Source organism: Mesorhizobium sp. M0306 (genome assembly GCF_040321655.1).
GTDB lineage: Bacteria > Pseudomonadota > Alphaproteobacteria > Rhizobiales > Rhizobiaceae > Mesorhizobium.
In genome coordinates, this window is record NZ_JAMYRY010000032.1 from 1 (window position 1) to 54580 (window position 54580).

Here is a 54580-nt window from a genome sequence, read left to right on the forward strand (position 1 = left end):
TGATCAGACCAGATACCGTTCCCGATTCGAAGGCCATCCGTCGAAAGCGCTCGCGTCAACGTGCAGCGAAAATAGCGCTTACGTCAGGAACGCACAAACAATGGGGAAGCGGCATCGGCGCGACAGAGTTGCACGCCTATCCGAGGTCGAGAGGTCGTGTCCTGCGTCATATCGGTCGCGATGTTGAACTGGCTTGTGAACTTCTAATCCAGCACTCCAGCCTGCCAGTTGCTCTCTCTTTGCGGCCCCTCCCCGCGTGACCCCTTCAATGTTTGGTCAGGGTTTGGTCGACCTGGGCGGAAGCCCGCTCTTGATTGAGCGCGAACAGGCGGGCCAGGACCTCGTCATCTGACAAGTTGGCTGGCCACCCATAGGCCGCCGCCACGGCGTCATCCAGCGCCTTGTGAGCGTGCTGAAGCCATGCCGGTCGTTCATTGTAGAGATTGGTCAAGGTGCGTTGTGTGAGCTTTGTGGCCGCCTCCCCGCTCACAGGAAGAATGCGGTCGGGGTATCCGGGGATCACCTCGGGTTCACGCCTAATAAGGTCGGATGGTTTGAGCCAGTTCTCCCGAAGCTCGTTGAGCCGTTTCGCTGCTGCGGCTATGGCGATAGCACGGGGGTCTTCGGCATATTCGCCGGCGGGAATATTGGGGGTCAGACCTCTCGGGAAGGGAAACGTTTGAAAGGTGCGTGTGGCGTTGTACCTGCTCTGGTTCCCCTTTCCCATCCGATTGCCCTGAGCGCGCGACCAAAGCTGATGCGCTCGGGACGACAGGAGGCCGAAAGTGGTGTCGTCTTCCCGTGCTATGACGAATAGGCTGCCGCTGAATACCGCTCGCACATCTCCAAATATGAAGAGTAGGTGTTCGGAAGTCTCCGGAACGATAATGCACCTGCGTAGGCCCACTATCTTGGCCCGAAGGTCAGTCCTCGGGCGCTGCATTAGCCAATATCGGGCAAGTCGTTCCGTCTCCGTCGCGGCACTTACATCCTGCCCTTCGCGGTGTTCCTTGACCCGGAGCCTGACCCATTCAAAGGGAGCCTGATACAGACCTGCGTCAGTTTCTTCAGGATGCTCAGTGAAGTCGATGACCCATTCGTCCTCGGGTCTCGCGGTAACATCGTCATTCTGAAGAAACGGGCGCACCACATCTGAGTTTGGTCGGCCGTTCGCATTTTGAGGTTCTAACAGCAATTTTCGAGCTGAGGTGCCGTCCAATACAAAGGGTCCATTCAGCTTGACACCTTGGAACGCAAGATTGGCCATGTCACCAAGTCGCTCTGCACTTGCGAGGGCGGTTCCTTCCGTCAGGTCGGGATTAATAAGAGCTACCTCCGAGCCATTAAGTACCAGCTTCGTGGGGGAACGGGTGGCACATACGATAGACACCCGAACTTGCGCTCCATCCACAACCCATGGCTCATTTGTGGCCGCATAAGAGAGTTGAAGTTCGCTTGCTGACAGGGCTTCGCGAAAGACTTTGTTGCTCGCACCCTTGGCGATAGACTTCGTCGCAATCAAGCCAAATGCTTGCGCATTTCCTCGCATTACGGCCTGACCTGCCTTGTAGAACCAGTATGCAACCAAATCCGCAGAACCGCCCAACTTCCCCCTAAAAAGGCGATAGAGGGTGTCTGTATATCGATCGCCAAGTCCGCTTCTTGGTTCGCCTTTCTTCTGGGGGCGCCCTTTCCGAAAGAACTTCGATCCAAGAAATGGCGGATTTCCGATAATGACGTCCGCCTTAGGCCAAACTGCTTCTACCCAGCTCCCTCCGTCCTCACCGCTATCCGCCACCCACGTCATCAGAGCATCGCGACATTCGATTGTTTCCAGCGGCTTTAAGACCGGGTTTTGGCTCGCGGCGAAGCCATTTTTTAGCATCCACTGGATTTCACCAATCCAGACCGAAACTCTGGCCAGTTCGGCAGCGTAGGGATTGAGTTCGATGCCAAGGACATTCTCGGGTCCAGTTATCGGCGGTGGGACGATATGAGTGAAGTCAAAGGACGCTGACAGAGCCTCCATTTCGATAGCCGCCCGATGCTCAATGTCCTTTAGACATTTCAAGGACAGATAAAGGAAGTTGCCGGAGCCACATGCTGGGTCAAGAACGCGATAAGCGCGCAAGCGTACCAGGAATTTCTCGAACAGCGCGACAGCTTTACGACGTTCAACCTCCTCTTCGCGTCTCGACGACTGATACACCTTCCGAGCATCTCGTTGCCGCTCTGGAACCCGATTTCGAGCAGAAAACGCACGGGCGTAGTGCGCGGCTATTTGCGCCTTTGCTTCTTCCCATTCGGCCATTAGCGGCTCCGCGACCACCGGGTTTACGATCATCATGATCTTGTCACGGTCGGTATAGTGCGCACCAAGCTGGCTGCGCTTGTCAGGGTCCAGGCCGCGCTCAAAGAGTGTTCCGAGAATGGAAGGGTCAACGTCGCCCCAGTACTGCGAGGCGGCCCGATGGACCAGCTTGATCTCCTCTTTGGTTAGCGGGAATACAAGATCGTTGTCGAACAACCCTCCGTTGAACCATGCAACCTTCTCAAAGCCGATGCGGCCTCCGGGCGATCTCATCGCCAGGAATAGGGCACGGGCGAAGCTCTCGAACTCGGTCGGGTCTTCCAGCGCCCGATCCAACATGCGGGTGAAGATCATATCGGGCAGGAGCTTCACGTCCTCAGCGAACATGCAGAAGACCAGCCGATTGATGAAATGCGCTACCTGCTCAGGGGCGTGGCCACGCTCACGTAGCGAACGGGCAAGTCGGGCAAATTCTCCCGCGACCTCTTCGGTTAGCTCTTGGCGGGTCTTCTTAGGGCGTAAAGCCTCAGGATCAGAGAGCGCCGACTTCAGCCAGCCGAGTTTCTCGGGATTGCCAAGATCGGAAATGGCGATTTCATAAGTCTTAGAAACAGAGTTTGTCCAGTTGGTGTGAATACGGATGGTGGTGCCAATGTCCGACACGATGAGCAGAGGCGGGTTGTCCAAAGCGACCGCGTAACGTTGAAGCTGTGCAAACGCAGTATCGAGGTTGGCCTTCGTGCCCTTGTATTCCCACCCGAAGTGGTTGCGCTTGAATACGTCAGCAAACCCGTTGCCGCCCGTTGTCTTTGAAGCGCCGACCTCAAAGCCATAGTCTTGGCCTGTTGGGTCCGCGTCGGCGGGCGTGGGTTCGCCAAGCATATGGCAAAGGTCGAGGAAATGTTCATGGGCAGCTGCACGCTCCTTCAACTGAGAGTTCTGCCACTTGGCGATGAAGGTTTGCGGCGTCATTCTGTGGCGGCCTCCGATACGCTGGAGGGACCAGCGAGCGCCATCATAGGGGCTGTTTAGGCGTCATCAAGAGATCAAACACCGCTATGCTACGCCGCCAACCGACTGGCACAACCGATCTTGACTGTGAGATACACCGCTGCTACCCCTTGAGATACACCAAGGCGGCAGTCGCTTTGAGGAAGAGGTCGCACCAAGCGACTGTAAATAAAGGCTTTTCTGGCCTTGTGGTACCCGGTTCGATTTATCTAACTTGTCCGGCCCGGGGAGCCACCGCCTTTTCTACGCCAAGTCGCGATTTTGCACCCCGGCGTGCGATTTTTCCCTACTCTTCGATCTCGTAGTCCAGCTTCCAGAGTGGCAGAGCGTCGAGGACCGACGAATCCAAGCGTAGAATATCGGCCTCGCCCGCCCATGCCTATTCCTTGCAAGCCGCAATCTCAAGATCGGCGGCAGCCATGCGGAAATACCGACGATCGGCGGCTTCGCCGATCATCGGCTTCGCGCCTCGAAGCTGATCTTGCCAGAGCTTGACCAAGACCGCTCTGGTCGTGATCAATGCGCCACGCCGTCGGATGCGTGTAGGAGTCTCCAAGTCAGGCCGACGCGGCCGTCGAACTGGGATGCGAAATGTTCGGCGGCGACGCCTTCCAGCCATCATCGCCAAGAGCCTCGATGCTTCGTCGCATCAGCGCGTGCTGCATCTCGCGGGCGTGGGCCAGGTCTGTCTCTCTCATGATTTCCATGACGTGGTAGGCGACAACTGGCTGGCCGAGGCAAGACATGAGCGTGCTCGGTTCTGACGTCACTGCCGTAACTGCGTCTTCGATCTTCATTCAGGCGCTCCTCATCAAACATGATGCTGGCGCCTCCCCATGAGACGACGGTGTTCCGTCGTTTCTTTTTACAATTTCGACTGTCGCGCACGAGTGAAGGGACAAGTGCGCGAACAGGAGAATTACCCTCTGGTTCCAGTCTCCTTGAGCAACCTCGCTACCCAAATCAGTATGCTGCAAAATTGAATTAAAGGCGACCGGATAGTTAATCGATGGTTAATGGCGGCGCTCGCGTCTCAGGCGTTCGCACATGAAACATCGGGCAGGTCCGCCTTGCGCCTCATGTCGGCCATAGAGGCGAACTTTGCCTCCGCCCGGAAGCAGACATTGCAGTTGACCGCGCTGGAGGTCGTGGTCGCGCCAGCAGCCGAAATTGATTTCACAGCTTCTGAATGCCCGTTAACAGCGGCGAACCAGCTGTTCGCAACGCCAGGAAGATCGCCCTGCGGAAATGCAGTCCGCTAGCTTGCCGGCGACCTTCAAGAACTGCATCGCGATGCCTATGGCCTGGCACCAGGCTGCGGAACCAACGCCGACAGACACGCAGGCAACCCTTAGCCTGCAAGGGGCAACTCGGTGCACGAAGGGGCGACCATATCCCCGACGGAAACAACTTGAAGAAACGCTTCGCTACCCATAGCATGCCATCCCCTGGTGAAATCTGATCAGGAGGTCAGTGGGATCGGTCGGGTTTTAAGCCAGTGCAAGGTAGGGAGGATAATTATGGCTTCCGAAGTACAGGCAAACAACGGCGTTAACGTAGAGGCGCTGCTCGCCGCAAAAGAAGCGCTTACCAACGCCCCGGAGGCCGCGCAGTTCAAGTGGCGCGCGGCCTGCGAATGGAAGGATGGCACCCACAGCCACTCGACGGTCGAAAGCTTCTACGGTCTCGGCCAGGACCAGCATCGCAAGACCACCTTCGCATTCGATGCCGACCATCCGGAGGTCTTCGCTTCCCTGGATCAGGGCGCCACGCCTGTCGAATACGTGCTGGTCGGGCTGGCGAGTTGCCTGACCGCCGGCATCGCCGCGGTTGCCCAGAACCGGAACATCCAGTTGAAGTCGGTGAAGGCGACCATCGAAGGCGACATGGATATAGCGGGCATACTCGGCATCGACAGCGACGTCCGCAACGGCTTCAGCGGCATCACGGTGAAGTACAATATCGACGCCGACGCCAAGCCCGAGGACATCGAGGCTCTCGTCGCGCAGTCACAGAAGCGGTCGGCTGTCTATGACATTGTAACCAATCCGACGAACGTCACGGTCGTGGTGAATTGAAAGGCGCTTCGAGCCGTAGACTCTCCTGATGAGAGGGCGCGATTAGTTCCGTCACCACAGTGATCGTCGGTGCAGGGCACGCGGGGCTCGCGATGAGCCGCTGCCTCGCGGAGCGCTCTATCGACCATGTGCTGCTGGAGCGCGGCGAGATCGCCCATACCTGGCGCACCGAGCGATGGGATTCGTTGCGGCTGCTCACCCCGAACTGGCAGAGCCGGCTGCCGGGCTTCCGCTACGATGGCGACGACCCCGACGGCTACCGGACGATGCCTGAAGTGATCGACTTCCTCGGGAATTATGCCAAGGCGATCGCGGCTCCAGTCAGAACACATACGACCGTTACCTCGGTTCGCAGCGACGGGGCGGGATATCTCGTGCGCACGGACCGCGGCGAGTGGCGCTGCCGAACTGTCGTGCTGGCGTCGGGCGCGTGCAACATCGCACGCCTGCCCGATTTGGCCGTCCGCGTGCCGCCGTCGGTCGCCATGCTGACGGCACAGTCCTACCGCAATCCGGCTCAGGTCGCCGACGGCGGCGTGATGGTGGTGGGTGCCTCGTCGAGCGGCACCCAGATCGCACAGGAGCTGCAGCGTTCGGGGCGTCAAGTGACCCTGTCGGTGGGCGAGCACATCCGGGCGCCGCGCGTCTATCGCGGCAAGGACCTGGAGTGGTGGATGGACGCGGCCGGCGTGCTCGACGAGCGCTACGACGAGGTAGACGACATCAGACGGGCACGACGGGTTCCTTCGCTGCAGCTTGCCGGCACCCCCGACCGCACCACCCTCGACCTCAATGCGCTGGTCGACCTCGGCGTCAGACTCGTTGGCCGTCTCGCTGGCATCACCGAAGACGGCAAGGCCCAGTTTGCGGGGTCGTTGCGCAACATGTGCGCGCTTTCCGATCTCAAGATGGCCCGGCTGCTCGACCTCATCGACGAATGGGCGCGCGCCAACGGCCTTGACGCTACGGTCGGGCCGCCGGATCGCCTGCCGCCGACCCGTGTTGAGGACAACCCGCCGCTCGGCCTCGACCTTACCGGAGGTGCGATCAGGACGATCATCTGGGCCACCGGCTACCGGCCAGACTACTCCTGGCTGGAGTTGCCGGTCCTCGACCGCAAAGGCCACGTCCGTCACGACGGCGGCGTTGCGGAACATCCGGGCATGTACCTGATGGGGATGCAATTTCTGCGCCGCCGCAAGTCTGCGCTGATCGACGGCGCCGGCGACGACGCGCGTGATCTCAGCGACCATCTGGCATCTTACCTCAGGCACAAATCAATCAACGTCTAAGGCCAAGGAGGTCAGCTACCGCGACAACGCCGAATTCCGTGACCCTGCAATCATATTCCCAAGTGCAACTTCGGCTTCCAGAAGGGGCGGAACAACTCAATCTTGGGACAGCGGTTCATCACCACTTTCAAGCCCGCTTCCTCCGCCAACAGGGCGGCGGTGTCATCGCGCACCCCAATCTGACTCCACAGAACCTTGGCACCAATTGCGATGGCTTCCTGTGCAACTTCCAACAGGTCTTCGGAGCGGCGAAAAACCTCAACCATATCCACAGGCCGGTCGATGGCCGCCAGTGACGCGTACACCTTGAGCCCTCGAATTTCATCCAGACCTGGAGTGGGATTGACCGGGATCATGTCATAGCCGGTTTCGTGCAGAACCCTGAGAACACCATAGGAAAACTTGGTCTTGTCGGGGCTGGCCCCCACCATCGCAATGGTTTTGACCGACTTCAGAATGTCTTGCAGATAAGCCTCCGAATAGGGCTCATCATGATTCATATGGGTCATTTCTTTGTGTCCAACGGGGTCGCAATATCGGCTTTCAATTCATGTGCGGCCAAGGGATCTAGGAAGGGGTTGCGATAGAGCTTGTCGTGGCTTTCAACGCCGACCTCCAGCGTGCAGTCGCTCATAGGGCGGGCAACGCAGAGGATTATATAGCCATTGTTGATCTGGCGATTGTTCAGCGCCCGCTGGGCCTTTTGACTGACTTTGCCGCTGATTATCTTGGCCGCGCAGGTTATGCAGCCGCCATACTTGCACCCGTAGGGCAGGTCCACGCCCTGCTCGCGCAGGCTTTGCAAGAGGGGCTTGCGGTGATCGACCTCAAAGGCTGCACCGCCTTGGTTGGCGAGGGTGATGGTGAAGCTGGTCATACCCAGATGTCACTCGTGCAATCACCGCCGGGATAACGGGTTTCGTGGCAGCGGCTTGGTCCATTTGGTTCCTTGCCAAAATCGACGACAAATCGCGGATCAATTTCCATGCCGCCGTTTTCCGTATCGCAATTGACCATCAGCATGCATCCGCCATTGGTGCGGATTTCCGGATAGAACTGATTGTCCCAGGTCGAGAAGAGCGAGGTCGTCACATAAAGGCGCTTGCCGTCGAGGCTGAGCTGTATCATCTGAGGCCCACCAGTCACTTTCACGCCATTGATCTCGGGCGCACGGCCGAGAAGTCCGCCCATCCACACCTGTCCGGTGAGCTTGGCGTTGTGCGGGTCCGAGATGTCATATTGGCGGATGTCGCCATGCAACCAGTTGCACAGATAGAGGTGTCTATCGTCCATACTGAGCAGAATGACCGAGATCACGCCCGGTATCGGGATCGGCCATTCGGGATGCGGCTCATTGCCAACATCGACAATTTTTTCCCATTGCCAGTCACCCGCCGCATCCTTCCACCAATGGATGATGTTTGCAGAAAGGGCCGCGCCGACAAAGCCGTGACTGCTGTCGGGATTATGATGGAATCGCACTTCCAGTGGGAGCAAGCCATCTTCACCGAGATAGAATGTCTGCTTTGGTTCCTTCTTCTCAAAATCCCAGAAATGTATCTCTCGGCCATACTTCAGGTGGCCAACCTCCTCCAGGTCAAAACCAGGCATGAAGGTATTGGGCGCGGCCCATTCCGAACTGACCATCACGTTATGTCGCGGCTGGTACCAGAAATCATAACCAAACTTGATGCTGCCCATGGAGTTTTCCCAACGGCCGACAATCTCGAACTCCTTGTTGAGTTGCAAATAGCCGCCTGGGGCGTTGCCTTGAGCGTCGCCAAGCATGGAAATGATGATATCCGAGCCGAGGCAATGCACTGTGTGCGGCGCCGACAAGTTGGTCCTGGTTTTGATTTCAGCGCCGTCTATGACCTTGAACAGTGTCGGATTGCGGGGATCGGTTGCGCAATCGACAATATGCAGATTGGTCGAGCGCACACCCGGCACAATCAGATACTTGCGCTCCATGCTCGCATCGCCATGGCAGGACGAACAGGCATTCCAGCCCATGTGATGAAGCTCATCGCCAATACCCGGCATTTGCAAACGTGAAATCACTTGGCTGTAGGTCGAACTCTCCGGGTCGACATCAATGGTACACAAATAGTCCGGCTTCTGAATGCCCGTGCCAGTGTAGATGGCAATCGTATAGAGCAGCTTTTCGCGAGGTGCCCTCATCGCCTCTGCTGGAGAAGCATAGCCCGGTCCACAGCAATGATTGGTCATGGGTACTTCCCAATTTGAACAGATCACTGGCCAGCCCCAACGGGGGTCAAGCTGGAATGTTAGTGCATGCTTGGCATTAGCGCTATGGCCGGGGTGGCTGGTCAAGCGCGCGCACTGTGACGTACAACTGGGCGACAGAGCGTCCACGGGACTGTCCAACGCGAGCTGCTTATCCCGGCGGAACATTGGTGGGGCGATGGACGGCACGAGAGCGGCCGAAAACCGCGCCCAATCGACGCCCTCCCCGAAGGCCGGATTGGCGAGGTCATCGAAGCGGCGCGATCCTATGGCGCATTCGCCCCGCCTGAAGGTCAGGCCACCTTCAATGCAGCCGCTCGATACCGCCCGTAGCCGACCTTCACGAGCAGCCATTCCTCGCACATCTGGGAGAGATAGCACCGTGGGATGCCGATGTTGATGAGATCGCGGGTTCGCACCTCGCCGCGCTCTTGCGCCAGAGCAACGGCGCGATCCCGAAGCGACGGCGGCCGCCCACCTGCAAGGCCTAGTGCTTTTGCGCGGTCACGATCACGTTTTCGCATTTGATGCGGCTGTGGCGCGTCTCGGCGGAGCGCTATGGCGAACTCGTATTTCGCTGCTTCGTCGGTCCCGGGGAGCTAGCGCTCATTGTACGCTAAGGCGCGCTAGAACCAGCCGCGGCGCGCCCAGACTGCAATGCTGGCCGGGGAACGAGCGACATCGTCGGGAACAAGTCCCGTCTCATAAATCAGCACAACAGGTCGGCCGGGGCTAACTAGCTGACACTTGGTTGATCCCGGCATCAACCCAGGAACGTGTCTGTTCCAGCACCTCATCGGAAAACGCTGGGTCGTCAATCGCCCGGGCGAGGATCACTGCCCCCACCATCGCCGCAAAGCTTCCGATCGCCGCGCGGCGCCTGTCTGCCGCATCCAGCTCCGGCAACGCCTTGCCAATACGGTCGATCTGCGATCGAAGACCTTCGGTCATGGCCGAGCGCGCTGCCGGGGTTTGATGGCGGATGGCCGCGGCAAGGCCCGCCGTCGGGCAACCACCGGCGCAGTTGTCGCGATGCCGGGGTGAAAGATAGTCATCCACATAAGCGCGAAGACCGCGCCCTCCGCCTGTGTCCGCGGCGAGGACATGGGCAAGGGTCTGCGCAATCAGGTCGTCTTTCGAGTTGAAGTGACCATAGAAACCGCCATGGGTCAGCCCGGCGGCCTTCATCACCTCCGCCACGCTGACCGCATCGAACCCCTTGTCGCGAAACAGCCGGCTGGCAACCTCCAAAATCCGGCGACGGTTCTCCGCCATCTGCTCTCGGCTGACCTTCATTTAAAAATTCTCCGCCGGCTCCGTTGACATTTACATGATGGTCATCATATTTATCTGCAATCATGATGACCGTCATGATTATAAGTTCCTGCAGAGAAAAGAGCAATCCCATGACCGCCATTCCGTCAGTCCTCATCACCGGCGCCTCCACCGGCATCGGAGCTTCCTATGCCGATCGCTTTGCGCGCCGCGGCCACGACCTCGTGCTGGTTGCCCGCGACACGGCACGAATGGAGGCGCTGTCGGCGCGCCTGCGTCAGGAGACCGGCGTGGCGATCGACATCGTCCAGGCTGATCTCACGCAGCCCACCGATCTTGCAACGGTGGAGACGAGGCTGCGCGACGACGCCCGCATCGGGATCCTCGTCAACAATGCCGGAACGGCCATCGGCGGAAGCTTCATCGAGCAGAGCACGGATGACGTTACACGGCTCGTAGCGCTCAACACGACCGCCCTTCTGCGGCTTGCCAGTGCCATCGCCCCGCGCCTTGCGGCGGCGGGCGAAGGCGCGATCGTCAACATCGGCTCCGTGGTCGGCCTGGCGCCGGAGTTCGGCATGACGGTCTACGGCGCAACCAAAGCCTTCGTGCTGTTTCTGTCGCAGGGACTCAGCCTCGAGCTCGCGCCGAAGGGTGTATACGTCCAGGCCGTGCTTCCCGCCACGACGCGAACGGAGATCTGGGAACACGTCGGCGCCGACGTCAACACGCTTTCCAACGTGATGGAGGTGGACGATCTGGTTGATGCGGCGCTGGTCGGATTCGACCGCCGCGAACCGGTGACCATCCCGCCGCTTCCCGATGCCGGGCAGTGGGACGCGCTTCAGGCCGCGCGCCAGGCCATGCTTCCAAACTATCGGAACGAACATCCCGCCGAGCGGTACCGCACGGTCGCCTGAGCACCAACGAAGCCATTTCGATAAACGACCCCGCCGCAGCGGGGACAAACAAAGGTGACCTATGACGAGCACAACGCTGTTTGAGCCCTATACTCTCGGCTCGCTAACCCTCTCCAATCGTATTGTGATGGCGCCCCTGACGCGCAATCGCGCTGGACCGGGCTTCGTTCCAGGCGATCTCGCCGCGGAGTATTACGGCCAGCGCGCGTCGGCCGGCTTGCTGATTTCCGAGGCCACGCAGATCTCGCGGCAGGGACAAGGTTACCAGGACACGCCAGGCATCTACTCCCAGGCTCAGATCGACGGCTGGCGCAAGGTCACGACCGCCGTGCACGCCAAGGGCGGACGGATTTTCCTGCAGCTCTGGCATGTCGGCCGCGTCTCGCACGTCGACCTACAGGAGAACGGGGCGGCGCCGGTTGCGCCGTCGGCGATCCGGGCCCAGACCAAGACGTTCGTCAACAATGGCTTCGTCGACGTCTCGGAGCCCCGCGCGCTGGAGTTCGAAGAGGTTTCTGGGATCGTGAACGACTTCCGGCAAGGGGCAGCTAACGCCATTGAGGCCGGTTTCGATGGCGTCGAGATTCACGGTGCCAACGGCTATCTGCTGGACCAGTTCGCCAAAGACAGCGCCAATGTCCGCACCGATGCTTATGGCGGCTCGGTCGAGAACCGCGCCCGTCTGATGCTGGAGGTTGCGGCTGCGGTGGTCGAGGAGATCGGCGCCGCGCGCACCGGAATCCGGATCTCGCCCGTATCGCCCGCCAATGGCGTTTCGAGCAGTGATGCTCAGGCACAGTTCGACTATATCGTCGATCAAATCGATGCCTTGGGCATCGTCTACATTCATGTCGTCGAGGGCGCCACGGCCGGGCCGCGCGATGTCGTACCGTTCGACTTCGGATCGCTCCGCCGGCGCTTCAACAACACCTATATCGCCAACAACGGCTATGATCTCGACCTCGCGACGTCGCGGCTGGCCGAGGACAAGGCCGACCTGTTCGCCTTCGGCCGCCCCTTCATCGCCAATCCCGACCTTGTGGAGAGGCTTGAGACCCGCGCACCGCTGGCGGCCGTCGACCCGGCTACGATCTATGGCGGGGGCGCCGCGGGCTATACGGATTATCCCGCCATCGCAGCCGCAAGCAGCCACTGATCCCTTCGGCGCCGCATTTTGGTGCGGCCCCGACCCTTCTGCGCTGTCTGCGATAGTGGATCGCAAGCTGGCAAGCATTAAGCGCGCGGATGCCATGGAAGTCCGCGATCACATGGATCACATGCTTGACGGTCGCAAAGCGTCTTCGGTAGATCGCTACTTGAACGTAGTTCGCGCGGTCATCAACCACGCCATAAGAGACTTTGACCTATCTGGCGTCACCAATCCCTTCATGAATTTGGAGGCCGCGTCGAAGGACAAGGCCGAGCCCGACAAGGACAAGCGCCGTCCTTTCACCTTGGACGAGGTCACCGCCATAACCGCCCGCATCTCGTACCATGCCAAGGCGGACCTTCAACACATTTGGACAATTCTGAATGGCACCGGCTGCCGCCTCGCTGAGGTGTCGGGCCTGCGGGTGACGGACGTACACCTTGACCACGCGATTCCGCACTTAGGTGACCCCAGGTCGTTGGGTCTTGAGAAAGGCCGGCCGGTGGCAGCAGTGGTCAGTTTCCTGCAATGCTAGATCGGTAGGTTCATTTCGGAAGTTGACGCTCTGCTCCCCGGACCTGGATGGCGAAGTAGAGCTGGTCGCCAGCGAACGCCAGTGCGCGATGGCGGCCAGCTGGTCTGAGCGTTATCTCTTCATGCACTGCCCGGAGCCGCCGGGATCGCAGACTTCTCCTACACCGCAATCGAAATCGCGTGTGCAGGCGGGCGGCGACAAGGGCGGGGCGAGGACGATATAAGGTGTATGGACCTTGTCGCCAGGCGGCACGAAAGCCGGCGCTCGCTCGCCTGCGTCACCGAGCGTGCGGATATAGAGATAGAGCGACTTCTTGTCCTCATCGCTCATCGCCCGTACATTATACCCTGGCATCGGTGGATAAGTCCCAAGGCCTCGAAGATATGAAACGAAGCCGTCGGCTGTGAGGTCGACGGCCGTCAGTCGTAGGTTTGCCGCATAGCTGGTTCCCCACGGACCCTGAAAGCCGAGTGCATTTCCCTTGAGAGCCTTGGCCGGATCGATCTTGCCGCCACTTTCGCTATATCCTTCGGTGTGGCAATCGTGGCAGCCGCCGATGATGGAGATGTAGAGTCCTCGCTCGACCGAAGGTTCCCCTGCCGCCGGCGCGGCATTGAGAGCAAGCGCGGCAATGCGCATCAACCAATATGCACGCATCGCATTCCCCTTGCTTGGTGCCATAGAGCTCGAGCGATGTCCATCAGATGACCGGCTTGTTGGGACTGAGTCTGTCGCAAACTCGTACCGGTTGCAACACCGGGTGATGATAGTTCGTGTCGTCTACGCGCTTCAATTGGGAATGGAGAAAGACCGATCAGCAAGCTGCAGCCGCCTGAACCATGGCAGTGATCGCCCACGTCTTCATGATCCGGCGCCTCGCCCAAATCCTGGGCCAGGATGAAGACCCGCTGTGGGACCTGTCGGACCAGCTCGAGCCTGAGGATGGTAAGTTGTGGGTCTACGATATCGATGGAATCGCAACCCCTGCCTTTAGCGACTTCGGCATCGAGGCCCTTCGCGAAATCATTCGAGACTAGTCGACAGCTAGTTGTCCCCTCAAATCCGGCACGCCGCGGTCCCTACCGGATGCTTACGGTCTTGACGTTGACCGGAGGGGAGAACCAATGGGTAGCCATGACACCTACTACTCAGGGGAGAGATACATCTTGGCCTCCTTAGCGGCAGCCTCAAATGCCTTTCGTATCAGATGAGGGTCAATCGGATCGCCCTCCACAGCCGACAGGCAGAGGGTCACCGCCTTGTGCCAGCAAGGTCCTCTCCGGGTCCACGTCTTTAGCTGCTCAAGGGCTGCCCTCGCATTGTTGCAGCCATGCCTATCACCGGACGCAGTCCTTACGAACACAGGAGGGACGAACCAATGGGTTGCCATGAGGGGAATCTAGAGCGGGACGAGCCTGCCGACCAACCCAGTTGTAGTCCGCAATAATGGAACAACGCAGGCGCTTTGTAGTTTAGAAATCGCGGCGGTCGATTCTTCGTGGATGCAGCCGCCTGCTGGGTCCGTCGCCTTTCTCACGAGCGGCGGGCCTCCACCTTATGGAGGGACTAACGTCCCCTGCTCCTTAGCGGCAGCCAGGAATGCCTTGCGGGCCTCCTCGGGTTCCATCTGGTCGGAAATCACGGCGATGCAAACGCGCACCGCGAGGTCCCACTGAAGGCCATGGTTGGTCCACTTCAGGAGTTCCTCAGCGGCTGCTTCAGCGTTGCTGACCTTGCGCGTCGAACCGCTACCCTCGGTCCTTACAGGGACCGGCGGGGAGAACCAATGGAGCGCCATGCAGTCACTCTTTGTCGGCCCGATCAAGTTCCTGCAGCAAATGCCTTTGCTCAGCCGGCAGCTCCTGTTCTACAGGCAGATTTAGCATGGCGCGAAGGTAATTGCGGATTACCTCTGAAGTGATCCACCGCCGCACAACTTCGGCAACAACTTCCTGTCTGGCTTTATCGATTTCGACCACGTTCAGGCCTACATGCTTAATAGGGCCGAACCCCCCTCGCGAGCGGATTTGTTCCTTAGAGGGCGGGGAATGTTTGGTACAAAAACCCGAGGGGGTGATCGGATAACTGGGTCGCGCGAGGAACCCCCGTACCCCCTCCGTTTCCCTTACGGCGCCGGTGGGCACAGCCTTGCTATGTACCCTTGGCAGCGTCCTCGATCAGTTCGGCTATTAAGGTGCGGACCCGTAGGTCGGACCTATCCCCTATGTTTCCCACATCTTTCGTCACCATCCCCGGCGAAGATACGGACACCGCCCCGCTCACCTTAACGTTGACCGTAAAGGTTCTTCTAGGCGCCTTCTCCAATTCTCGCTTACTGTAGATCTGGAAACGAATCGACGGGGTTAAAGCTTTGACCTGCCGGCGTGGCGCGGTGTCTATGTCGACAGCCACCTCGCCTGCCACGTCAGCCTTGGCCGCCTCCAGCGATGCAATCACGACGTCCTTTAGCCAAGCCTTTGCTTGCTCGCTGAAGTCCGCCATGGGGGCATCTCGCTTCCCCATCGCCGCGCCGCCGACGGGCTCCTCCTGCTGACGGCGAGCTTCCTTCCCGCGCTCAAGGGCTTCTTTAAACTTTGCCATCCCTGTTGCTCCGATTTGTCATCAGGCCACCCCCGTCAGATCGGCTATGCCGCCCTCCCATTCACTAGAACGCGCGTAGTCGGGGTACGTTGCGTTGGGGAGCCTTTGGGTTCGCCGCTATTCAGCGTCACGCGGCGGCCGATGGACAGCGAAGCAGGTTTCGAGGGTGCTGGAGAGGGTATCGGGCTGATTGTTTGACGGAACTGGCTTTGCGTTGTCGTCTGTGCCTATGAAGCAGCTCGCTCACCAGCTGGTTGCAATTTGCCGTTGGCGCAACTTTCTGATGTGAATAACCCGGCCACTAGCTATGAAGGCGATTTCCGCGCCTTCGCGTGGACCGGTCGCCTGGAAGAAGGTGACCTTGCTTTCGGGCTCCAGCGTTACGATCTCGCGCAGATCAGCACCGGCGATCGTAGCTTCGCGCACGAAGTGGGTCGCGCCCTCCTCCACGACGTCGCAACGGGTGCAGAGGCCTGCGGGCAGGAACAGGCGGGCATCGCGCGCCTTCAGTTCCAGGCCCTGCCATATCTGCGCACGGGTCAGCTTGGTCTCGCCTCCGGGATTCACAGGAACGGTAGCTGTCGAGTAAATCATGATGTGTCTCCTGGACAGAAGGTCGGTGGTGGGGCTCAGCCGGCAATTGCGGCCGCATAGTCGCGATAGGAGCGCAACGGCCGGCCCAGCAGCGCGGTCAGCCGATCGACATCGCCGGCATCGGGGACCATGCCGTCCGTGAGGAAACGCTCGGCCATCAGGCGCATGTCGAGCGCCATCCAACTCGGCATGAACTGCCGCAGGTTCTGCTCGAACCCGGCGGTGTCGTCGCCCGGATACGCGATCTGGCGTCCGAGGACGTCCGTCCAGATGGCCGCGACATCCGCGCCGGTCAGCGTGTCAGGGCCGACCAGGTTGATGCGGTCGAACGGGAGCGGCGCTGCGGCCTGCTCGCGGCGGATGAGTTCGATCGCGGCGATCTCGCCGATGTCCCGCGCGTCGATCATGGCGACGCCCTTGGCTCCGATCGGCATCGGATAGATGCCGTAGCCGGTCACCACGTCCTTGATCGTGATGTCGTTGTCCATGAAGTAGGCGGGCCGCAGGATGGTGGCGTTGAGCCCCATCTGTTCGATCATCCGCTCGACGCCGAACTTGCCGGCAAAATGCGGCACGTTGACGTAGAGGTCGCTGTGGATCACCGACAGGTAGACGATCCGCTCGATGCCGGCCTCGCGGGCAGCGGCCAGCGCTACCAGCGCCTGGGTGAATTCGTCGGCCACCACCGCGTTCAGCAGGAAAAGGGTGGAGATGCCGGAGAAAGCTCTGCGCAGGGAATCGACGTCGAGCAGGTCGCCCTGCACGACATCTACGCCAGCGGGGAAATTGGCCTTGGAGGGATCGCGAACCAAAGCGCGCACATTGGCGCCACGCTTCACGAGCTGTTCGACTACGTTGCGGCCGACATTGCCGGTCGCGCCGGTAACGAGAATGGTCATGGGGTTACTCCTGAGTTGAGCCGTATGGCATCCCAGAAAATTAGTGATCCACATTTGTGTCGGTAGGCGTTATATCTGGACACGCCGTCCCACAGGTGGAACACATGGATCTACTTGCCCTTGCTGATTTCAATCTGGTCGCCCGCCACGGGGGCTTCGGTAAGGCCGCGCGCGCTGCCGGGCGCCCGAAGGCCACCTTGTCCCGACGCGTGGCGGAGCTGGAGGCGAGTCTCGACTTACGGCTGTTCGAGCGCGGCGCGCGCGCGCTGAAGCTGACGGAGGAAGGACGTGCGCTTTTCGAGCGCGCGGGCCGGCTGCTGTCCGAGCTCGAAGAGACCGCGGCGGCGATCGCCTCAGGCGGCGAAAGGCCGCGAGGCAGGTTGCGGATCAGCGCCCCAGTGCTGTTCTCACAGACCGCGATGGGGAAGATCGCTGCCGGCTTCGCCCTGAAATACCCGGAGGTAAGGCTCGAGGTCACGACGGAAGACCGCGCCGTCGACATGATCGAAGAGGGATTTGATCTGGTGATCCGGGTCAATCCGGATCCGGATGAGAGCCTCGTCGGGCGAGCCTTTCTGCGTGACCGACTGGTGGTCGTGGCAAGTCCTCACCTCTCCCGGCCGGCGGAGGGTCTGGCGACCCCGGCCGTCATGCGTTCGACAGCCGATCGAAGGGCTTGGGCGGTGAAGACGCCCGCTGGCCGGTCAACAATCGCGATCGAGCCGGTCCTTGTGCTGTCGTCACTCATCATGGTCCGGGATGCGGTGCGAGCGGGCGTCGGCGCGGCACGCCTGCCGATGTCGCTGGTGAGCCATGATCTGGCGGACGGAACGCTGGTACATTGGGGGGATCTCGATCGACCCGACATCGCCCTGTGGACACTCTATCCCTCTCGGCGGCTGCTGAGCGCCCGCGTCTCCGCATTCATCGACCATCTGAAGCAGGCCTTTCCAATGGGGACGCCTGACGAGCTGGCCGCCTATATCGGCAAATGACGCCCAGGAAGCTGGTTAAACTCAGTTGATGCCTTATGCGAGGCACAAGGAAAGCAGTTGCCGTACTTTCTTGGTGGGTGCGTTATTCGAAATATCTTCCGCGAACGCGACATTTTTTAACGGCAACCGACTCCGCGAACTGTGCCATCGTCACCACTGCTGACGGCCGGCTGTGTATGGGTATTGAGAGCGCCACCGACCGCATTCCCTTCCCTCTTCGTGGACCAAAAGTGTTCGTTCGAATGATGCTTTTCCGTTGCCATAAGCGCAAGGTTTTGGTCAGCCAGCACAGGGCCTCCTCTTAAGCTCGCTGGCCGTCAAGGCCCAGCGGCCTCTAGCTGCCAGTCCCCCCGCAACCAAGCCGCTGGGTCGCATCGCCAAGGGCGAAGCTTGCAGGCCGCGTATATATTAGCAACATCTTGACTAGGGCACCGTCCGCTCCAGACTCAAGTGTATGGCGCGGGGCATTGGCATCGGTGACGTGGTTGCGATCACGGCCACGGTACGTAGGCGGGTCGCCGACGACCGTATCAGCGTCTCAATCCTTCCTACAACTTCCCGCATTCGAGCGTGGACAGCAAGTCCAAGGTCAAGCGAGGCCAGCAGATAGAGCTTGCCGGCGAGATCACGCGCATAGACGAGGAAGGCGGCAAGGTGACCCTCGACATGGGACCGCTGGTGACGGTCGATATTGATAAGGTCAGGCTGGCCGAGAAGTACAGGCCGCGGAAGCGCAAGAAGCCGCTGCGTTACATGGTGGATTAGCGGACAACAAACAGGGGAATTCAGAGATTCCCGGTGTCGATCTAGACTCCAGGAATGGAAACGACGTTTGACGATCTTGCCAGCGCGATCAGGGGCCCCGTGCAGACGTTTGGGGAGCCGTCCGCGTCTTGGCCATCGATCTGGCCGGGAAGCTTCTAATGGGGCCCTGCCATCGGCGTTGGCACTGGATTGGCGCTGGCCGGCTAGATCGCTAACCCGCAAGATTCCACCCGGGCGCGGATTGCGCCCACGATCGCCAACTTGGCTTTATTCAGCCTTGAGGTTAATCACCCGCATCACGGCGACCACTGTCCCGTTGTTCGTAGCAGCCTCCTTCGTGCTACCCTTGCCGCAGCTCCATACATCGCCTTCCTTGGCTGTGAACTGCATATCCCCGGCCGTGACCTGCAGCTCGCCTTCAGTGACCGTGCAGACCATATCGTCGGCCATGACATCCCCCAGCGGGCTAGATCCCTTTGGCTGATACACGACGTCTTCCATCGCGATTTTCTTGTACCCCTTGATATGGGAGTCTCGCGTTCCCAGTTCGACGAGCCGAACGCCGGGAAAAATCTCTTTGCCATCAGTCGGACCGTAGGTCTTGGCCGCTGCCGGAGTCGGCAATGCAACCAATAGCGGGGTTGACAACGAGGTGGCACCAAGGGCGAGAGCATTACGTCGATTCATCTTCATAACATTATCCTCCCTGAGTTAGTCCGCCCACAACTGGGCGAACCTGATATTTTACGCGCCCGTGCAGCCAAATAGTCAAAACACAATTGAGCAGCCGATGCTCAGTATGGCCACCACGCCAGCGCAAGCGCGACGCCAGCGGAAACGATGAACGCGAGCCAAGGCGCAATCATTCCAATGTGCCTCGTGGTCATGGCAAGTCCTCACCTCGCCCGGCCGGCGGAGGGTCTGGCGACCCCGGCCGTCATGCGTTCGACAGGCGATCGAAGGGCTTGGGGGATCGAGCGGTCGTAGGTCGTGCAAGCCCTTCCGCCGCAAATCTCAAACGCGCGTTTTTTGCTTTCGGCGCATGGCAGCGTCTTTCCCCCGGAATCGCCCGCCCTATTTCGTCTCGACAGGTGGGCGGCTGCTTGCTGGACGAGTCCTTGCGGCGAGTACGGCATGTGCTTCGAGGTACCCCACATGAACTTCCACGATCGGCACCTATTGAGGTTGCGGGTGAACGGAGAGGATCACAGCCTTTCCGATCTCGATCCCCGCGTCACGCTGCTCGACCTGCTGCGCGAGCGGCTTCATCTGACCGGAACGAAAAAGGGATGCAATTTCGGCGAGTGCGGCGCCTGCACGGTGCATCTCGACGGGCGGCGTGTGAATGCCTGCATGATACTTGCCGTGTCCGCCGAGGGACGCGAGGTCACGACGATCGAAGGCCTGGCAAACGGCGATGCGCTTCATCCCGTGCAGCAGGCGTTCATCGATCATGATGGTTTCCAGTGCGGATTCTGCACGCCCGGCCAGGTGATGTCGGCGGCGGCGCTGATTGAGGAGGGACATACCGGCTCCGATGCCGAGATCCGCGAGTGGATGAGCGGCAATCTGTGTCGCTGCACCGCCTATCCGCAAATCGTCGAGGCGGTGCGCGCGGCGGCCGGGAGGGTGAGCCAATGACCCCATTCGTCTATGCGCGCGCCGACAGCCTGGGTGAAACGATCGCGGCAGGTGCTGAGCCCGACAGCGCCTTTCTCGCCGGCGGCACCGAATTGCTCAACTGGCTGCGCCTTGGAATTGCCGGGCCGGCGCGGATCATCGATATCTCCCGCCTCGACGGGCTGAATCAGATCGAGGCACTGCCCGGCGGCGGCCTGACGATCGGCGCGCTGACGCATCTCAACGACGTCGCGCAGCATGCGCTGGTCATGCGCGATTATCCGGTGTTGAGCCAGGCGATCCTCAACGCGGCGTCGCCGCAGCTGAGAAACCTCGCAACGATAGGCGGCAATCTGCTACAGAAGACGCGCTGTGCCTATTTCCGTGCCGAAGAGCAACTGCCGTGCAACAAACGTCAGCTCGGCTCCGGCTGCTCGGCATTGCATGGCATCAACGACAATCACGCGATATTCGGTTGGACCAAGGATTGCGTCGCCACCCAGCCATCCGACCCGGCGGTGGCGCTGGCGGCACTCGATGCGGTGGTCGTCACCGCGCACCGCAGCGGCGGCCGGCGCATTCCGGCAGCCGAATTCCACCTGCTTCCCGACACGCGGCCCGAGGCAGACAATGTGTTGCAGCAAGGCGAACTGATCACGGCAATCGAGCTGCCGGCGCCGGCGCCGCGATCGGCCTACCTCAAGGTGCGCGAGCGCGAATCCTACGAATATGCCATCGTCTCTGCCGCCGCTGTGCTGGAGATGGACGGCCAAACCATCCGTCGGGCGGCCCTGGCGCTGGGATCCGTCGCGCTGCGGCCGTGGCGGCTGAGCGCCGCCGAGGAGCAGCTCGCCGGTGCCGAAATCGGCGATCGCGGGGCGTTGACCACCGCTATCGAGCAATCCTTCGCCGAAGCGCGTCCCTTGTCGCAGAACGCCTACAAGATCGAACTGGCCAAGACCGCCGCTTTACGGGCGATCGAAAGAGCAGCGAGGACGCCGTCATGATGATCAGCCAGCCTGTTGCCCGCCCTGACGGCCGCGTCAAGGTTACCGGCCGCGCCCGCTATGCGGCCGACTATTTTGCTTCCGATCTGCTCCATGCAGTGCTGGTGACCGCGCCCGTTCCCGCCGGCCGCGTGACGTCGATCGTGGTAGACGACGCGCTCGCCGAAGAAGGCGTCGTGCGTGTGCTCACGCATGAGGACATGCCCAGATTCGGCCGGTTCGCATCGCCGAGGGCCGAGCCCGATACGCAGATGCAGCAGGCCGAAGGCCCGCCGGCGGCGCAGAGCTTCATGCCCATGCAGGGCAACGAGATACGTCACGAGGGTCAGCCGCTTGCCATTGTGCTGGGCGAGACGCTGGAGGCGGCGGAGGCCGGCGCCCGCCGCGTCGCATTGCGCTACGAGTTCGCCGAGCCGGAATTGCCGGCACCGCCGGAGTGGACCGCCATCGACAAGGCTGCGGTCGTGCCGAGGGAGAGTGGCTTCCTGTTCCTGGAGCCGACGTTTACGAAGGGCGAGGTCGACCGCGGGCTTAGCGACGCGGCCGCCACGGTCGAAGCCGTCTACCTGCAGCCGTCGCGCCATCACAACGCCATGGAGCCCTCGGCGACACTCGCTGAGTGGAACGACGGAGAGCTGACGCTGCACGACGCCACGCAGCATGTCTATGGTGTCCGCCAGGTGCTTGCCGCCCGTTTGAACGTCCCGGCCGAGAAGGTCCGCGTGATTTCCCGCCATACCGGCGGCGGCTTCGGCGGCAAGGGTTGGATCTGGCCGCATCAGGTGCTGGCCGCCGCCGCGGCGCGCATCGTGCAGCGCCCGGTCAGGCTGGCACTCAGCCGCGCCAATGCCTATTCCTGCCTCGGCTACCAGCCGCGCATGGCACAGAAGATCGTGCTGGCGGCGGACAGGTCGGGCAAGCTGACCGCCGTGCAACAGGACGTGGTCAACCTGACAACCGTGACCGACGATTTCGTCGAGTTCGCCACCGAGGCCTCGAAGGGTCTCTACGCCACGCCGGCCATGCGTCTCAGCCAGCGCGTCGAGCGCGCAAACGTCGCCATGCCGACGGCGCTGCGCGCGCCGGTCGAGGGTCCGGGTACCTGGGCCCTCGAAAGCGCGATGGACGAGCTCGCCCACCGCCTGGGCGTCGATCCGCTCGACCTGCGTCTAATCAATCATGCGGACACGGATCCGGCCACCGGCCAGCCCTGGTCATCGAAGAAGCTGCGCGAGGCCTATGAGGAAGGCGCCCGCCTGTTCGGCTGGCGCGAGCGCCCGCGCAAGCCACAAAGCGACGGCGATTGGCTGATCGGCTGCGGCATGGCGACCTGTAGCATGGGCTGTTTCCGCCACCCGACGCCTGCAGCCGAGGTCAGGCTGCACAGGGACGGCACGGTGCTCATCCGCACCAGCACCCAGGACATAGGAACCGGAACACTCACCATCTTTCCGCAGATCGCAGCCGACGTGCTGGGCCTGCCGATGGAGAAGATCGAGTTGGAAATGGGCGATACACAGCTGCCGGAGGCGGGTCCGACCTATGGCTCGTCGTCGACCATGGGGGTGGGCGCGGCGGTGCTCGCAGCCGCCGAAGATGCACGTTCGCAGCTTGCCCGTCTTGCCAATCTGCTGCCGGACGAGGTCGAGATGCAAGACGGCAAGATTCGCTGCAAAGGCGCTGCCGGCGGTCAGACGATCGCCGATGTTATGAGCCATACCGACATCGGCGAGATCATCGGCTCCGGCTCGTTCGATCCGGCGCAGCATGGCAAAGGTCTCGCCATGCGCACTTTCGGCGCGATCTTCATGGAGGTCGGTGTCGATCCGGGGCTCGGCCTGCTCAGGCTTCGTCGCGCCGTCGGCAGCTACAGCGCCGGCCGCATTGTCAATCCCCGCACCGCACGCAGCCAGATGACGGGCGGCATCATCTGGGGCTGGGGCATGGCGGCGATGGAGCAGAGCAGGCACGAACCAGTGCTTGGACGGTTCCTGTCGAAGAACCTTTCCGGGGTCGCCATTCCGGTCAACGCCGACATTCCCGGCGATATCATAATCCACTTCGTCGACGAGGTGGACGAGCATGCCAGCCCGATTGGCGGCAAAGGCATCGGCGAGCTCGGCGCCACCGGCGTTGCCGCTGCGGTGGCCAATGCCGTCTTCGACGCTACAGGCAAGCGGATCCGGGAGTTGCCGATCACGCCGGAAAAACTGCTGTAGAAGGACCGGCCCGCGGAAGCGTCTGCTCGACGAGGTTGACGTAATAGCGCATCACCGTCGGCACGATCTCGTCGTTGAAGACGTAGCGGTCGCCGTGCAGGCCTTCGCCCGGGCCGACCTCGTCGGCACCGATCCACACATAACAGCCGCTCGCCTCACGGATCATGAAAGCGAAGTCCTCGCAGCCGAGACTGGGACTGACCTCGGTCATGACATTCTCCCGGCCAACGACGGATGCCGCCGCCTCGACGGCGTAGGCCGTCGCGTCCGCCGTATTGATCAGCGGCGGGTAGCCCTTCCTGTAGTCGAGGCTTGCCTTGAGCGAATGCGCGGCGGCAATACCTTGTGCGATCTCGCCGATCAGCCTCTCGCAATGGTCGGAAAGGCCGTGCTCGAAGAAGCGGCAGGTGCCTTGCAGCCAGACCTTGCCCGGCACGATGTTGCCGACATTGCCGCCATGGATCTGCGTGATGCTGACGACAAGCGCGCTTTGCGGGTCGACCGAGCGGCTGACGATGCGCTGGACGGCCTGCACGAAGGCGCCCGCGGCCAGGATCGGATCGTCGCCGAGCTGCGGCATCGCGGCATGCGCGCCAAGACCCTCGAAGGTCAGTTCGAAATTATCGACGGCCGCCATTTGCGCACCAGCGCGGGCGGCGATCGTCCCCAGCCTGACGCCCGGCCAGTTGTGGACCGCATAGACCGCCTCGACCGGAAAGCGCTTGAACAGGCCGTCCTCGATCATGCGCATACTGCCGCCCTCGTTCTCCTCGGCCGGCTGAAAGATGAAAGTGACGGTGCCGTCGAAGGTGCGGGATTGACTGAGCAGTCTGGCGGCGCCGAGCAGCATGGCGGTGTGGCCGTCATGGCCGCAGGCGTGCATCACGCCCTCTTGCCTCGAAGCATAGGGCAAGCCGGTTTTCTCCAGCACCGGAAGCGCGTCGAGCTCGGCGCGAAGGCCGATGGCGCGCGCGCCGCCACCGCTGCGCAGGACACCGACGACGCCGGTGCCGCCGATCCCTTCATGCACTTCCTCGAGGCCGAAGGAGCGTAGCTTCTCTGCAACGAAACGCGCCGTTTCGTATTCATTGAATCCGAGCTCCGGATTGGCATGGATATGGTGTCGCCAGCCTATGACGTCTGGTGTCAGCGCGGCGATGGGGTCATTATGCAGCATGATGCCTCCTTTCACGCCGACAAAGGCGGCGCGATTTGATCCTGCCAGGCATACAAGGCCGGACGAGAGGCGTCTTGAACCGGATTGACCATGACAAGGACAAACCAAGCGGCAGAGACCGGGAAATATTGGCGGCATCCGTGCTTCCCCGACCTTGGCCTGTTCGAGGCGCGCTTCACCCAGCACCGCTACGAACTGCACACGCACCCGACCTATGTGATCGCCCTGATCACCTTCGGCTGCGAGCGGATTCGCATCGGCCGTCAAAGCGTTCTTGCTCCGGCAGGCGCCATTGCCGTCGTTAATCCAGAGGAGTGGCATGACGGCGAACGCGGCGCGGACGAAGGCTGGGCCTACCGGACGTTTTATCCTTCGGTGCCGCTGATGACCGCGCTTGCCCGCGAACTCGGCCGCGATGGCGCTCCGGTCTTTTCGCGCGCGACTATCCAAGACAGTGGTCTTGCTGCAGCGTTGGCGGCAGCACACCAGGGCTCGACGTTGCCGGACACACTGACGGCCGAGTCGTCCCTGCTCGTGGCGCTGAGACGGCTGATCGTTCGGCATGGCGACTCGAGCGGACAGGCCGAAGAGATCGAAAGCTCCGGATCGCAGCGGAGGTTTTCGCTCTACCGCGATCTTGTCGAAAGCGAACTTGGCTCGCAGCTCGACCTCAAGCGGTTTGCAGGCGCGGCTGGCGTGACCCGGTTCCAGGTGATCCGCGATTTCAACAAGGCGATCGGGCTGACGCCGGCGGCCTATATCCGCGACCGGAGATTGCGTCGGGCGAGCGCGTTGATCGAACAGGGATTTGGCCTCGCCGACGCCGCCATCGCGGCAGGTTTCGCCGACCAGAGCCATCTTTCCCGTACGTTCCGGGCCATGCATGGCATGACGCCGGGCATGTTCAGAAGAGCGGGATAAGGCGCTCCTCAACAGACAAGCTTGCGCGTCAAAGCTTGCTGCGCAATGCTGACGCAGCTCGGGGGGAATCATGCGAAAAATCTTGGCACCGACGCTGCTGCTCGCGGCTGCACTGTTTGCAAACAACGCCCAGGCGCTGGATGCCAGCGGGACGCCGGTTGTCGTGACCCCGCTTGCCTCTCGCACCGAGACCGCGTCTGGCCAGCCGATCACGCTGCCGCAGAAGAACGTGCAGGTCCTGGTCTCGGCCTATCAGATCGCGCCGGGCGCGACCTTGCCAGTCCACAAGCATCCGTTTGCGCGCTACGCCTATGTCGAGGCCGGCACGCTTCAGGTCACCAATGTCGAGACCGGCAAGAGCAACACCTATCAAACAGGTGATTTCATCATCGAAATGATCGGGCAATGGCATCAAGCGACCAATGTCGGCGCCGATCCCGTCAAACTGCTGGTCATCGATCAGGTTGAAGAAGGCACCAAGAACACGGTATTGCGCCAGTAGCTGCGGTCGTCGGGCACTGCAGCAAGCAACGTCCGAATTCACTCCGCCGCTTTCGCCCGGTCGGCAGCGGCGGCCAGAACGGCGCGATCCCCCTCCTCGTACAACCGATGGATGGCAATGGCGTTGACGCGCCAGCCTTCCGGCGTCCGCACCAGCCGGTGGAGATAGCTGCCGCCGACCGTCCAGAACCGGCCGCCGATCCAGTGAGTTGCGCGGACATGGCTGCGTGCAACCGCGTCATTGCCCGCGCCTTCAACGGTGATGTTGGTGATGAGGTGCTGGGTGGCGTCGAAGCCCGGCAGCAGCCCTTGCCACAGGGCGATCAGCGCGTCGCGGTCGCTGGTTGTCGCCTCGCCGCCGAAAAGGCTGGTATAGTCGGTCGTGACGCGGGCCGCGAGATAGGATCTGACCCGGTTCCATTCACGCAGATCGGCATAGAGGCCGATCCCGGCAACTGCCTCGGCGATTGCGATCCTGTCTTCGACCGTCAGCGCATCTCCCGATGCGCTCGAGGCGGGCGCCGAGACGGCGGAAATCATCGCAGCGGAAACCGCCGAGATCAGGACATGCCGGCGGGTGACGAAGCTCATTGTCCCGCCTCCCCCGCACTGCCCAGCGTCGCGCGGAAGTGCGCGGCGACGGCATCGCTCGCCGCCTTCACCGGCGCGGCACGATCGTAGAAATCGAATTGGGTGACGTTGTCGAGCCACAGCTCCTGCCTGGAGCTGGTCAGCCGCGCGTAAAACTTGTGCGCACCCTGCGGAATGGCTGCCGCCTCGCTATGCACCATCAGAAAGGGCTGCTGCAGGCGCGGGGCAGCCTGGATGGCGTCGAACCTCAGCCAGCCGCGCCAGAAGGCCGGATCGGCCTCGTTGCGCCAGGCCGGGATCATGCCGCGATCGGGCTCGGTGTAATAGGGCATCTTGAACATGATCGCGCGCTCGTCGGTCGGGCTCGCGGCCGGCAGGAACGCCTGTCTGCCGGTGCGGCGATACGCGGCCTCGGCCGCATCGCTCGTGGCTTCAAGCCTGGCGACGCCGTGCCTGCCGCCATAGGTCTGTTCCACCACTTCGGCATCCTGCAACCAGGGCGCAACGAGGGCGACCGACTTAATCGCGGCGTTTTCGGCCGCAGCGGTGACCATATAGCCGGAGCTGGCGCAAATGCCGAGCCCGCCGATGCGGTCCTGATCGGCTTCGGGCCGGCTCGCGAGATAGGCGACCGCCGCTTCGATGTCGGCGATCTTGGCGTTGGGGTCTTCGTACTGGCGGCGTATGCCACCGCTTTCGCCCCAGCCGCGGAAATCGAACGTCAAGGCGACGAAGCCGCGGTCGGCCATCTCGCGCGCGTAGCGGGCCGGCATTTGCTCCTTTACCGTCATCCAGGCGCCGGTGACGACCAGCGCGGGCCGAGGTTTCGCCGCGTCCAAATCCTCCGGCAGATAGAGCTCGCCGATGATCTGCTCACCGTTCGAGGCGAAAGCGACGCGCTCGATGCGCGGTGCGGCGAAGGCATTGGAGGCGGCGAGCGCCACGGCGGTTGCTGCAGCAAGTGTCAGGATTTTAAGCATCGCAAGTCTCCTTTGGCTTGGAGTGAGAAGCGCGGCGCGTTGCGAGAAAGACCGCCGTCTCAGCGCTCGCCAGCCAGTCGGCCGGGCAATGGCGTCAGCGGGTAATGAGCCCAGTAGAAGGCGTCCGACTGATACATGTCGGTCAAAAAATTCTGTGCCTCGGCGATCTTGCCGTCCTTGATGCGGAACATCAGCGCGTAGAGCTGGTCGATCTCGGGACCTGAGCCGACATTCGACCAGCCGCGATGGACATCGACGACGAGGTCGCCTTGCGCCTGGAAGAAGATCGGCTCGGCCTTGAATTTGCCGTCGGCCAGGCCGCGGAAAAAGGCGACCACCTCGTCCGGCCCGCGCTTGTCGCCGGCGAGCGGATGATGGCCGGGAATGCGCCACACGATGTCGGCCGCGAGGAAGGACCGAACAGCCTCGGGATTGCCGGTCGCGTAAGCTGCGTAATAGTCCTTGATGAGCTGGATATTGCGGTCCTCCAGTGGCCCGCCGTTCGCCGGGGCGGCAGACACCGCCAGAACAGCGCCGGCGGAGAGTAAAGCGAGCCTGGTCATCGGTCCTATCTCCTTGCTCCGTTCGAGCCCTCGCAATAGCGAGATCCGTTCGTGACCCCAATATGACGCCTTTTGTTCGCCGGAAAAACCAGTAGAGTTCGACAGGGCTATTTGGAAAAACCTTACAATGCGCCTCGACCAATTCAGCGGTATCGTCGCCTTCGTAAAAGTTGCGGAGGCCAGGAGCTTCACCCGCGCCGCAGCCGAGCTCGGCGTCGCTCCGGCCTCGTTGAGCGAGGCGGTCAAGGGGCTCGAGGAGCGCCTGGGGGTGCGGCTGCTCAACCGCACGACCCGCAGCGTTGGCTTGACCGAAACCGGTGCCCAATACCTCGATCATGTGCGCCCGGCAGCCGAAGATATCCGGGCGGCTGGTGCGGCACTGCGCGAGGCCCGCGACCGTCCCGCCGGCACGCTGCGCCTCAGCCTGCCCTGGATCGCCGCCCCGCTGCTGATCGAACCACTGATGCGGCCGTTCATGGATGCTTATCCCGAAGTGCGGCTTAGTTTGATCTTCGACGACAGCTTCGTCGACATCGCCGCCGAGGGCTTCGACGCCGGCCTGCGCATCGGCGAGCTTCTCGAGAAAGATATGATCGGCGCGCGCCTGGGCGGGCCCCTGCAGATGGTCGTGGTAGGCAGCCCCGACTATCTGGCGCGCAACGGCACGCCGAAGCGGCCGGCCGACCTCGCCGCCCATCGCTGCATCGCATTCGCCCTCACCCGTACCCGCGCGATTTCGCCCTGGGAGTTCATCGTGGAGGGACGCGAAGTCGCATTCACGCCGGACGCATGTCTGGTCGCGAACACGCTTCCGCTGTGCATTACCGCCGCCGCGCAAGGGCTTGGCCTCGCCTTCGCGGTCGAGGGCCTCGCCGCGCCGCTTCTTGCCTCAGGCGCGCTGGTCAAGGTGCTGGAGCCTTTCTGTCCCGCTTACGAGCCGCTCCACCTCTATTATCCCAGCCGCCGCCTGGTACCGCCGAAGCTGCGGGCCTTCATCGACTTCGTGCGCGCGAATTCTCACAAGCTGCGGATCTGATGTGGCTTTGCGGGAACCCGGCCCCGTTCAGCCCCAGGCGCCGACCATCTGCCTGGTAGTTGCGTTGAGACGGTTGAACGCATTGATCAGGGCAATCTGGACGACCAGGGCGGCAAGCGCCTTTTCGTCGTAGTGCCGGGCTGCCTCGTCCCAGACCGCGTCCGGCACCGGATCCGGCCGGTCGGCCAACCGGGTTGCCGCCTCGGTCAGCGCCAGCGCGGCGCGCTCGGCGTCGGTGAAATAAGGTGTCTCCCGCCAGGCGGACACGGTGAAGACGCGCTCGTCCTTTTCGCCGGCCTTCTTCAATTCGCGCGCATGCATGTCGACGCAGAGGCTGCATCCGTTGATCTGGCTGGCGCGCAAATGGACGAGCTTGCGCGTCACATAGGACAGGTCAGCCGTTTCCGTCGACCTGTTCAGCGCCAGCAGCGCCTGCAGGGCGCCGGGAATGAGCATCACCGGGTTTTTCAATCGTGCTTGCACAGTGGTCTCCTTCGGGCGTGTTTTCTCAAGCCCGGACGACGAACATCCGGGGTCTCGATATTTCTTGGTTCTGTCAGTTCGCCGGCCGCCGCGTTGCGGCAAGGCGAGCGCCGGGATCTTCAGCTTTGCGAGGCAGTCACCCGCTCAAGCCGCTCGAGAATGCGCGGCCAACCGCTTCCCATGCCGATGTAGCCGCGCTCGTCCTCGGACCGGAACCCGGAATGCTCCATGCGCACCCGCGTCGCAGTACCTTCGGGCGTCAACGACCATGTCACCACGGTCTTCAGACCGCTGTCGGATTCGGTGCCGTCGCCCCAGCTGTAGGCGAGCAGGCGTGGCGGCTCGATCTTCAGCACCTCGCAGTTCGTCACGCCGGACCAGCCAGGCACCGGCGTCGCGCGAAAGGTAAAGCGATGGCCTTGCTCAGGCGCAAAGTCGTTCTCCATCAGCCATTCGGCAACCAGATGCGGCACGGTCAGTGCGCGCCATATCTTTTCAGCCGCATGCGGGATCAGACGCTCGACGACAATGGATTTGGTTTCGATTTTGGTTGCTTCAGTCATGACTTCGGACCCGTTGTTTGCGGTTTGGCTGGGCTATTCAACAACGCGCTCTCCATGAGAACCAATAACCCATCAGCTATGAGTTACGTATAACGCTTAAGTTATGAATGTGTCAAGCGGCGGAATGGCAGGCGCGCCCGCAAGCACATTGAGCCAACACTTCCGGCTTTCATCGCACCAGACCCGATGCTACCGCTGGCCAGCTGAAATCATCGACGGATCGCCCATGATCGAGACCGAACGCCCTCGCCTGCCGCTGATCGAGATCTGCGTCGAAGGCATAGACGGCCTGCTGGCCGCGCAAGCCGCAGGCGCCGACCGTGTCGAGCTTTGTGCCAGCCTGATCGAGGGCGGCATCACGCCGAGCTTCGGCACGGTGCGCACAGCGCTCGAGCTGGCGACGATCCCGTTCCACGTCATCGTGCGGCCGCGCGGCGGCGATTTTCTCTATAGCGAAGCCGAATATCGTTCGATGCTCGCCGATGTCCGCGCGCTTGCCGAGCTCGGCGTCGCCGGTGTCGTTATCGGCTGCCTCGCGGCCGACGGCACGATAGATGAGCAGCGCATGAGCGAACTGGTGAAGGCGGCGGGGGACTTGAACGTCACCTGCCACCGCGCCTTCGACATGACCCGCGACCCGACAGAGGCACTGGAGGCGCTGATCCGCTGCAAGGTCGGCCGCGTGCTGACCAGCGGCCAGCGGGACACGGCGCTCGAGGGCGCTGACCTGCTCGCCGATCTTGTCAGGCAGGCCGGCGACCGCATCATCATCCTCGGCTGCGGCGGGCTTGATCCCGAGAACATCGGCAAGGTGCGGAGGAAAACCGGGTTGAGCGAAATGCACTTCGCCGCGCTCAAGGACGTGCCGAGCGCCATGCGTTACCGCAATCCGAAAGTCGGCATGGGCGGCACCGACCTCGACCGCGAATACCGCAACACCGTGACCGACGAGGCGATGGTGGCGGCGACCATCGCCGCTGCCCGGACATGATCCTGGAAGATCGAACAAAAACATGATCGAAATGCGTTTGCCGATCGAACGGGTTTCGCCGCAGGATGAGCCCGCCATCCTCGCGCTCAACAACGAGCATGCTGCCGAATTGTCATGGCTCGAACCCGAGCGCCTCTCCTTCCTGCTCGGCGAAGCGTTTTACGCGCGCCGCATCGGTGCGCTCGAAGCCTTCATCATGACGTTCCATCAGGACGCCAGCTACGACAGCCCCAACTTCCTGTGGTTTCGCCAGCGCTATCCGCGGTTCGTCTATGTCGATCGCGTCGTTGTCGCCGCCGCAGCGCGCGGCCGCGGCCATGCCCGCCGGCTGTATGAGGATCTGTTCGAGCAGGCGTCACGCGCCGGCCAGGCGATCGTCACCTGCGAAGTCAATGCCGAGCCGCCCAATCCGGCTTCGGACGCTTTCCATGCCGCACTCGGCTTTGTGGAAGTGGGTGACGCGGTAATCCACGGCGGCAAGAAGGCGGTACGGTATTATGCAAGGCGGATTGCCGGCTGAACGGCGGGCGCCGTTCGCCCTACCAATTGCGGTTCAGCCAGGAGCGGGCCGGCTTTTCGACGATGTAGTAGCTGCACAGCGCGCAAGCGAACACCGCCGCCAGCATCAGCCACGGCGAACTGCCTTTTATGTCGACGAATTGATACAAGGGCTGCTGCCAAAGATAGAGCGAATACGACCACAGCCCCAGCATCGTCATCGGCAGGGAGGATAGAAGCCCGGTCAGGTGCCGGCTGCTGAAGTCGAGCGAGTTGACGGCGAGCGCCAACAGCGGCACCGCGACCAGATAGTGGATCGGGGTTGGCACGGCAGCCATGAAAAGCAGCACAGCTATGACTGAGGTCGCCAGGGCGACATGCGGACCCTTGAGCAGCGCCGGCAGCCTGTCGTCGGCCTTGAGCAGGCATATCACCGCCGACAGCAGGATCGAGGCGATGTGCACGTCGGTGCGCCAATAGGAGCCCTCGTAGCCTATTCCGAGCGCCCAGTATGAGATGGCGCCGTTTGCCATGGCCAGCACCGACAATGCGCCGAGCAGCACGATGACCCGGGACCGCCCCGAGACGACGACGCTGATCAGCGCCAGGATGATATAGGCGTGCTCTTCGACGCAGAGCGACCAGATATGGTCGAGCGCGCCGGCGCGGGTGACGAGAATTCCGGCATAGTTGTAGGTGAATGTCAGCGCCGTCAGCGCCGCCTTCCACTTGAAGGCGATGAACGTGCCGGACAAGGCAACCATCGCGGCAACGACAAAAATCAGCAGTGCCGGGTAGATGCGGGAGAACCGGCGCTTGAAGAATTTTTTCAGCGGATAGTGTTCGACGAACAGTATCTCGGCCATCAGCCGGCCGCTGAGCACGAAGAAGAATTCGACGCCCAGGACGCCGAGATTGATGCCGGGAACGGGGAAGAAATGGCCGATCAGCACCAGCGCGATCGACAGGCCGCGCCAGCCGTCGAGATAGGCAAGCCTGGTTCTTGCCGAGCTGTCGGCGACAGGCCTGGACACTACAAGACGCGTCGCGGAGATGTCCGTCATGCCGGTCCCTTCTGCGACAGGCGGGCTGGAGGCCGCATTCTCAGCCATATTGCAGTGCACTAAAACTTTGTGCAAGTGCGAGATAACGACACGCCCGAAGTACGGGACGCACAAAAAAGGGGCCATCAAGGCCCTTCCCAAAACCGACGGTCTGCAGTCTCAGGCGTTGGCGGCAGCCGCCGCCATCGCGGTGCGATGTCGCCTTCCGTCTGTGAGCGGCCGCGCGGACGCCGTCAAACGGCAGAAACTTCAAATCCATCATGTTGGCTCATTGCCAAAGCGCCGCTTCAAGACAACAATGACCTCGACGCCGGCGCGCCAGACGCGCACAAAAAAGCGTCGGAGGAAATGGAGGAGGAAGCCGCTGGCCAAGTCACGGACGCGCTATGCATGCGGCCTTTCGGTGCTCACCACCGACGAATCTGACGGGGATGCGTTCGCCCGGGCGGTGGCAGCGGAAGCAGTGGCCATCGACGCCGGGTTTGCCCTCCTGTTTTTCTCGCAGCGTCTCATAGAGGCCGTCGCCCTGTCGGAAGCGCTGAAGACCCACGCGCCGGCGCTCCACTATGCCGGCTGCTCGACGGCCGGTGAGATAACGCCCAAAGGGCTGGAGGAAGGCCAGATCCTGGCTATGCTGTTTCCCTCCGCATCGTTTTCGGCAGCCAGCACCATGGTCGAAAATCTGTCCTCATCGGGCATGGACGGGATTACCGGCGAAGTCGAGGCGCTGAGACGTTCGTTACGCGAGCGCCTCGGGCACGAGCGAGCCGACACCACTTTCGCGCTCTGCTTGATCGACGGGCTGTCCTATGCCGAAGAAGCGGTGACCTCCGCCATCCATTGGGGGCTCGACGATATTCCACTGATCGGCGGGTCGGCTGGCGATGATTTGAAATTCGAGACAACGCGGCTGATCTCGAACGGCAAAGTGACCTCCGACAGCGCCATCATCGTGCTGATCACCACGGAAATTCCTTTCCACGTGTTCAAGACCGACAATTTCGTTCCCACCGACGAGAAGCTGGTGGTGACGGCATCCGATCCCGACCACCGCATCGTGCGCGAATTCAACGCCACCAATGCCGCCGAGGAATATGCCGCCTCGGTCGGCGTCGTCGCGCAGATGCTGACGCCACTGAGTTTTGCCTCGCACCCGGTGGTGGTGAAAGTGGGCGGCGAATTTTACTGCCGTTCAATCCAGAAGATGCACGCGGACGGCTCGCTGTCGTTCTTCTGCGCCATCGACGATGGTGTCGTGCTTGCCGTCGCCCAGCCCAAGGACATGGTCGAGGCGACCCGCGCCGCGCTCAGCGACGTCAGCCAAAGGCTTGGCGGCATCGACCTGATCCTCGGTTTCGACTGCGTGCTGCGCCGGCTCGACGCGCGCAACCGCCAAGTCTATCGCGAGATTTCGGAACTCTACAAGGTCAACAACGTCCTCGGCTTCGGCACCTATGGCGAACAGTACCGTTCGATGCATCTGAACCAGACCTTTACCGGCATCGCCTTCGGTGAACGCAACGCGGCCGAAGCGGCGGAGTAGGAAATCCGGGATGCCGCTCAGGAACATCGACGACCTGGAAAGGCTGAAGAAGATCAACGCCGCGCTGATCAGCCGCGTCGAGCGTTCCATGGACCAGCAAGGCAATGCCTTTTCGCTGTTCCAGACCGCCATTTCGCTCGAGAGCCGGGTGCGCAGCCGCACCGAAGAGCTGCATTCGACCTTGCGCCGGCTGGAGCAGTCGAACATCGACTTGAACGCGGCCAAGGAAAACGCCGAGCTGGCGAACCTGTCCAAGACCAGGTTCCTGGCGGCCGCCAGCCACGACGTGCTGCAGCCGCTGAACGCCGCGCATCTGTCGGTCTCGGCGCTTGCCGAAGTACAGACCAGCGAGGAAGGCAGAAACCTGGTCCGCCAGGTCGAGCGATCGCTGGAGACGATGGAGGACCTGCTCCGCACCTTGCTCGACATTTCCAAGCTCGATGCCGGCGTCGTGCAGCCCGACGTCACCGATGTCAGCCTAGAGACGCTGTTTTCGTCTCTGCGCTCGGATTTTCAGCCGGTTGCGGAGATGAAGGGGCTGACGCTGAAGTTCCGGCCGGTCAATGCGCTCGTACGTTCGGACCGAACCTTACTGCGCCGCATCCTGCAGAACATCCTGTCCAATGCACTGCGCTATACCCGCTCGGGCGGCGTGTTGGTCGGCACCAGGCATCGCGGCGACACGATCCGCATTGACGTCGCCGATACCGGCTGCGGCATCCCCGACGACCAGCGCGAGGCGGTGTTCGAGGAATTCCATCGCGGCGCGATCCCGACGGATGCCGGGCTTGCCGCCGGCGGGCTGGGGTTGGGGCTGGCCATCGTGCGCCGCATCGCCGCGGCACTCGGCCATCCTGTCACGTTTTCGTCGAAGGTCGGACATGGCACGATTTTCCATATCGACGTTCCGGTCGGGATCGGCGACACAGCCGATCCAATCGCCAGCACTGCCGACATGGAGCGGCCGCGCGGCTACGGCCTGTTCGGCACAAAGGTGCTGCTGGTCGAGAACGACATCGACGTGCTGCAGGCGATGACCTCCCTGCTCGAGCGCTGGCAATGCCTGGTGCGCCCCGCCACCTCGACCGGTGACGCGCTCGACATGCTTGGCGATACCGACTGGTTGCCAGATATTGTCATAGCCGACCAGCATCTCGACGGCGGCGACCTCGGCACCACGACTATCGCCGAGGTCCGCGATTATCTCGGTCGCGCCGTGCCGGCGCTGATCGTCACCGCCGACGGTTCGGAGACCGTTGCCAAAGTCGCCCGCGCCGCCGGCATCGAGCTGATGCGCAAGCCGCTGAAGCCGGCGCAATTGCGCGCGCTGCTGGCGCATTTGCTGGCTTGAACTGGTCGTATCTTCCCAGCACACGGGTCACCGTATTCCAGCCATTACTTGTGCCTAGGCAGTAATTCATATGAAGCAGATTCACTTCTTCGCGCTAAAGGACGATCTTCTTCCCGTCTTGGAGGCAGTAGAACGTGAAATTTCGATAAAATACATCCTCATGGGTCATCTTCCCGAGATGGAATTCGGCTCTTTTAGCAATAGAATGCAAATTCCAGCTCTTGGGCAATCAACCACTGAATCGGCTTCTAGCGGTCGATCATTTCTTGTCACTGGCCACGCTGTGCCCATTGAGGTGAGGCCGATAAAAACACCTTCCGGCATCCGGTATTCGCTAGATCAGCTTGGCAATCCGGACACAGTAACTTTTTCCCCTGGTGGGCGATGGACTGAAGATGTTGTGATAAATGGCCGCGTGGCAACGGTCTCCGACACGCCGCTCGCTCAGGAACTAATGAAGACTTTTAATAGAGCATTCAAAAAGCAATTTAGTAAAATTAAAGCATTCTACGTAGGACCGCAGGCCGCCATTTTACTAGACGCGGGAAAGCGGCTAACTGCTGCAGAGCAATCGCCGCGTGAATTTGATCTGACTAGAGAGGCGCGGGTTGCGTAGCTGGTGTCGGGAACGTGAGAGCCGTGGCTAGTCCGATTGCGGTGACACGAGTGCGGTCGACTACGGTGACGGTGCGCTTTTTAGCGAGCCCTCTCAAAACCCCGCATGGTCCCGAAACAGCTCGGCATTGTCGAGCTTCGAGACCTCGATCACCGCCTGGGTGCGGCTGTAGACGTTGAGCTTGCGCAAGATTTCGGAGACATGCGCCTTGACGGTGGTCTCGCCGACCTGCAGCTCATAGGCGATCTGCTTGTTGAGCAGGCCCTGGCGCAGCATCTGCAGCACTTTGAGCTGCTGCGGCGTCAGCGTGGCCAGGCGCTGCACCATCTCGGCGCGGTCGGTGCTGTTGGCGTCGGGCGGCCGGCCCTCATAGCTCCCAGGAACATAGATCGCGCCTTCCATCACCGAGCGGATGGCCGCCGCAAGATCGCTCTTGCGCGCCGATTTCGGGATGAAGCCTGCCGCACCATAGGACAGCGCCTCGGAAATGATCTTCGGTTCCTCATAGCCCGAGACGATGACCACCGGCAGGCGCGGATAACGCGTCCTGAGCTGCAGCAGCCCGTCAAACCCATGCACGTCGGGCATACTGAGATCGAGCAGCGCCAGGTCGAACGGCTTGGCATCCGCCAGAAATTCCAGCGCCTCGGCAATTGAGCGCGCTTCCACCGTGTCGACCTCCGGATAGGCCATCTGCACGGCGCTGTGCAGCGCCTCGCGAAACAGCGGATGGTCGTCAATGATCAGGAACCTGGCGCGATCGGTCATCAGCTTCATTTCGGTTTGGTCTGGCCTAGAATAGGCCCGCAACCATAGCCAGCTTATTGGCAAATAGTACATTGCCATCCTGGCTTGCTAAAGCAGAATGTGCCCATGATTTCCGCGGCGCCATGCGACAGGCCTGGATCTTCCGCCATCCAATGCCTTGCCCGTCCGCCCAAATCGGCCGAATGTGCCGGGGACAGATCCGCTGAAACAGAGACAGTGCATGACCGGCTTCGTCCTTCCCCTGCCTGCAACCCCGTCGGTAGCCGTGGCCGGCTCGCCGGAGCGCTTTGCGGTGCGCCGGATCTTCTGCGTCGGCCGCAACTACGCCGCCCATGCCCGCGAGCTCGGCAATGACGAGCGCGACCCGCCCTTCTTCTTCACCAAACCAGGCGACGCGGTGGTCGACGCGGTGGTCGACGCGGCAGTCGGTTCGGGCACGACGATTCCCTACCCGCCGCTGACCCAAAACCTGCATCACGAAATCGAGCTGGTCGTCGCGATCGGCAGAGCCGGCTTTCGCATACCGCGCGAACGGGCGCTGGACCATGTCTGGGGCTACGGCGTCGGCGTCGACCTGACCCGCCGCGACCTTCAGGACGAGGCGAAAAAGGCGGCAAGGCCGTGGGACTGGTCGAAAGCCTTCGACCGCTCAGCGCCCTGCGGCCCGCTGGTCCCGGCGCAAAAATCCGGTCATCTCGAAAAGGGTCGCGTCTGGCTCGCGGTCGACGGCGAGATCAGGCAGGACGGCGACCTCGCCGAACTGATCTGGCCGGTTCCCGACATCGTCTCGATTTGCAGCGAGGCGGTAGAACTTCGGCCCGGCGACCTGATCTTCACCGGAACGCCAGCTGGCGTCGGCGCCATTGGGCCGGGCGAAAAGATCACCGGCGGCGTCGACGGCATCGGCGAAATCGAACTGACTATTGGCCAACCGGGCCCGTGATCCGATGAGCGACCTCATCCTTCACAACTACTACCGTTCCTCGACCTCTTACCGGGTGCGGATCGCGCTGGAGATGAAGGGCCTGGCCTACGAGTACGTGCCGCATCATTTGCGCCACGGCGAGCATCTGGATCCCGCCTACCTCGCGGTTAATCCGCAAGGGCTGGTGCCGGCGCTGATCCTGGGCGACGGCACGCTGCTGACGCAGTCGCTGGCAATCATCGAATTTCTCGACGAGACCACGCCAGAGCCGCCGCTGCTGCCCAAGGATGCACCCGGCCGGGCTCGCGTCAGGATGCTGGCGCAGATGATCGCCTACGACATTCATCCGGTGAACAATCTGCGCGTGCTGACCTCGCTGCGCACACTGTTCGGCGCCGGCGACCAGGATGTCGTCAACTGGTTCCGGCACTGGGTCAACGAAGGCTTCCAGCCGCTTGAAAAGATTCTGGCTTCCTCGCCCGAGACCAAGACATTCTGCCACGGCGACACGCCGGGGCTGGCCGACATCTGCCTGGTCGCGCAGGTCACCAGCAATGCCCGTTTCGGCGTCGACATGACGCCCTACCCGACTATCTCGCGCATCCATGCCGCCTGCATGGCGCTGCCGGCGTTCCAGAAGGCCGCGCCGGAGAACCAGATCGATGCCGAATAGAGAAGCCAAAGATCCAGATGAAGCGAAAACGCTCGCCGACATCGAAGAATATGGCTGCCACATTCTGTATGTGCTGGAAGAAGGCGAGCATCCGCCTTTCAGCTACTCGGTGGGGATAGAGCACAATTTCAATGCTCCTGAACTGGTCGTTGTCGGGCTGAAGCCAGAGCTTTCCCAGTCTGTCATCAACCAATACTGCAGACGGGTGTGCAACGGCGAGATTTTCCGCATCGGGCAGCGATCGTCTGGTTTCATAGGCGGCTTCGACTGTCAGTTCGGCTCGGTCCATGTGGAGCACTACCCTGAACATTTCGGTTGGGACATCTGGTTCTACGACGGCCTGGGCTTCCGGGTTATGCAGCTTATCTATCCTAGGACCGAAGGCATCTGGCCGTGGGATCCTGAAGCGAGCGAGTGGTTTCGAAAGCGGCAACCGCTTCTCGACACGCCGCCGGCATCAAGCTAACTCCGAACAACCGCCTGACCAATGCGCCGTTATTGAATTGAAACTTATGAAAGCCTTGTCATGAAAGCCGTCGTCTTCGAAAAGTTCGGCGAAACGCCAACGATCCAGACCGTTCCCGATCCGGAGCCGGCACCGGAAGGCGTCGTCATCAAGGTCGAGGCGACTGGCCTCTGCCGCAGCGACTGGCATGGCTGGATGGGCCACGACGACGGCATCCGCCTGCCGCATGTGCCGGGCCACGAACTGGCCGGCGTCGTGGTCTCCGCAGGCAGCCAGGTGACCCGCTGGAAGGGCGGCGAGCGCGTCACTGTGCCGTTTGCCGTCGGCTGCGGCCGCTGCTTCGAATGCACCTCGGGCAACCACCAGGTCTGCGAGCATCAGTTCCAGCCCGGCTTCAGCGCCTGGGGATCGTTCGCCGAATATGTCGCCATCGACCATGCCGACACCAATCTCGTGCGCTTGCCCGACGAGATGGAATTCGCCACTGCCGCCAGCCTCGGCTGCCGCTTCGTCACCTCGTTCCGCGCCATCGTCGATCAGGGCCGCGTGACCCCCGGCGAATGGGTGGCCGTGCATGGCTGCGGCGGCGTCGGCCTGTCGGCGATCATGATCGCCAGCGCCATGGGCGCCAATGTCGTCGCCATCGACCTCACCGACGAGAAGCTGGACTTCGCCAAAAAGATCGGCGCGGTGGCGACGATCAACGCGGCAAAGACGCCGAACGTGGTCAAGGCGGTCAAGCAGATCACCAATGGCGGCGCGCATATGTCGATGGACGCGCTCGGCCACCCCAGTACCTCGTTCAATTCGATCGCGAACCTGCGCCGCCGCGGGCGCCACGTGCAGGTCGGCCTGATGCTCGGCGACCACGCAAGGCCGCAGATACCGATGGACAAGGTGATCGCCTTCGAGCTCGAAATCCGCGGCAGCCACGGCATGCAGGCGTTTCGCTACCAGGCGATGATGGAGATGATCCGCACCGGCAAGCTCAAACCCGAACTGCTGGTCGGCAAGAAGATCAGCCTCGAGGAGGCGCCGGCCGCTTTGATGGCGATGGGCGGCTTCGAAGGCATCGGCATCGGCGTGGTGACTAGATTCTAGATTAACGAAAAGAGGCGCAGACCTCCCGCACGCAGGCTCGCAGCCAGCGCTGCGCCGGATCGGCATCGAGCCGCGGATGCCAGAGCATTGAGATGGTGACCTCGGCAACATCGACCGGCAACGGGAAGCTGTACATGCATGCGCGCGCGCCCAGCGTGTGCCGCTCGGGGACGCTGGCGATCAGATCGGAGGCGCGCGCCATGGCGAGCGTGGCCGAGAAGCTGGAAACCATGCACGCAATCGTCCGCTCGAGGCCCAGCGGCTTCAATGCCTCGTCGATCGGGCCCTTTTCGCGGCCACGCCGCGAAACGCTGATGTGGCGACCGGCGGCATAGCGTTCCGGCGTCACAAGGCCCTCGCTCAGTCTATGTCCCGTTCGCACCGCACCGATGAAGCGGTCGCGAAACAGCGCCTGAATGCGCATTTCAGGGCTCGTTTCACCGGCAACCCCGATTTCAAGATCAATCCCAGCGTCGCGCAGCGCCATGTCGTTCTTGTCGGATTTCGGCGCAAAACGCAGCCGCACGCCGGGCGCGTCCGCTTCGATGCGGGCGACAAGACGCGGCGCGAACTCCTCGACGAAACTTTCGTTGGCGCGCAGCGTGAAGACTTTGTCGAGAGCAGAGAGGTCGAGGAGCCTGGCCGGGCTCAGGAGAGCTTCCGCATCCTGAACGACGCGGCCTACCTGTTGCTGCAATTCCAGTGCGCGCGGCGTCGCAACCAGGCCACGGCCGGCCCGAACCAGCAATGGGTCGCCTGTCGCCTGGCGCAACCGCGCCAACGTCCGGCTCATCGCCGAGGGACTGAGGCGTAGCCGCCCGGCCGCGCGCGCCACACTGCCCTCGGTCAGCAGCACATCGAGGGCGACAAGCAGATTGAGATCGGGCGACGACATGGAGGGACCGTAGCACAGTTCAATCGTGACGTGGCGTTCAATGCACGAATAAAATGCAAGTGCTGCGTCTTCCGCCACATCAAGCCGGGGAATAGCTTGCGGCAGCTCCGATCCTGGGGCTGTCGGCAAAGGAGTTCACCTTGGCATCGATCGCTGAAAAGACTTGGAACGAAGTTGCCCCGGTGAGCGCCCGCTCGGCCCGATGGGCATTGGCAAGTCTGTCGCTTTCAACGCTGCTGTCGTCGCTCGCCACCAGCATCGCCAGCGTCGGGCTGCCATCGCTGATGCAGGCGTTCGGCGCATCGTTCCAGCTCGTGCAATGGGTTGTCCTGGCTTATCTGCTCGCCATCACCACCTTGATCGTCAGCGCCGGGCGGCTCGCCGATATATTCGGCCGCCGACCGCTGTTGCTCGGCGGCATTGCCCTGTTCACCTTCGCATCGGTGCTTTGCGGGCTCGCGCCGACGCTCTGGCTGCTGATCGCCGCAAGGGCGGCACAGGGGCTCGGCGCGGCCGTTATGATGGCTCTGACGCTGGCCTTTATCGCCGACACGGTTCCCCGGGAAAAAACCGGCAGCGCCATGGGCCTGCTCGGCGCCATGTCGGCGATCGGCACCACGCTTGGCCCCTCGCTTGGCGGACTGCTGATCGCCGGCCTCGGCTGGCGCGCGATCTTCCTCATCAATCTGCCGTTGGGAGCGCTGGCCTTCGCGCTCGCCTGGCGCGTCCTGCCGGCCGGAAGAAAGACAGCGGAACCGGATCGGCGCGGTTTCGACGGGATCGGCACGGCTTTGCTCGCTCTGACGTTGGCCGCCTATGCGCTCGCCATGACCCTTGGGCGCGGCAGTTTTGGTTTTCTCAATGTCGGCTTGCTGATTGCCGCCGCCGTGGCTGGCCTGCTGTTCGTCATTGCGCAGACAAGGGCCGAGAACCCCTTGATTCAACCTGCCAGATTCCGCGATCACGCCTTGAACGCAAGCCTTGCCATGAACCTGATCGTCGCCACCGTGATGATGGCGACGCTGGTGGTCGCGCCATTCTATCTGTCGCGCGCACTTGGGTTGAACGCAGCCATGGTCGGGCTGGTCCTGTCGACCGGCCCTCTGGTTACCGCATTGGCGGCACTGCCGGCCGGACGCCTGGTCGATCGTTTCGGGGCGCACCGGATGATGATCGTCGGCCTGTTCGATCTCGCTATTGGTACCTTTGCTCTGTCGCGGGCGGAATTCGGTATTGCCGGCTATGTCGTACCAATCATCATCGTCTGTACCGGCTACAGCCTGTTTCAGACCTCCAACAATTCAGCCGTGATGACCGATGTGGCATCCGACCAGCGCGGCGTCGTCTCCGGCCTGCTCAATCTGTCGCGCAATCTCGGCCTGATCACCGGTGCGTCGGTGATGGGCGCGGTGTTTGCCTTCGCATCGGCTGGCGGAAGCGAAGGCACCGGTCAGCAGATATTGGCATCTGCGGCAGCCGCACGCGGCATGCAGGTCACCTTCCAGGTCGCGACGGCCCTGGTCGTGGCGGCGCTGATCCTTGCGATTATTTCTGATCGCCGCGGCCAGCACGCTTAGCTGAGCCGCCAGCGACAAACTCCAGCATCAGTTCAGCAGCCCTGAGCGCATGCGTCTCCAGAAGGAAATGGCCTGCGTCGAAGACGTGAGCCTCCATCCGGGGAAGATCCATAAGCCAGGACTGAACCTCTGCAACGTCGAAGAAGGCATCGTGGCGACCCCAAAAAAGCATCGCTCGGGGCTGATGCTTCGCCAGATAATCAGCCACTTCCCCGAACCGGTCGACATATCGGCCGTAGTCGGCAATGAGCGCCTTCTGCAGATCAAGTCGTCCCGGCAGACACATGACCCGCCAGTCTTCAATCCAATTACCTGGATCGATCTGCGCCGCGATCTCGGCTGGCAGGCCGGCGACGTACTGGTCGCGGGCTCCCTCGAGGGTCAGATGGGCGGTGGCGGCCTGCTGGTTCGCAGCATTCGGCGCAGCCCAGAAGTCCAATGTGTCTGCCCATTGCGGACCAAAGCCGGAGCGGTGGGCATTGGCATTCTGGATAACGAGGCCTTCGACGAGTTCCGGCGCGCGCATGGCGAGATGAAGCGCTACCGGGGCTCCGAAATCATGCAAATAGAGAAACCTGCGGCCAACGTTGAGACGCGAGAGCAGCTCGTCAATCGCGCGGGCCAGCATGTCGAACGATGGCTCGGGCGGCAGATCGGACGCGCCGAAGCCCGGCAGGTCAGGCGCCACGACATAGACGCTGCCGGAAAGCGGGGCAATCACGTCGCGAAACGTCCGCGAGGAGCTGGGAAAGCCGTGCAGCAGCACGAGCGCGGGCTTGGAAGCGTCACCAGCCGTCCGGACGGCCACCTCACCACCGGAGGACAAGGCTATCTTCTGGACCCCAGGCACCAAAATTGTACCTTTCCTCCACGCCGATGCAGGCCACCTCGCTCCTTGCGTCACGCTGGCCGATTCGGCGCCTCAGAGGCGTCGTTTCGCCAGGTCGGCAGCTCTTGGTATCAATTGGACGCGATGGTATCGAGTTCAAGAGTATGCTGGCGCACCTATCTCGCATATCTCTTGGCACCGACGACGCAAAGCACGACGGCGGCGGTGACGGAGATCATGGCGGGACTGACCTGCTCATGCAGCAGCGCTGCCGCCAGCCCAAGGCCGAAGAAAGGCTGCAGCAGTTGCAACTGCCCGACCGCAGCGATGCCGCCTTGCGCCAGGCCGCGATACCAGAACACGAAACCGATCAGCATGCTGAACAGCGAGACATAGGCCAGGCCAATCCAGGCGCCCCTGCCGGCACTTTCGAGCGACGGCGGCATGGTGATGAACGTCAGCGCCAGCATGACGGGCAGCGACAGCACCAGCGCCCACGAGATCACCTGCCAACCGCCGAGCTTGCGCGACAGCGCCGCTCCTTCCGCATAGCCCAATCCGCACACGATGATGGCGGCCAGCATTAAGATGTCGCCGAGCGGCGAGACCGACAGGCCTTGGGTGACTGCAAAACCGGCGACAAGGACGCTGCCGAGGCACGAGAACAGCCAGAACGCCGGCTTCGGGCAATCACCGCCTCGAACCACGCCGAAGATCGCGGTCGCCAACGGCAACAGGCCGACGAAAATGATCGAGTGAGCCGAATTGATGTGCTTGAGCGCCAGCGCCGTCAGCAGGGGAAAGCCGACCACGACGCCAAGCGCCACGATCGCCAGCGGGAGCAGATCTCGCCGCTCCGGGCGCTTCTGGCGAAAGAGAAGCAGCAGCGCCAGGCCGAGGATGCCCGCCGACGCCGCACGGGCGACCGTTACGAACACCGGATCGAAATCCATCACCGCCACGCGCGTCGCCGGAAGCGAACCGCTGAAGATCAGCACGCCTATGAACCCGTTGACCCAGCCACTCGCCGCCCAGCCACTTGCCGCCTTGTCCATTGATGCTCCGCTCGTTTTCGCCCTCTATCGGGCCGGGCGTATGGCTCCGCCAGAGACAATGAGGTACAGTTTGACAAAACCGTCATGGTAGGCTGAGCAGTACGGATGGATGAGCAGACGACAACAGATGAGGGCAGCCGGACGCTTGTCGAAAGCGTCATGGCGACGATCAGGCACAGGATCGCCGCGCGCAGCCTGACACCGGGAATGCGGCTGCCTTCGATCCGGGCTTTCGCCAAGGCCATGCAGGTTTCCAAGTCCACCGTGGTCGAAGCCTATGAGCGTCTAGCGGCGGAAGGCATGATCCGCTCGCGGCCAGGCTCGGGTTTCTATGCCGCCGGACAGTTGGCTCCGCTGTCGCTGGCCGAGATCGGCCCCAGGCTTGACCGTGCTGTCGACCCGCTGTGGGTCTCGCGCCAATCGCTGGAAGCCGGCGACGGCGTCCTGAAACCGGGTTGCGGCTGGTTGCCGGCGTCATGGATGCCCGAGGCCGGATTGCGCCGCGCGCTGCGGACGATGGCCCGCGCCGACGATGCCGCGCTGACCGACTACGGCACGCCGCTCGGGTTGCCGGCGCTGCGCCATCTGCTGGCGCGGCGCATGGCCGAGCACGGCATCGAAGCCTCTCCGGACCAGATCATGCTGACGGAGTCGGGCACCCAGGCGATCGACCTGCTGTGCCGGTTCCTGCTCGAACCGGGTGACACTGTGTTGGTCGACGATCCCTGCTATTTCAACTTCCATGCCCTGTTGCGCGCCCATCGGGCCAAGGTGATCAGCGTCCCCTACACGCGCTCGGGTCCGGACATCGAGCTGTTCGCGCAGGCACTGAACGAGCATCGGCCGCGCCTCTACATTACCAATTCGGCGCTCCACAATCCGACAGGCGCGATATTGTCGCCGGTCGTTGCTCATCGGGTGCTGAAGCTCGCCGACCAGTCGGGGCTGACAATCATCGAGGACGATATCTTCGCCGATTTCGAACACACGCCCGCGCCCCGGCTGGCGGCCTTCGACGGGCTCAGCCGGGTCATCCACGTCGGAAGCTTTTCCAAGACGCTGTCGGCATCGGTGCGCTGCGGCTTCATCGCCGCTCCTCGCGACTGGATGGAAGGATTGACCGATCTCAAGATCGCCACGTCGTTTGGCAGCGGTCGGCTTGCATCCGAACTGGTACTGGCGCTGCTGAAGGACGGTCTCTATCGCAAGCACGTCGATCTGCTGCGCGCGCGGCTCTCGCGCGCCATGGAAGAAGGCAGCACCCGCCTCAGGGCGATCGGCATCATGCCATGGATAGATCAGCCGGCCGGCATGTTTTTATGGTGCAGGCTGCCGGAGGGGATAGATGCCGCAGATGTCGCCCGCCACGCTCTGTCGGCCAATGTCGTGCTTGCGCCGGGCAATGCGTTCAGCCTGTCCCGGTCGGCCAGCCGTTACATGCGCTTCAACGTCGCGCAATCGGGAGGCGACCGGATTTTCAGGGCGCTTGAAGACGCGATGTCGCGTTGATTGCGCTGCCGCAAAACTGAGGCTGAACTCTCAGGTGCCGGCCCGCTTGCGGCGCGCATAAAGCATGACGAGCGTCTCGGCGGTCAGCGCCGGCCTCTGCTCGCCTTCGATCTCGACCGTATTGGCAGCCTTCATCAGATATTGCCCCGGACCTTTGTCTTCCATCGACAAGAGCGTGGTGCGCAGCCTGATCCGCGAGCCGACCCTGACCGGCGCCACGAAACGCACTTTGTCGAAACCGTAATTGAAGGCGGCCTGCGTGTTTTCGGGTACGATGCCCATCTCGAGCGCCAGCGCGCCGATGATCGACAGGGTCAGATAGCCATGCGCGATGGTGGTGCGGAACGGGCTTTGCCGCTTCGCCCGCTCCGGATCGACGTGGATCCATTGATGATCGCCAGTGCATTCGGCAAACTGGTCGATGCGGTGCTGATCGACCACTGTCCAGTCCGAGACGCCCAACTCCTGCCCGGCCATCGCCCTGAGTTGCTCGAAGGTCGGCGGCGTCCTCGGCCGTATCTGCGTCATTCCTGCTTTCCCGATCGCTTGCCTGTTCCGGACCACGACGGGCCGCCCCTGTCAATTCGCCAATGCGATTCCAGCGCATAATCTTCGGCCGAGCCGCCGGTCTTTGCCGCCGGCAAGTGTGCTGCCGGGGAACAGCTTACTTCTTGTTGTGGCCGGCGCGGATCTCCTCCATCGCCTCCTTGATGCGGCTGCGCAGGATTTCGATCGATTCGGTGCCGGACGCCCTCGCCAGTTCGGCCATCTCGCCGGCATTCTTCAGCGCGGTCTCGAAGGATCTCCTGGCGAACGCCGCCTGCTTCTCCATCATTTCCTGGGGATTGCCGGGCGCCCTGTAGTTTTGTGCCATGTCGGTGATTTCGCGCAGCGTGTCCTGCAGCATCTCGCGTTGCCTGGACAACAGCGCCGACGCTCCGGCGGCACTCGCCCGGGCCGACTTCTCCAGCGCTTCTAAGTTTTTGCGGTTGTGAGCGAGGATCGCCTCGACGTCGACATTCGGCAGCTTCAGGTCGCGGCCGAACTTGCTGAACATGTCGATGAAGGACTCGGACTCCGGTCGTTTTGCCATGCTGGTTCTCTCCCCCTGTTGCCGTGAACGCCACCACTGCACGGAAGATAGTGCAGCAAAGCTCAGCGGTCCATTCGGACGAGTCAGCCGACGAGAAACAGCCGTTCGGCGGTGTAGAGCACGAGCCCGGCAAGGCCACCGATGATCATGCCGTTGAAGCGAATATATTGCAGGTCCTTGCCGATGTTCATTTCGATCAGCCTTGTCAGTTGCGCGAGGTCCCAGCGCTTGACCTGGTCGGCGATGAATTTGGACACGCCGCTCTTCTGGCTTTCGACGAAGGATGCAAGCGCCACGATGAACCCCTGGTTCATGTCGGCCCTGATCTGCGCGTCGTCGGCAAGATGGCGGCCGACCTCGACGAACATGGTGGCGAGATGGTCGCGGATCATCGAATTCGGCGCCTTGGCGTCCTGTTCGATGAACAGCCGCAGGCTGTCCCACATATCGCCGGCCAGCGAGCTGAGTTCTGGCCGGGCAAGGAAATCGCGCTTCAGCTTTTCGGCGCGCCTGGCATATTGTTTGGATGTCCTCAACCGCTCGACGAAGGTCCCGACGAAAAGGTCGAATTCGGCTCGCATCGGATGGTGCGGATCGGCGCGCACTTCATCGAGCAGCGAGCCGGCCGATGCAACGATCTTCTTCAACAGATAGGCGTCGGCGCGAAACAGGTTGAACAGCGACGGCAGTTCCTCGCGGATCTTCTCGCGCATCGTCGCCAGCGCCTGCTCGTCGCTCAAGAAGCGGCCGACCACCTTGGTGAACTCGTCGAACAGTTTCTGGTGGCGACGGTCGTCGGTCAGCGCCGACAGCAGCTCGGCGGCGAGCGGCGCCAGCGGCACCTTCTCGATCTGCTCCAGCATACGGCTGGTGAAGAAGCCGCGCAGTCCGGATTGCTCGACCGCCGCCAGCGTCTGCGGCACCAGCCGGCCGACGAAGCGCGACAGGTCGGCGGCGCGGTTCGGGTCGGCCAACCAGTCCGCGACCAGCGCGGAAAAGTCGACCTCGGCGAGCTTTTCGCGCACCGGTTCCGGCGCCAGGAAATTCACCTCGATGAAGCGGCCGAGATTGTCGGCGATGCGATTCTGGTTTTCCGGAATGATGGCCGTATGCGGGATCGGCAGGCCAAGCGGCCGCCGAAACAGCGCCACCACCGCATACCAGTCCGCCAGCCCGCCGATCGTCGCCGCCTCGGCGAAAGCGGCGACGAAGCCCAACCACGCATGCCGGCTCTCGAGCGATTTCGCCACCGCAAAGACCAGCACGCAAAACGCAAGTGCTGCGGCGGCGACGAACTTGGTGCGCCTGAGCGCCGAAAGCTTGGCGTCGGCATCGGCGTCGAACCGGACGGACGCGACGGATGCAAATGCCGGGGCTGGTCGTGACATGATGGGCCGCTCCTGATCGTGTATGCGAACTTATCTAGTGTCGCCTGCCCCAGAAAGCGCGCCGCTGGTTCCGGTGCGCGCAATCGTGCACGCAAACTTGACGCCGGAATTCATCTATTATGCAGCGCCAGTCTGGAATTGTTCCAAACTATAGGCCATATTGACGCCAACCACTGTTATGTGAGGACACAATGCGGCTTACCCGTCAGACCAACTACGCCATGCGCATTCTGATGTATTGCGCCGCCAACACCGAGCGGTTGAGCCGCATCCCCGAGATCGCCGCCGCCTATTCGGTCTCGGAACTTTTCCTGTTCAAGATCCTGCAGCCGCTGGTCGAAAACGGCCTGATCGAAACGGTGCGCGGCAGGAATGGCGGCGTCAGGCTCGGCCGCGCGGCCGAATCAATCAGCCTGTTCGATGTCGTGCGGGTGACGGAGGAAAGCTTTGCCATGGCCGAGTGCTTCGAGAACGACGCCGCCGAATGCCCGCTGATTGACAGCTGCGCCTTGAATTCGGCATTGCGCGAAGCGCTCAACGCCTTCTTCGCCGTGCTGTCGCGCTACACGATCGCCGATCTGGTGGCGGCGCGCCCGAATGTGCGACACCTGCTCGGCATCGACATGCTGGTGCAAAGGGCGCCGGCCGCCTGATTTCTCTGATTGCCTAAGCTGCCGATTGCGGCAATACGAATGGCATGTTTGCGGCCGGCAACACGCCGACCTTCAGCCGGCAATCGAAGACCTTTTCGATCAGCTCGTCGCTGAGCACCTGTTGCGGCGAACCTGTAGCCGCGAGCTTGCCGCGATGCATGACGAAAATCCGGTCGGCATACATCGCCGTCAAATTGAGGTCGTGCAGGATGGCGACCACGCCGCCGCCGCATCTGGCGAAATCACGCGCGATGTCCATGATGATCAGCTGGTGTTTGATGTCGAGGCTGGACACCGGCTCGTCGAGGAACAAATAGCGCGGCTTGCCGTCGAGCACCGGCGCCCACACCTGGCACAGCACGCGGGCAAGCTGCACGCGCTGCTGCTCGCCGCCGGACAGCTCCTGGTAGAAGCGGCCGGCGAAACCGTCGAGGTCGACGCGCGCCAGCGCGCGTTCGGGCAGGCGCTGGTCCTCGCCGGGCAGCACACCGGAGCGCCCGCCGACCAGGCCGAGCCTGACGATCTCGCGCACCGTGAATGGAAACGACAGCGTCGCCGCCTGCGGCAGCACCGCGCGCACCGTCGCCGCCTCGACCGGCTTCATCGCGGATAGATTGCGGCCGTTGACGGTGACCTCTCCCGAATAAGCAAGATCGCCGGACAGTGCTCTGAGGAAGGTCGTCTTGCTCGAACCATTGGGGCCGACGATGGCCGCGATTTCGCCCGGCCGCGCCGCGAAATCGACATTGGCGACAATGCGCTTGCCGCCGATCGCCACCGAGACATCGCGCGCTTCGATCATAAGAGCCCCTTTTACAGGTCGATGACGCCGCGCTTGCGCAGCAGGATCCACAGGAAGAACGGGGCACCGGCGACCGCGGTGACGATGCCAATCGGCAATTCGGCCGGGGCAACGATGGTGCGGGCAACGGCGTCGGCCAACAGCAGCAGCGCGGCGCCGAGCAGCGCCGATGCCGGCAGCAGGTAACGGTTGTCGGGGCCGATCAGCAGGCGCAGCAGATGCGGCACCACGATGCCGACGAAGCCGATGCCGCCGCTGACGGCGACCGACGCGCCGACCGCCGCCGAGACGCCGACAATCGCGGTGTATTTCAGCCGCTGCACCGGAATGCCGAGATGGCCGGCCGTGGCCTCGCCGAGCGCCAGCGCGTTGAGGCCGCGCGCCAGGAACGGCATTGCCGCCAGCGCCAGCACGATGACCGGTCCGACCGAGCCGATCTTCTGCCAGGTGGCGCCGCCCAGCGAACCGAGCTGCCAGAAGGTCAGGTCGCGCAATTGCCGGTCGTCGGCCATGAAGATCAGGATGCCGGTCAGCGCCATGGCAAGCGCCGCCAGCGCGATGCCGGCGAGCAGCATGGTGGCGACCGAGGTCCGGCCCTGCCGTGTCGCGACCTGATAGAGCAGCAATGTCGTCGCCAGCCCGCCGCAGAACGCAGCCAGCGGCAGAGCCATCGTGCCGAGCGCCGAAGTCAGCGGCGCCAGCATGGTCGAGCCAAGCACGATGACCGCGACCGCACCGAGGCTCGATCCCGCCGAAACGCCGATCAGGCCGGGGTCGGCCAGCGGATTGCGGAACAGCCCCTGCATGACGGCACCGGAGACGGCAAGCGATGCGCCGATCAGCACGCCCAGAATGATGCGCGGCAGACGGATGTCATGGATGATCAGGCCGTCGCGGGCGCTCAACGCCGCGTCGCCGGGCAACGCGCCGAACAGCCAGTTGTGCATGACGCCGATGGCCGAGGCATCGGATGCGCCGGAGGTCAGCGACAACAGCACGGCGATAGCCAGCCCGACGCAGAGCAGCACGATGACGAGGCGGGCGCGCCGCGAGCGGTCACCCTCGGCGGCCGTCACCATAATTCCCGCCGCACCAGCGATCGAATGATCCGCCATCGCGCTCAATCCGTGACCTGGCCGCCATAGAGCGAGACGGCGAGGTCGTGGATAGCGTCGGCCGTGCGCGGGCCGAAGCCGAGCAGATAGCCGCCGTCCATGCGGATCAGCTTGCGGGCGGCACCCGCCGGCGTCGAAGCCACGGCAGGGTTCGAAAACAATTCGTCATCCGCGGTTGCCGGCCCGGCATTGTTCATCATCAGGATCGCGTCGGGCCTGGCTGTGATGACTGCCTCGTCCGACAATTGCTTGTAGCCGGCAAAGCCGTCGATGGCGTTGATGCCGCCCGCAAGCTTGATGATGCCGTCGGCTGCGGTGTCGCTGCCGGCGGCAAGCAGCTTGCCGCCCTGCATCGACAGCACGAACAGGATGCACTTGCGCTCCTTGATCGAGGCGGTCTGCTTTTCGGCTGCCTTCAGCCTGGCGTCGATCTGGACCGCCAGCGCATCGGCCTTGGCCTCGGTGCCGAGCGCCTTGCCGACGATGTGGATCTTTTCCAGAATGCCTTGATTATCATAGCGCTCGGGCACCTCGATGAACGGGATGCTTGATTTCTTCAAGACGTCGACGGCTTCTTTCGGTCCGCTGCCGTGCAGTGCCAATATGCCCGACGGATTGACCGACAGCACACCCTCCGGCGACAGCTGGCGCATGTAGCCGACATCCGGCAGCTCCGCCGCCGCTTGCGGATAGCGGCTGGTCGAATCGCGCGCGACAAGGCGATCCTGTTCGCCGAGCGCGTAGACGATCTCGGTGATCGAGCCGCCGATGGCCACGATCCTTGAGCGGTCGGCGAAAGTCGCGATGCCTTCGGCGGCCTGAGCCGGCATCAGCACGGCGAACGCCAGGAAAACAGCGGCCGCAGGACCAAGCGCCGACCTGGAGACCGATGCCAGCCTGGAGAATAGAACCATCATCGTTTCCTCAGGCTGCGGTCGGGCTTGGGATACGCGGCAGGTTTTCGGCCAGAAAGCGCCAGTCTTCGCGCTCGCTTTCGCCCTCATGCCGCTTACCGAAGAACTGGATGATCATCTTGCCGTCGGCGCCATAGACTTCGAGCGATGTGACATGGCCGTCCTTGGTCGGCTTGCGCACGGCCCAGACCTCATCGATGTGATCGGTCCGCAGGTGCAGACGGAAGGTCTCGTCGAGCACATTGAGCCATGGTCCCATCGGCTTGATCGAGGCGACGGGGCCGGAATGGATCTGGATGCAGCCGCGATTGCCGACAAAGCACATGATCGGCATGGCGCCAGCAGCGGCGTGGTTGAACATGGCGCTCACCGCATCCTTATCGACCAGCCAGGCATAATCCTGGCCGACCAAGCGCACCGCCTGGCGGCGGCTGAGCTTCAGTGTCTTCAACATGCCGAAGAACTGATGCACGTCGGTCAGCTGGCTCCAGCGGTCGCGCAGATCGTCGACGCTCGCCGAATTGTCCGCAGTCTCGGTCTCGTCGTCAGGCACGCCCGCTGAAATCGCCACCGTCGGTTCCTGGTTCGGCGATTCCAGCCCGGCCACCAGCCTCTGATAGGCGTAGAGGTTGGATGCTGGCCTGAGATGCACCTTGTGTACCGCCTCGCCTGCGGTGTCGAAGAACTGCAGGCTGCGTCGGATGTCGGCGCCGTCGCGCTTTTCCACGGCAAAGCCGTGCGCCCAGACTTTCGGGAAAATACGCAGGTCGATGTTTTCGCCGAGCACCATGGCATTGTGATTACCGGTGACGACCTTGTCGTAGACGCCGATCTTCTCGTGCACCGCGCTTTCGTTGCGGGTCAGCGCCATCACCTCACCGACAGCTTCGAGGCCAGTCAAAAGGTCGTTGACACGCGGCTCGACGCGCACGACGCCGTCGCCGCAATGCGCGGCGACCAGTTCGGCCTCCGAAATACCGAGCTGGGCGGCGAGGTCGCGCTCGCGCATTTTCGGATTGTCTGCCCGTGCCCGCCGGATCTCGTGCGGGGCGGGTTTTACGCGCTGGTCCATTTCTACCACCTACTTGTTGAGGATGAGCTTGCCCTGCCGGGTGATCTTCAGCCGGTACAGCGCACCATGATGCTCGATGCCGATCTCGTGCTCGCCCTGGAACAGCGTGTTGCTGGACAGCGTTCTCACGGCCGATTGGACCCGGTCGAAACGGACGGAATTTTCGTCGGAACGGCGGACGCGATAGCGAAAGTCGCTGGGATTGTGCGTGTTCATGGGTTCGCTCCCTGTTTTGTGCCGGGCATCTGGCTCGGCGCCTGCGTGAAATGCCGATTCAATTCTTGACTCGAATGGTCATGTTATCTAGCAGTGCAATACCGGAGTAAATGAGTCAACATTTAAGACGCCGGACGCGATGAAAAATGCCAGCGAGCCCCAAGCCAGCCAGCATCGAACATGGATTCTTGGAGTTCCAGCATGGGGTTGGCGAATTGGGGACGGCTGGCGGGCAGCGGCCTGGCACACTGGTCGACGGCAAGCAAAATGGGGTCTATGGCAAGCAAAATGGCCGCATTGCTGGCCGGTGCGGCGGCGATCCCGCTGCTCGCCACACCGGCCGGCGCCCAGCAGGCCGCCCAACCGGCATCCGACCAGCAGCAGACTGACCCGTCTCAACAGCCCGAAAAGGTAAAGCCGGCCCCGGCGGGTACCACGCTGCTCGACAAGATCCTGATCCTCAGCCGTACCGGCGAAACGGCGATCGAGTTGCTTGCTTCAGCCAGCCATGTCGACGAGGAACAGCTCGAGCGCCGCATGGCGACCACGCCCAACGAGATGCTGTTCGGTGTGCCGGGTGTCGCCGTCCAGGCCGACGCAAGGCGTGTCAGTTCCAGCATCAACATCCGCGGCCTACAGGATTTCGGCCGCGTCTCCGTCATCGTCGACGGCGCCCGTCAGAATTTTCAGCGCTCGGATCACGGTACGCAATCGACCTTCTACATCGATCCCGAATTGATCAAATCCGTCGATGTGATCCGCGGCCCGGTCGCCAATACCTACGGCTCCGGGGCGATCGGCGGCGTCGTATTTTTCGACACTAAGGATGCTCAGGATTTCCTCAAGCCGGACGAGACCTGGGCGGCATCCGCGACCGGGCGCTACGAAACCAACGGCGAAGGCTGGACCACCAGCGCCACCGGCGCGTACCGGATAAACGAGAATTGGGACGTGCTCGGCAACATCGTCTACCGCGACTTTGACGACTACAAGCATGGCGGCGGCGACACTGTAGCGGGCACTGGCTTCGATGTCTTGAGCGGCCTGCTCAAGACGACCATCCGCCCCAGCGAAAACAGCGAGCTGAAGCTCGGTTGGATCGGCTCGAACGACGGATGGACCGAGACCAGCG

The 54580-nt window shown here is 62.3% G+C and carries 59 protein-coding genes and 1 pseudogene (1 of these 60 cut by a window edge); 27 read left to right on the forward strand and 33 right to left on the reverse strand.

Features of this window, described 5'->3' with window-relative positions; translation table 11 throughout:
* Window positions 1-265 precede the first annotated feature (265 nt).
* Together NKI95_RS28655 and NKI95_RS28660 are read right to left on the reverse strand one after the other, a co-directional pair.
* Complete coding sequence (locus tag NKI95_RS28655) at window positions 266-3283, reverse strand: class I SAM-dependent DNA methyltransferase (protein WP_352721001.1); 3018 nt, start codon at window positions 3281-3283, stop codon at window positions 266-268.
* Window positions 3284-3879: 596 nt separating this feature from the next.
* Window positions 3880-4119 carry a hypothetical protein gene (locus NKI95_RS28660; RefSeq protein WP_352721003.1) on the reverse strand — a complete coding sequence of 80 codons (240 nt, stop codon included), beginning with the start codon at window positions 4117-4119 and terminating at the stop codon, window positions 3880-3882.
* A 723-nt stretch (window positions 4120-4842) separates the two neighbouring features.
* Here NKI95_RS28660 and NKI95_RS28665 point away from each other — a divergent pair.
* Window positions 4843-5400 (forward strand): OsmC family protein, encoded by a 558-nt coding sequence (locus NKI95_RS28665; protein ID WP_095205037.1) that lies wholly within the window; start codon window positions 4843-4845, stop codon window positions 5398-5400.
* A 59-nt stretch (window positions 5401-5459) separates the two neighbouring features.
* Window positions 5460-6692, forward strand: a complete 1233-nt coding sequence (locus NKI95_RS28670) for an NAD(P)-binding domain-containing protein (RefSeq protein ID WP_352721004.1) — start codon at window positions 5460-5462, stop codon at window positions 6690-6692.
* 50 nt (window positions 6693-6742) lie between these two features.
* On the opposite strand, the gene NKI95_RS28675 is transcribed toward NKI95_RS28670, so the two are convergent.
* The 4 genes from NKI95_RS28675 to NKI95_RS28690 all read right to left on the reverse strand — a co-directional run bounded on the left by NKI95_RS28675 (window position 6743) and on the right by NKI95_RS28690 (window position 10235).
* Window positions 6743-7192 carry a CoA-binding protein gene (locus NKI95_RS28675; protein WP_352666082.1) on the reverse strand — a complete coding sequence of 150 codons (450 nt, stop codon included), beginning with the start codon at window positions 7190-7192 and terminating at the stop codon, window positions 6743-6745.
* A gap of 5 nt (window positions 7193-7197) precedes the next feature.
* Window positions 7198-7569 (reverse strand): 2Fe-2S iron-sulfur cluster-binding protein, encoded by a 372-nt coding sequence (locus NKI95_RS28680; RefSeq protein WP_352469284.1) that lies wholly within the window; start codon window positions 7567-7569, stop codon window positions 7198-7200.
* Complete coding sequence (locus NKI95_RS28685; protein ID WP_352721005.1) at window positions 7566-9293, reverse strand: selenium-binding family protein; 1728 nt, start codon at window positions 9291-9293, stop codon at window positions 7566-7568. The genes NKI95_RS28680 and NKI95_RS28685 overlap by 4 nt, the downstream gene beginning before the upstream one ends.
* Before the next feature lie 378 nt (window positions 9294-9671).
* The gene (locus tag NKI95_RS28690; protein ID WP_292662551.1) at window positions 9672-10235 is read right to left on the reverse strand and encodes a TetR/AcrR family transcriptional regulator; all 564 of its coding nucleotides are present in this window, start codon (window positions 10233-10235) and stop codon (window positions 9672-9674) included.
* Window positions 10236-10345: 110 nt separating this feature from the next.
* Between NKI95_RS28690 and NKI95_RS28695 the strand changes: the two genes are divergently transcribed.
* The 3 genes from NKI95_RS28695 (at window position 10346) to NKI95_RS28705 (ending at window position 12819) form a co-directional block, all read left to right on the forward strand.
* Entirely contained in the window at window positions 10346-11134 is a 789-nt protein-coding gene (locus NKI95_RS28695) for an SDR family NAD(P)-dependent oxidoreductase (RefSeq protein WP_352721006.1), read from the forward strand.
* Between the two features lie 61 nt (window positions 11135-11195).
* Complete coding sequence (locus tag NKI95_RS28700; protein ID WP_352721008.1) at window positions 11196-12290, forward strand: alkene reductase; 1095 nt, start codon at window positions 11196-11198, stop codon at window positions 12288-12290.
* Window positions 12291-12345: 55 nt separating this feature from the next.
* Window positions 12346-12819, forward strand: a complete 474-nt coding sequence (locus tag NKI95_RS28705; RefSeq protein WP_352721009.1) for a site-specific integrase — start codon at window positions 12346-12348, stop codon at window positions 12817-12819.
* 111 nt (window positions 12820-12930) lie between these two features.
* Here NKI95_RS28705 and NKI95_RS28710 read toward each other — a convergent pair whose 3' ends face one another.
* Entirely contained in the window at window positions 12931-13476 is a 546-nt protein-coding gene (locus NKI95_RS28710; RefSeq protein ID WP_352468752.1) for a hypothetical protein, read from the reverse strand.
* 182 nt (window positions 13477-13658) lie between these two features.
* On the opposite strand from NKI95_RS28710, the gene NKI95_RS28715 reads away from it, so the two are divergent.
* Window positions 13659-13856 (forward strand): hypothetical protein, encoded by a 198-nt coding sequence (locus NKI95_RS28715; RefSeq protein WP_352721010.1) that lies wholly within the window; start codon window positions 13659-13661, stop codon window positions 13854-13856.
* Between the two features lie 107 nt (window positions 13857-13963).
* Here NKI95_RS28715 and NKI95_RS28720 read toward each other — a convergent pair whose 3' ends face one another.
* From NKI95_RS28720 to NKI95_RS28745, 6 genes and pseudogenes are all read right to left on the reverse strand, one after another.
* Window positions 13964-14209, reverse strand: coding sequence for a DUF982 domain-containing protein (locus tag NKI95_RS28720; protein ID WP_352721011.1), 246 nt, complete (start codon window positions 14207-14209; stop codon window positions 13964-13966).
* Between the two features lie 165 nt (window positions 14210-14374).
* A complete protein-coding gene (locus NKI95_RS28725; RefSeq protein ID WP_352468750.1) occupies window positions 14375-14617 on the reverse strand; it encodes a DUF982 domain-containing protein in 243 nt (80 codons plus the stop codon).
* 4 nt (window positions 14618-14621) lie between these two features.
* Window positions 14622-14798 carry a hypothetical protein gene (locus NKI95_RS28730; protein ID WP_352721013.1) on the reverse strand — a complete coding sequence of 59 codons (177 nt, stop codon included), beginning with the start codon at window positions 14796-14798 and terminating at the stop codon, window positions 14622-14624.
* Between the two features lie 172 nt (window positions 14799-14970).
* Window positions 14971-15420, reverse strand: a complete 450-nt coding sequence (locus tag NKI95_RS28735; RefSeq protein WP_352721015.1) for a hypothetical protein — start codon at window positions 15418-15420, stop codon at window positions 14971-14973.
* Between the two features lie 315 nt (window positions 15421-15735).
* Window positions 15736-16014: pseudogene (locus NKI95_RS28740) on the reverse strand (AtaL-like protein); the annotation flags it as partial.
* A 35-nt stretch (window positions 16015-16049) separates the two neighbouring features.
* On the reverse strand, window positions 16050-16913 hold the full coding sequence (locus NKI95_RS28745; RefSeq protein ID WP_352721017.1) for an SDR family oxidoreductase: 864 nt from the start codon (window positions 16911-16913) through the stop codon (window positions 16050-16052).
* A gap of 104 nt (window positions 16914-17017) precedes the next feature.
* Between NKI95_RS28745 and NKI95_RS28750 the strand changes: the two genes are divergently transcribed.
* Both NKI95_RS28750 and NKI95_RS28755 read left to right on the forward strand, forming a co-directional pair.
* Window positions 17018-17908: a LysR family transcriptional regulator gene (locus NKI95_RS28750; RefSeq protein WP_352721019.1), complete on the forward strand. Its 891-nt coding sequence runs from the start codon at window positions 17018-17020 to the stop codon at window positions 17906-17908.
* A gap of 570 nt (window positions 17909-18478) precedes the next feature.
* On the forward strand, window positions 18479-18673 hold the full coding sequence (locus tag NKI95_RS28755) for a hypothetical protein (RefSeq protein ID WP_352721021.1): 195 nt from the start codon (window positions 18479-18481) through the stop codon (window positions 18671-18673).
* 267 nt (window positions 18674-18940) lie between these two features.
* Here NKI95_RS28755 and NKI95_RS28760 read toward each other — a convergent pair whose 3' ends face one another.
* Entirely contained in the window at window positions 18941-19366 is a 426-nt protein-coding gene (locus NKI95_RS28760; protein WP_023720037.1) for a hypothetical protein, read from the reverse strand.
* A 462-nt stretch (window positions 19367-19828) separates the two neighbouring features.
* Between NKI95_RS28760 and NKI95_RS28765 the strand changes: the two genes are divergently transcribed.
* Genes NKI95_RS28765 through NKI95_RS28775 form a run of 3 tightly spaced genes read left to right on the forward strand, consistent with a single transcriptional unit; the run spans window position 19829 to window position 23519 of the window.
* Window positions 19829-20314, forward strand: coding sequence for a (2Fe-2S)-binding protein (locus NKI95_RS28765; protein ID WP_352721088.1), 486 nt, complete (start codon window positions 19829-19831; stop codon window positions 20312-20314).
* Window positions 20311-21300 (forward strand): FAD binding domain-containing protein, encoded by a 990-nt coding sequence (locus tag NKI95_RS28770; RefSeq protein ID WP_352721023.1) that lies wholly within the window; start codon window positions 20311-20313, stop codon window positions 21298-21300. The genes NKI95_RS28765 and NKI95_RS28770 overlap by 4 nt, the downstream gene beginning before the upstream one ends.
* Window positions 21297-23519, forward strand: a complete 2223-nt coding sequence (locus NKI95_RS28775; RefSeq protein WP_352721025.1) for a xanthine dehydrogenase family protein molybdopterin-binding subunit — start codon at window positions 21297-21299, stop codon at window positions 23517-23519. The genes NKI95_RS28770 and NKI95_RS28775 overlap by 4 nt, the downstream gene beginning before the upstream one ends.
* Here NKI95_RS28775 and NKI95_RS28780 read toward each other — a convergent pair.
* The gene (locus NKI95_RS28780) at window positions 23497-24696 is read right to left on the reverse strand and encodes an amidohydrolase (protein ID WP_352721027.1); all 1200 of its coding nucleotides are present in this window, start codon (window positions 24694-24696) and stop codon (window positions 23497-23499) included. The two genes, NKI95_RS28775 and NKI95_RS28780, sit on opposite strands and share 23 nt — an antisense overlap.
* Before the next feature lie 90 nt (window positions 24697-24786).
* Between NKI95_RS28780 and NKI95_RS28785 the strand changes: the two genes are divergently transcribed.
* The gene (locus NKI95_RS28785) at window positions 24787-25617 is read left to right on the forward strand and encodes an AraC family transcriptional regulator (RefSeq protein WP_352721029.1); all 831 of its coding nucleotides are present in this window, start codon (window positions 24787-24789) and stop codon (window positions 25615-25617) included.
* Window positions 25618-25687: 70 nt separating this feature from the next.
* Window positions 25688-26119 carry a cupin domain-containing protein gene (locus tag NKI95_RS28790; protein ID WP_352721031.1) on the forward strand — a complete coding sequence of 144 codons (432 nt, stop codon included), beginning with the start codon at window positions 25688-25690 and terminating at the stop codon, window positions 26117-26119.
* A gap of 38 nt (window positions 26120-26157) precedes the next feature.
* Here NKI95_RS28790 and NKI95_RS28795 read toward each other — a convergent pair whose 3' ends face one another.
* Genes NKI95_RS28795 through NKI95_RS28805 form a run of 3 tightly spaced genes read right to left on the reverse strand, consistent with a single transcriptional unit; the run spans window position 26158 to window position 28252 of the window.
* On the reverse strand, window positions 26158-26709 hold the full coding sequence (locus NKI95_RS28795; protein ID WP_352721033.1) for a nuclear transport factor 2 family protein: 552 nt from the start codon (window positions 26707-26709) through the stop codon (window positions 26158-26160).
* Complete coding sequence (locus NKI95_RS28800; protein ID WP_352721034.1) at window positions 26706-27689, reverse strand: alpha/beta hydrolase; 984 nt, start codon at window positions 27687-27689, stop codon at window positions 26706-26708. The genes NKI95_RS28795 and NKI95_RS28800 overlap by 4 nt, the downstream gene beginning before the upstream one ends.
* A gap of 59 nt (window positions 27690-27748) precedes the next feature.
* Window positions 27749-28252 (reverse strand): nuclear transport factor 2 family protein, encoded by a 504-nt coding sequence (locus tag NKI95_RS28805; RefSeq protein WP_352721036.1) that lies wholly within the window; start codon window positions 28250-28252, stop codon window positions 27749-27751.
* A 127-nt stretch (window positions 28253-28379) separates the two neighbouring features.
* Between NKI95_RS28805 and NKI95_RS28810 the strand changes: the two genes are divergently transcribed.
* A complete protein-coding gene (locus NKI95_RS28810) occupies window positions 28380-29288 on the forward strand; it encodes a LysR family transcriptional regulator (protein WP_352721037.1) in 909 nt (302 codons plus the stop codon).
* A 27-nt stretch (window positions 29289-29315) separates the two neighbouring features.
* Here the strand turns inward: NKI95_RS28810 and NKI95_RS28815 are convergent, their stop codons facing one another.
* Together NKI95_RS28815 and NKI95_RS28820 are read right to left on the reverse strand one after the other, a co-directional pair.
* Window positions 29316-29771 carry a carboxymuconolactone decarboxylase family protein gene (locus NKI95_RS28815; RefSeq protein ID WP_352721039.1) on the reverse strand — a complete coding sequence of 152 codons (456 nt, stop codon included), beginning with the start codon at window positions 29769-29771 and terminating at the stop codon, window positions 29316-29318.
* Between the two features lie 119 nt (window positions 29772-29890).
* Complete coding sequence (locus NKI95_RS28820) at window positions 29891-30334, reverse strand: SRPBCC family protein (protein WP_352721040.1); 444 nt, start codon at window positions 30332-30334, stop codon at window positions 29891-29893.
* 226 nt (window positions 30335-30560) lie between these two features.
* Here NKI95_RS28820 and NKI95_RS28825 point away from each other — a divergent pair, with 226 nt between their 5' ends.
* Window positions 30561-31325 carry a copper homeostasis protein CutC gene (locus tag NKI95_RS28825; protein ID WP_352721041.1) on the forward strand — a complete coding sequence of 255 codons (765 nt, stop codon included), beginning with the start codon at window positions 30561-30563 and terminating at the stop codon, window positions 31323-31325.
* A 31-nt stretch (window positions 31326-31356) separates the two neighbouring features.
* Entirely contained in the window at window positions 31357-31845 is a 489-nt protein-coding gene (locus NKI95_RS28830; RefSeq protein ID WP_352721089.1) for a GNAT family N-acetyltransferase, read from the forward strand.
* Window positions 31846-31864: 19 nt separating this feature from the next.
* On the opposite strand, the gene NKI95_RS28835 is transcribed toward NKI95_RS28830, so the two are convergent.
* The gene (locus NKI95_RS28835) at window positions 31865-32887 is read right to left on the reverse strand and encodes an acyltransferase family protein (protein ID WP_352721043.1); all 1023 of its coding nucleotides are present in this window, start codon (window positions 32885-32887) and stop codon (window positions 31865-31867) included.
* 403 nt (window positions 32888-33290) lie between these two features.
* Between NKI95_RS28835 and NKI95_RS28840 the strand changes: the two genes are divergently transcribed.
* The 3 genes from NKI95_RS28840 to NKI95_RS28850 all read left to right on the forward strand — a co-directional run bounded on the left by NKI95_RS28840 (window position 33291) and on the right by NKI95_RS28850 (window position 36397).
* A complete protein-coding gene (locus NKI95_RS28840; protein WP_352721045.1) occupies window positions 33291-34430 on the forward strand; it encodes an FIST N-terminal domain-containing protein in 1140 nt (379 codons plus the stop codon).
* A 10-nt stretch (window positions 34431-34440) separates the two neighbouring features.
* Window positions 34441-35781, forward strand: a complete 1341-nt coding sequence (locus tag NKI95_RS28845; RefSeq protein ID WP_352721047.1) for an ATP-binding response regulator — start codon at window positions 34441-34443, stop codon at window positions 35779-35781.
* A gap of 70 nt (window positions 35782-35851) precedes the next feature.
* On the forward strand, window positions 35852-36397 hold the full coding sequence (locus tag NKI95_RS28850; RefSeq protein WP_352721049.1) for a hypothetical protein: 546 nt from the start codon (window positions 35852-35854) through the stop codon (window positions 36395-36397).
* A 93-nt stretch (window positions 36398-36490) separates the two neighbouring features.
* Here the strand turns inward: NKI95_RS28850 and NKI95_RS28855 are convergent, their stop codons facing one another.
* On the reverse strand, window positions 36491-37174 hold the full coding sequence (locus NKI95_RS28855; RefSeq protein WP_352721050.1) for a response regulator: 684 nt from the start codon (window positions 37172-37174) through the stop codon (window positions 36491-36493).
* Window positions 37175-37385: 211 nt separating this feature from the next.
* On the opposite strand from NKI95_RS28855, the gene NKI95_RS28860 reads away from it, so the two are divergent.
* From NKI95_RS28860 to NKI95_RS28875, 4 genes are read left to right on the forward strand one after another with little or no spacing between them, the layout of a single operon-like run.
* Window positions 37386-38108, forward strand: coding sequence for a fumarylacetoacetate hydrolase family protein (locus NKI95_RS28860; RefSeq protein WP_352721052.1), 723 nt, complete (start codon window positions 37386-37388; stop codon window positions 38106-38108).
* A 4-nt stretch (window positions 38109-38112) separates the two neighbouring features.
* Window positions 38113-38763, forward strand: coding sequence for a maleylacetoacetate isomerase (maiA, locus tag NKI95_RS28865; RefSeq protein WP_352721054.1), 651 nt, complete (start codon window positions 38113-38115; stop codon window positions 38761-38763).
* Window positions 38753-39229: a DUF4262 domain-containing protein gene (locus NKI95_RS28870; protein ID WP_352721056.1), complete on the forward strand. Its 477-nt coding sequence runs from the start codon at window positions 38753-38755 to the stop codon at window positions 39227-39229. The genes maiA and NKI95_RS28870 overlap by 11 nt, the downstream gene beginning before the upstream one ends.
* Before the next feature lie 60 nt (window positions 39230-39289).
* Complete coding sequence (locus NKI95_RS28875; protein WP_352721058.1) at window positions 39290-40330, forward strand: zinc-dependent alcohol dehydrogenase family protein; 1041 nt, start codon at window positions 39290-39292, stop codon at window positions 40328-40330.
* A gap of 1 nt (window position 40331) precedes the next feature.
* Here NKI95_RS28875 and NKI95_RS28880 read toward each other — a convergent pair whose 3' ends face one another.
* Window positions 40332-41225: a LysR family transcriptional regulator gene (locus NKI95_RS28880; RefSeq protein WP_352721060.1), complete on the reverse strand. Its 894-nt coding sequence runs from the start codon at window positions 41223-41225 to the stop codon at window positions 40332-40334.
* A 140-nt stretch (window positions 41226-41365) separates the two neighbouring features.
* On the opposite strand from NKI95_RS28880, the gene NKI95_RS28885 reads away from it, so the two are divergent.
* Window positions 41366-42802, forward strand: a complete 1437-nt coding sequence (locus NKI95_RS28885) for an MFS transporter (RefSeq protein WP_352721062.1) — start codon at window positions 41366-41368, stop codon at window positions 42800-42802.
* Here NKI95_RS28885 and NKI95_RS28890 read toward each other — a convergent pair.
* Entirely contained in the window at window positions 42771-43568 is a 798-nt protein-coding gene (locus tag NKI95_RS28890) for an alpha/beta fold hydrolase (protein ID WP_352721063.1), read from the reverse strand. The two genes, NKI95_RS28885 and NKI95_RS28890, sit on opposite strands and share 32 nt — an antisense overlap.
* A 239-nt stretch (window positions 43569-43807) precedes the next feature.
* On the reverse strand, window positions 43808-44686 hold the full coding sequence (locus NKI95_RS28895; RefSeq protein ID WP_352721065.1) for a DMT family transporter: 879 nt from the start codon (window positions 44684-44686) through the stop codon (window positions 43808-43810).
* 105 nt (window positions 44687-44791) lie between these two features.
* On the opposite strand from NKI95_RS28895, the gene NKI95_RS28900 reads away from it, so the two are divergent.
* On the forward strand, window positions 44792-46195 hold the full coding sequence (locus NKI95_RS28900; RefSeq protein WP_352721067.1) for an aminotransferase-like domain-containing protein: 1404 nt from the start codon (window positions 44792-44794) through the stop codon (window positions 46193-46195).
* Between the two features lie 30 nt (window positions 46196-46225).
* Here NKI95_RS28900 and NKI95_RS28905 read toward each other — a convergent pair whose 3' ends face one another.
* The 3 genes from NKI95_RS28905 to NKI95_RS28915 form a co-directional block, all read right to left on the reverse strand.
* Window positions 46226-46723 (reverse strand): MaoC family dehydratase, encoded by a 498-nt coding sequence (locus NKI95_RS28905; RefSeq protein ID WP_352721068.1) that lies wholly within the window; start codon window positions 46721-46723, stop codon window positions 46226-46228.
* Window positions 46724-46859: 136 nt separating this feature from the next.
* Complete coding sequence (locus NKI95_RS28910) at window positions 46860-47288, reverse strand: phasin family protein (protein ID WP_352721069.1); 429 nt, start codon at window positions 47286-47288, stop codon at window positions 46860-46862.
* Between the two features lie 83 nt (window positions 47289-47371).
* Window positions 47372-48676: a DUF445 domain-containing protein gene (locus NKI95_RS28915; protein WP_352721071.1), complete on the reverse strand. Its 1305-nt coding sequence runs from the start codon at window positions 48674-48676 to the stop codon at window positions 47372-47374.
* 191 nt (window positions 48677-48867) lie between these two features.
* Here NKI95_RS28915 and rirA point away from each other — a divergent pair, with 191 nt between their 5' ends.
* Window positions 48868-49329, forward strand: coding sequence for an iron-responsive transcriptional regulator RirA (rirA, locus tag NKI95_RS28920; protein ID WP_352721072.1), 462 nt, complete (start codon window positions 48868-48870; stop codon window positions 49327-49329).
* A gap of 13 nt (window positions 49330-49342) precedes the next feature.
* Here rirA and NKI95_RS28925 read toward each other — a convergent pair whose 3' ends face one another.
* Genes NKI95_RS28925 through hemP form a run of 5 tightly spaced genes read right to left on the reverse strand, consistent with a single transcriptional unit; the run spans window position 49343 to window position 53448 of the window.
* Entirely contained in the window at window positions 49343-50131 is a 789-nt protein-coding gene (locus tag NKI95_RS28925; RefSeq protein ID WP_352721074.1) for a heme ABC transporter ATP-binding protein, read from the reverse strand.
* Between the two features lie 11 nt (window positions 50132-50142).
* The gene (locus NKI95_RS28930; protein ID WP_352721076.1) at window positions 50143-51246 is read right to left on the reverse strand and encodes a FecCD family ABC transporter permease; all 1104 of its coding nucleotides are present in this window, start codon (window positions 51244-51246) and stop codon (window positions 50143-50145) included.
* Between the two features lie 5 nt (window positions 51247-51251).
* On the reverse strand, window positions 51252-52160 hold the full coding sequence (locus tag NKI95_RS28935; RefSeq protein ID WP_352721078.1) for a heme/hemin ABC transporter substrate-binding protein: 909 nt from the start codon (window positions 52158-52160) through the stop codon (window positions 51252-51254).
* A 10-nt stretch (window positions 52161-52170) separates the two neighbouring features.
* A complete protein-coding gene (locus tag NKI95_RS28940; RefSeq protein WP_352721079.1) occupies window positions 52171-53232 on the reverse strand; it encodes a hemin-degrading factor in 1062 nt (353 codons plus the stop codon).
* A 9-nt stretch (window positions 53233-53241) separates the two neighbouring features.
* Window positions 53242-53448, reverse strand: a complete 207-nt coding sequence (hemP, locus tag NKI95_RS28945) for a hemin uptake protein HemP (protein WP_352451949.1) — start codon at window positions 53446-53448, stop codon at window positions 53242-53244.
* A 288-nt stretch (window positions 53449-53736) separates the two neighbouring features.
* Here hemP and NKI95_RS28950 point away from each other — a divergent pair, with 288 nt between their 5' ends.
* Window positions 53737-54580, forward strand: partial view of a TonB-dependent hemoglobin/transferrin/lactoferrin family receptor gene (locus NKI95_RS28950; protein WP_352721081.1) — the 5' portion only. It continues 1304 nt past the right edge of the window; only the first 844 of its 2148 coding nucleotides appear in the window; the start codon lies at window positions 53737-53739; its stop codon lies beyond the right edge, outside the window.

What these genes read in the sequence shown, in the direction of transcription:
- NKI95_RS28655 (WP_352721001.1), bottom strand. Translation starts at nt 3,283, where the DNA reads ATGACGCCGCAAACCTTCATCGCCAAGTGGCAGAACTCTCAGTTGAAG.
- NKI95_RS28660 (WP_352721003.1), bottom strand. Translation starts at nt 4,119, where the DNA reads ATGAAGATCGAAGACGCAGTTACGGCAGTGACGTCAGAACCGAGCACG.
- NKI95_RS28665 (WP_095205037.1), top strand. Translation starts at nt 4,843, where the DNA reads ATGGCTTCCGAAGTACAGGCAAACAACGGCGTTAACGTAGAGGCGCTG.
- NKI95_RS28675 (WP_352666082.1), bottom strand. Translation starts at nt 7,192, where the DNA reads ATGAATCATGATGAGCCCTATTCGGAGGCTTATCTGCAAGACATTCTG.
- NKI95_RS28680 (WP_352469284.1), bottom strand. Translation starts at nt 7,569, where the DNA reads ATGACCAGCTTCACCATCACCCTCGCCAACCAAGGCGGTGCAGCCTTT.
- NKI95_RS28685 (WP_352721005.1), bottom strand. Translation starts at nt 9,293, where the DNA reads ATGGCTGCTCGTGAAGGTCGGCTACGGGCGGTATCGAGCGGCTGCATT.
- NKI95_RS28690 (WP_292662551.1), bottom strand. Translation starts at nt 10,235, where the DNA reads ATGAAGGTCAGCCGAGAGCAGATGGCGGAGAACCGTCGCCGGATTTTG.
- NKI95_RS28695 (WP_352721006.1), top strand. Translation starts at nt 10,346, where the DNA reads ATGACCGCCATTCCGTCAGTCCTCATCACCGGCGCCTCCACCGGCATC.
- NKI95_RS28700 (WP_352721008.1), top strand. Translation starts at nt 11,196, where the DNA reads ATGACGAGCACAACGCTGTTTGAGCCCTATACTCTCGGCTCGCTAACC.
- NKI95_RS28710 (WP_352468752.1), bottom strand. Translation starts at nt 13,476, where the DNA reads ATGCGTGCATATTGGTTGATGCGCATTGCCGCGCTTGCTCTCAATGCC.
- NKI95_RS28715 (WP_352721010.1), top strand. Translation starts at nt 13,659, where the DNA reads ATGGCAGTGATCGCCCACGTCTTCATGATCCGGCGCCTCGCCCAAATC.
- NKI95_RS28720 (WP_352721011.1), bottom strand. Translation starts at nt 14,209, where the DNA reads ATGGCAACCCATTGGTTCGTCCCTCCTGTGTTCGTAAGGACTGCGTCC.
- NKI95_RS28725 (WP_352468750.1), bottom strand. Translation starts at nt 14,617, where the DNA reads ATGGCGCTCCATTGGTTCTCCCCGCCGGTCCCTGTAAGGACCGAGGGT.
- NKI95_RS28735 (WP_352721015.1), bottom strand. Translation starts at nt 15,420, where the DNA reads ATGGCAAAGTTTAAAGAAGCCCTTGAGCGCGGGAAGGAAGCTCGCCGT.
- NKI95_RS28745 (WP_352721017.1), bottom strand. Translation starts at nt 16,913, where the DNA reads ATGACCATTCTCGTTACCGGCGCGACCGGCAATGTCGGCCGCAACGTA.
- NKI95_RS28750 (WP_352721019.1), top strand. Translation starts at nt 17,018, where the DNA reads ATGGATCTACTTGCCCTTGCTGATTTCAATCTGGTCGCCCGCCACGGG.
- NKI95_RS28760 (WP_023720037.1), bottom strand. Translation starts at nt 19,366, where the DNA reads ATGAAGATGAATCGACGTAATGCTCTCGCCCTTGGTGCCACCTCGTTG.
- NKI95_RS28765 (WP_352721088.1), top strand. Translation starts at nt 19,829, where the DNA reads ATGAACTTCCACGATCGGCACCTATTGAGGTTGCGGGTGAACGGAGAG.
- NKI95_RS28770 (WP_352721023.1), top strand. Translation starts at nt 20,311, where the DNA reads ATGACCCCATTCGTCTATGCGCGCGCCGACAGCCTGGGTGAAACGATC.
- NKI95_RS28775 (WP_352721025.1), top strand. Translation starts at nt 21,297, where the DNA reads ATGATGATCAGCCAGCCTGTTGCCCGCCCTGACGGCCGCGTCAAGGTT.
- NKI95_RS28780 (WP_352721027.1), bottom strand. Translation starts at nt 24,696, where the DNA reads ATGCTGCATAATGACCCCATCGCCGCGCTGACACCAGACGTCATAGGC.
- NKI95_RS28785 (WP_352721029.1), top strand. Translation starts at nt 24,787, where the DNA reads ATGACAAGGACAAACCAAGCGGCAGAGACCGGGAAATATTGGCGGCAT.
- NKI95_RS28790 (WP_352721031.1), top strand. Translation starts at nt 25,688, where the DNA reads ATGCGAAAAATCTTGGCACCGACGCTGCTGCTCGCGGCTGCACTGTTT.
- NKI95_RS28795 (WP_352721033.1), bottom strand. Translation starts at nt 26,709, where the DNA reads ATGAGCTTCGTCACCCGCCGGCATGTCCTGATCTCGGCGGTTTCCGCT.
- NKI95_RS28800 (WP_352721034.1), bottom strand. Translation starts at nt 27,689, where the DNA reads ATGCTTAAAATCCTGACACTTGCTGCAGCAACCGCCGTGGCGCTCGCC.
- NKI95_RS28805 (WP_352721036.1), bottom strand. Translation starts at nt 28,252, where the DNA reads ATGACCAGGCTCGCTTTACTCTCCGCCGGCGCTGTTCTGGCGGTGTCT.
- NKI95_RS28810 (WP_352721037.1), top strand. Translation starts at nt 28,380, where the DNA reads ATGCGCCTCGACCAATTCAGCGGTATCGTCGCCTTCGTAAAAGTTGCG.
- NKI95_RS28820 (WP_352721040.1), bottom strand. Translation starts at nt 30,334, where the DNA reads ATGACTGAAGCAACCAAAATCGAAACCAAATCCATTGTCGTCGAGCGT.
- NKI95_RS28825 (WP_352721041.1), top strand. Translation starts at nt 30,561, where the DNA reads ATGATCGAGACCGAACGCCCTCGCCTGCCGCTGATCGAGATCTGCGTC.
- NKI95_RS28830 (WP_352721089.1), top strand. Translation starts at nt 31,357, where the DNA reads ATGCGTTTGCCGATCGAACGGGTTTCGCCGCAGGATGAGCCCGCCATC.
- NKI95_RS28835 (WP_352721043.1), bottom strand. Translation starts at nt 32,887, where the DNA reads ATGACGGACATCTCCGCGACGCGTCTTGTAGTGTCCAGGCCTGTCGCC.
- NKI95_RS28845 (WP_352721047.1), top strand. Translation starts at nt 34,441, where the DNA reads ATGCCGCTCAGGAACATCGACGACCTGGAAAGGCTGAAGAAGATCAAC.
- NKI95_RS28850 (WP_352721049.1), top strand. Translation starts at nt 35,852, where the DNA reads ATGAAGCAGATTCACTTCTTCGCGCTAAAGGACGATCTTCTTCCCGTC.
- NKI95_RS28855 (WP_352721050.1), bottom strand. Translation starts at nt 37,174, where the DNA reads ATGAAGCTGATGACCGATCGCGCCAGGTTCCTGATCATTGACGACCAT.
- NKI95_RS28860 (WP_352721052.1), top strand. Translation starts at nt 37,386, where the DNA reads ATGACCGGCTTCGTCCTTCCCCTGCCTGCAACCCCGTCGGTAGCCGTG.
- maiA (WP_352721054.1), top strand. Translation starts at nt 38,113, where the DNA reads ATGAGCGACCTCATCCTTCACAACTACTACCGTTCCTCGACCTCTTAC.
- NKI95_RS28870 (WP_352721056.1), top strand. Translation starts at nt 38,753, where the DNA reads ATGCCGAATAGAGAAGCCAAAGATCCAGATGAAGCGAAAACGCTCGCC.
- NKI95_RS28875 (WP_352721058.1), top strand. Translation starts at nt 39,290, where the DNA reads ATGAAAGCCGTCGTCTTCGAAAAGTTCGGCGAAACGCCAACGATCCAG.
- NKI95_RS28880 (WP_352721060.1), bottom strand. Translation starts at nt 41,225, where the DNA reads ATGTCGTCGCCCGATCTCAATCTGCTTGTCGCCCTCGATGTGCTGCTG.
- NKI95_RS28895 (WP_352721065.1), bottom strand. Translation starts at nt 44,686, where the DNA reads ATGGACAAGGCGGCAAGTGGCTGGGCGGCGAGTGGCTGGGTCAACGGG.
- NKI95_RS28900 (WP_352721067.1), top strand. Translation starts at nt 44,792, where the DNA reads ATGGATGAGCAGACGACAACAGATGAGGGCAGCCGGACGCTTGTCGAA.
- NKI95_RS28905 (WP_352721068.1), bottom strand. Translation starts at nt 46,723, where the DNA reads ATGACGCAGATACGGCCGAGGACGCCGCCGACCTTCGAGCAACTCAGG.
- NKI95_RS28910 (WP_352721069.1), bottom strand. Translation starts at nt 47,288, where the DNA reads ATGGCAAAACGACCGGAGTCCGAGTCCTTCATCGACATGTTCAGCAAG.
- NKI95_RS28915 (WP_352721071.1), bottom strand. Translation starts at nt 48,676, where the DNA reads ATGTCACGACCAGCCCCGGCATTTGCATCCGTCGCGTCCGTCCGGTTC.
- rirA (WP_352721072.1), top strand. Translation starts at nt 48,868, where the DNA reads ATGCGGCTTACCCGTCAGACCAACTACGCCATGCGCATTCTGATGTAT.
- NKI95_RS28925 (WP_352721074.1), bottom strand. Translation starts at nt 50,131, where the DNA reads ATGATCGAAGCGCGCGATGTCTCGGTGGCGATCGGCGGCAAGCGCATT.
- NKI95_RS28930 (WP_352721076.1), bottom strand. Translation starts at nt 51,246, where the DNA reads ATGGCGGATCATTCGATCGCTGGTGCGGCGGGAATTATGGTGACGGCC.
- NKI95_RS28935 (WP_352721078.1), bottom strand. Translation starts at nt 52,160, where the DNA reads ATGGTTCTATTCTCCAGGCTGGCATCGGTCTCCAGGTCGGCGCTTGGT.
- NKI95_RS28940 (WP_352721079.1), bottom strand. Translation starts at nt 53,232, where the DNA reads ATGGACCAGCGCGTAAAACCCGCCCCGCACGAGATCCGGCGGGCACGG.
- hemP (WP_352451949.1), bottom strand. Translation starts at nt 53,448, where the DNA reads ATGAACACGCACAATCCCAGCGACTTTCGCTATCGCGTCCGCCGTTCC.